This is a genomic window from Parapedomonas caeni, from assembly GCF_041060555.1.
Taxonomy (GTDB): Bacteria; Pseudomonadota; Alphaproteobacteria; order Sphingomonadales; family Sphingomonadaceae; genus CAUJIW01.
Genome location: NZ_JBEUDS010000003.1, coordinates 1 through 56,083 on the forward strand (window position 1 = coordinate 1; position 56,083 = coordinate 56,083).

Below are 56,083 nucleotides of genomic sequence, written 5' to 3' on the forward strand. Positions count from 1 at the left end.
AAGGCATGGCCGAACTCAACCAACCCATGATCGAGGAGGAAAATCAGCCCCTACACATCACCGCCAAAGCCGCCTGACGATGGCCCACGGCCACAGCCGAAATTACACCACCTTGACGGACGCGACCCCCGATTTGCTGATGATCCGGCATGATGAAGGCACACCGGACCAGAACCTGGATTGTCGAACGCCTGCCATCGTGGGGGCTGCGGGGAGCGGGCCTGTGCATGGTCGGGATGGGCATCGCGATGTTTCGACACCTGATCGGGCGGCTGGCGGGCGGTCGTGTCCATCAGGCGAGCCCTGAGGACCTGCTGTGGGCGACCGCTGTATTCGCGACCTTGACCATCGGCAGTGCGCTGGCCGGGCTTGGCCGTCATCTTTTCGATCAGGTCGAACGTCCGGTCTTATGGCACGGTGGACATGTCTACGGCAGTGCCGACGCCGGGAACCCAGCAGCACTGCGCTCGCCGCCGGACGACGGCCAGCCGCACGGTGGCCAACCCTGACGAATGCCATGCATTCCTGACAGTGACACAGAATCAGGCGTTACGATCGTGCGGATGTGTGACGAGGGCATGGTCGCGAGGAGGAGCTTGAGGACCTGGTGCCAGCCATGTTGACGGCTACTGGAACGATCCCGAGAAGACGGCGGAGACTTTCGCCGGCGGCTGGTTCCACAGCGGCGACCTCGGCGTGCTCGACGACGAGGGCTACCTGACGGTGATCGACCGCAAGAAGGACATGATCAAGACCGGCGGCGAGAACGTCGCCTCGCGCGAGGTGGAGGAGGCGCTCTACCTCCACCCGGCGGTCAGCGAGGTGGCGGTGGTTGCCCTGCCCGATCCGCGCTGGATCGAGGCGGTCTCGGCGGTGATCGTGCTGCGGGATGGCAAGGACGCCAGCGTCGAGGAGATCATCGCCCATTGCAGCGTGCACCTGTCTGGCTTCAAGGTGCCCAAGAAGGTAATCTTCCAGGACAGCCTGCCGCGCAACGCCAGCGGCAAGATCCTCAAGCGCGACCTGCGCCTGTCGCTGCTGCCCTGAGGGGGGGGAAGGGGAGGTGGGCGGCAATATATACTGTTCCCGGCCCCTCCGAATGAGGGGTTGTCGCACCTGTCGCCGTAATTCCGGAATTTCGTGCACTGTCCCCGTAATGCGAAATACATATACTGTCCCCGGAAATGCCGGAAATGCAGGATAGGAAAAGCATAGGTTCTTAACGAGTTGTCCCACTGCTGACGATGTTTGAAGTTGCGCCAGCTGGATTGATGCGTGGTGATGTGAGCTTCAGCCGCATCCTTGAAGCGAACACCGCGGGCATTGGGCTGGATACGGAGTCTGCCGTTGCGTCTGACGGGCCGGTCGGCGAGGGGATCAATCTTGTCGCGCCGGACCATCACGCGCAGACGCGCGGCCTCGGCGCGGGCCTCATGCAATGACCTGCACCAGATGGGGCCAAGGCCCATGAAACGACGTTGACCGTTCAGCTGATAGCGAAAGGTCCAGCTTCTGCTGCCGGTCGGACCGACCTGCAGATACAGGCAGCCCCCCAGGCCATAATTGCCCGGCGGCGCCTTGGATATCTCATGCGCTTTGAGTGCCATGGTGACCTACCATCTGACCCACCATTTCTTTCGCGACCCCGCTTTCCGGAGGTGATTGAAAGATATGGGTGAACGGACGCAGGTCAAGTATCCCTTTGAAAACAAAAGGTTTGTGTAAAAGCGGGAAACAATGGGAAGCGCTGGGAAACGACCGGAAAGGGGGGATGGCGGAGACGGAGGGATTCGAACCCTCGGTACGGGTTAACCCCGTACGGCGGTTTAGCAAACCGCTGGTTTCAGCCGCTCACCCACGTCTCCCGCGCGATCCCTATAGCGAAGGGTTTTGCGTTGTTCAACGCTGCTCGTGCGTTCCCGGCACAAATGATTGATGTTCGGGCAGAAGCGGCTGGAGGCCGGCGAACATGCGCGCCAGGACGGTGACGGCGCGCTCTGCCGCCCGCCCGTCGCCGAACGGCGACACTGGCCGTGCCGGACGCTCGGTCTTGAGTGCCCGGCGGATGGCGGCGGTGATGGCACGCCGCGAGGTGCCGCTGATCTGGCCTCCGTGTCCGTTCAGCACCTCCGGTCGTTCGGTCTGCCGGCGCGCTACCACCACGGGCACGCCGAAGGCCGGCGCTTCCTCCTGCAGGCCGCCGGAATCGGTGACGATGGCGGCCGCGCCGTCCAGCAGGGTCAGTGTCGCGGCGTAGGGCTGGGGCGGCAACAGCCATACTCCGGGTGTACCCGCCAGTGCATCACGCACCTGTGTGGCCAGCGCCGGGTTGGGGTGCAGCAGGAACACCACCTGGGTGCCGTCGGCGGCAATGTCGCGCAGGGCGGCAAGCAGGGCGCCGATGCCGCGTTGCCAGTTTTCGCGCCGGTGGCCGGTGGCGACGATATAGGGGCGGGGCAGGTCGACGGGGCAGGGACCGCCACGATACAGCCGCACCGCATCCACCACTGTATTGCCAATGCAGGCGATCTGCTCCGGCGCGATGCCTTCGCTGAGCAGGTTGCGCACAGCCCCCGGCGTTGGCGCCAGGTGCACCGCCGACAGGCTGCTAATGATGCGGCGATTGGCTTCCTCGGGGAACGGCTCGCGCAGCGAGCCGCTGCGCAGCCCGGCTTCCAGATGCACCACCGGGATGTGGCCGTAGAAGCCGGCCATGGCGCCGGCCAGCGCCGACATGGTGTCGCCCTGGACCACGATGGCGTCCGGCCGCTGGTGATCCCGCGTCTGGTCCTCCAGCGCGCTCAGCAGCCGTCCGGCCAGGTCCAGCAACCCGCGCGCCCCGGGGCCGCTGCCGAGGTCGACGTCTGGCGTCAGCGCCAGTTCGGCGCACAGGCTGTGGGTCAGGTGCGGGTGCTGTCCGGTGGCGATGAAACGCACCTGCCAGCGGGCGCTCTCGGGCCGCTGGCGCAAGGCATGAAGCAAGGGCGCGAGCTTGATGAACTCAGGTCGTGTACCCGCCACGACACACAGGCTCGCGGGCTTGCGCTGCGCCATCTCCATCCCCCCGTCGACCCGATCTCTCCCCGACGACTACCTTAAGTAGAAGTCGGCGGGAATCAAGGTCGCTCAGGGTCGGCGGCGGCGCCTTGCGACGAACAGCAGGCCGACGCCGGTCACCAGGATCAGCAGGGCGTCGGGTTCGGGGATCGGGTGGTCCGGCGGCAGCAGGGTGAGGATCATCTCGTCGAGCGAGAACAGGTCGCCGTAGGTCAGCCGCAGGATGATGTGATAGGCGCCGGCGCTGTCCAGCGGGGCGTCGCCCGAGGCGAGCAGCTGGATCAGGGCATCGGTCCCCATGCCATCGGCCAGCACATAGGTGCCGCCCAGCAGCCATTCGACGGTCATGTAGGCCGGATCGAAGCCGGCGAACGACGACAGCGTGCCATCGAGGGTGAAGTTCTCGCCGATCTCGATGGTGATGTCCGGTCCGGCGTTGGCGATCAGCAGCATGTCGCCGCCGCTGGACGAGCCACCGCTGGACGAGCCACCGCTGGAGCTGCCGGAGGAACTGGAACTGCCGCTGCTCGACGACGAGCCGCTGGAGCTGCCCGACGAGCTCGAACCGGACGAGCTGGAGCTGCTGCCGGAGGAGCTGGAACCGCTGCTCGACGACGAGCCACTGGACGAGCTGGAGCTGCCACTGCTCGACGAGGAATCGCCGCCGCTGGAGCTGGACGACGAGCCGCTGGAGCTGCCGGACGAACTTGAGCTGCCGCTTGACGAACTGCCCGACGAACTGGAGCCGGAGCTTGAGGACGAGCCGCTGGAGCTGCCGGAGGAGCTTGACGACGAACCCGAGCTGCTACCCGACGAACTGGAACCGCTGCTCGACGACGAACCGGAGCTGCTCCCCGATGAGCTGGAGCTACCCGACGAGCTCGAACCGGACGAACTGGAGCCGGAGCTTGAGGACGAGCCACTGGACGAGCTGGAGCTGCCGCTGCTCGACGAGGAATCGCCGCCGCTGGAGCTCGACGATGAACCGCTGGAGCTGCTGCCCGATGAGCTGGAGCTACCCGACGAGCTCGAACCCGACGAGCTGGAGCTGCTACCGGAGGAGCTGGAACCGCTGCTCGACGACGAGCCGCTGGAGCTGCCGGACGAACTTGAGCTGCCGGACGAACTTGAGCTGCCGCTCGACGAACTGCCCGACGAACTGGAGCCGGAGCTCGAGGACGAGCCACTGGACGAGCTGGAGCTGCCGCTGCTCGACGAGGAATCGCCGCCGCTGGAGCTACCCGACGAGCCGGAGCTCGACGACGAGCCGCTGGAGCTACCCGACGAGCTCGAACCCGACGAGCTGGAGCTGCTACCGGACGAGCTGGAGCCGCTGCTCGACGACGAGCCGCTGGAGCTGCCGGACGAGCTGCTGCCGCCACTGCTGGCGAGGGTCGAGGTGCCGCCTTGCGACCGCGGGGTGCGCGCGGTGGCGTTGATCCGGCTGGTCGCCAGCACAAAGCTCTGGCCCTGGGCATAGACGTCGCCGCTGCCAGCACTGCCGGCCGCCGGCGTGGTCTCGCCCAGCAGTTCGGCGACACGGTCGGCCAGTTCCTCCATGAAGCGGGGGTAATCGTCCGGCGCCAGGATGACCGCCGAGACCACCGTCGGCGTGGTCTGCTGGGAATCGAAGGCGATGTCGATGCGGCCGGACTTCACGATCACCCGCGCGGCGATCATGGTGCCGGTGGTCGGCGTCGCGTGGAAGGCGTCCTCGGTGCGCACGCGCACGCGCAGGCGTTCGCCATTGGCGGCGCGCTCCCGCAGTTCCGGCGTTTCCAGGCCGGCGATGATCGCCTCCACGCCGCCGCGATACTGCACGCCGCGCGGGCCGAACTGGCTCCACAGCACCGGCGAGGGGTCGAGCACGTCGAGCATCCGGGTCGGCCGGCCGTTGAGCGCCAGGCGGGCGCCGAAGATCGACGAGACCGCCGGGTCGGCGGGGTCGGGGGCAGTCAGCATCTCGGGGTTGCTGAGCTGCTGGAAATGCCGGCTGTTGAGCGGCTCACGCTGCAGTGCGGGCTCGGCGGGCAGGGTCGCCGGCCGGGGCGCCGAGATGGTCTGCACCATTGGCGCGGAGCGGCCGTTGATGGAAATGCGCACGTTGGCGGGGAAGGCCGGCTGACCGCGCGTCGGACCCAGCACATAGACGCGGTAGGCGCCGTTGGGCACCTTGAAGTGCAGCCCCTCGACACCGGACAGCGCCGTGGCGCTGGGGCCGGCGCGGCCCTGGTAGCTCAGCGCCTTCAGCGTCGTGCCGGTGGCGACATTGCCGCGCGGGCTGACCCGTTTGAAGCCGACATAGGGGCTGGCCTCGGCGGCGCCGAAGTCATAGCCCTGCACGTCCTGGGGCAGACGATAGCCGTCGCGCCAGTCGTAGGCGGTGACGAAGGCGCTGAGCGCGGCCTTCTGCACCGACTCGGTGACGGTGTTGGCGCCCTCGGCCAGGGCCAGGAAGTCGCCGGCCGCCTTGCTGGTCGACAGGGCGTCGATCAGCCCGAAGGCCCGCTCGCGCAGGCGCGACAGGTCGCCGGCGGCTTGGTCGAAATAGGCCAGCACCGCCGGCTTGTCCTTGGGGTGTTCGCCACTGGCCGCCGCCACCGCGCGGTCCTTGGTCACCGCGGTCAGCCACACCCACTCGCCCTCGCCGCCGGCGGCGGGGGCGATGGTGGCGTAGTGCACGCCGGCGCCGTTGCGCGCCAGCAGGCCGGAATCCTTCAGCGCGGCGAGCGCCTTGTCGATCTCGGCGAGGATGATGGCGTAGTTGGCCGGCCCCGCCACACTGGCGGAGACCAGCGTGCTGGCGCCCGGCGGCACGGCGAAGGCCAGCTGGGCCCGGCCGCCGCGCACCCGCAGCGGCAGGCTGGCGGCGATGCCGGCTTCCCGCAGCCGGGGCAGCGGCGTCGCGGCGCGGGCGGGGCTGTCGTTGCCGGCGAGCGTGAGCACACCCGCCTTGGTCAGGGCCACGCGTGGCGCGGGGCGGACACCGCGACCATCGATCATCCGGCGCGGCACCGCGTTGACGCGCAGGGTCTGGCCGAACGGGAAGGGCATGACCCGCCGGCCGACGCGCTCGGCGGAGGTCAGCAGCAGGCGGTATTCGCCATCGGGCAGCGCGACGGCCAGCCGGTCGATGGCGGCGAGACTGGTGGCCTGGAAGCCCGGCCGGTCGGCGTGGCGCAGGGCGTAGCGGTCGCGGCCGCCCACCAGTGGCGAGGCGCGATCGATGCCGCTGAAACCGGCCGCTGCCTGCTTGCCGGCGCCGAGGTCCCAGCCGGCCAGCGTGCGCGGCAGGCGGGCGCCGGTCTCGACGTCGAACGGCGTGATATAGGCCGAATTGAGCGTCAGCACGGTGGCCTCGCGCAGCCGTTTGACGGCGGCGAAGGCGCGCATCGGCACCAGATGGCGGCTGTCGGCCTCGATGGCGGTGAGTACCGCGTGGGCGCGCGCCTGGAGGGCGGCGGGGTCGGCCAGCGCGCCGTCGAGATAGGCGGTCAGCGCGCTGCCGGGCAGGGCGTCGCGGCCGTAGGCGGCATCCACCGCCGCCGCCAGCGAGACCAGTCGCAGCGGGCGCGGCCCGGCGTCAGGCTTGTGCGGCGTATCGGCGGTGATGCGTTGGGGCGAGCTGACATAGGCGGCGCGGTTGAAGGCGTCGAAGCGGCTCTCGGCGCGGGGCGCCAGCGATTTCTCGGCGCCGCCGGCCAGCAGCGGCGTCAGCCAGCCGGAGGACTGGCGCGGCGTGAACAGCGCGCGGCCGCCCAGCGCTGCCGGTGCCACAAGCAGCACCACCGCCAGCAACGCGACAATACGCGCAAGGCTACTCCGACGCTTCATTCAGTCGATCGCAAACCAATACCGTTTCACCGTGCGATGATAGCACGTCTGTAATGAACCGACGCTTAATCAAACCGGCTTCGTGGTTAACGGCTGATTTGTCGCGCTCAGCGTCGGCCGTAGGAGTCCTCGAAGCGCACGATGTCGTCCTCGCCGAGGTAGGAGCCGGACTGCACCTCAATCAGGTGCAGCGGGATTTTTCCGGGATTCTCAAGGCGATGGGTGATTCCCATGGGGATGAAGGTGGATTCGTTCTCGTGCAGTTCGATCACCTCGTCGCCGCGTGTCACCAGGGCGGTGCCCTGGACGATGATCCAGTGCTCGGCGCGGTGATGATGCTTCTGTAGCGACAGCTTCTCGCCCGGCTTGACGACGATTCGCTTGGTCTGGAACCGCTCGCCGCGATCGGTGGTCTGGTAGCTGCCCCACGGCCGGTGCACCACGGTGTGGGCGACATGCTCGCCGCGCCCCTCGGCCTTCAGCCGGTCGACGATCAGCTTGACGTCCTGGGCATGGGCGCGGCTGGTCACCAGCACGGCGTCGGGCGTCGCCACCACCACCAGATCCTCGACGCCGGCCAGCGCGACGACCGGGCCGTCGGTGCGCACCAGGCAGTCGCGGGCGCCGGTCGCCAGCACATCGCCGTTGAGCGCGTTGCCGTCGGTGTCCTTGTCGGCGATGTCCCACAGCGCGCTCCACGAACCGACGTCGGACCAGCCGATGTCGACGGCGATGACACGGGCACGGCTGGTGCGTTCCATCACGGCATAGTCGATGGAGTTGGACGGGCTGGCGGCGAAGGCCGCCTTGTCCGGGCGCAGGAAGGCGCCGTCGCGGCTGGCGGCGGTCATGGCGCGCGCCACACAGGCGGCCATGTCGGGCTCGAAGCCGGCCAGCTCGTCGAGGAAGGTGCGCGCCGACAGCAGGAAGATGCCGCTGTTCCAGGCATAGTTGCCGTCGGCGACATAGGCCTCGGCGGTGGCGCGGTCCGGCTTCTCGACGAAGCGTTCCACCGGACGCACCGGGCTTTCGCCGTCGGCCTTGCCACACTTGATATAGCCATAGCCGGTCTCGGCATGGCCCGGCGTGATGCCGAAGGTCAGGTGGTCGCCGGTCGCCGCCACGACGCTGGCGCCGGCGGCGACGGCGGCGAGGAAGGCCGGGACGTCGCGGATCACATGGTCCGACGGCATCACGAGGATCAAAGCCTCGGGGTCGAGGTCGAGCGCGAAATGAGCGGCCAGCGCGATAGCAGGGGCGGTGTTGCGGCCCTCGGGTTCAAGGATGATGGCGGCGGGCTCGGTGCCGGCCAGCCGCAGCTGCTCGGCGATGATGAAGCGGTGGTCCTCGTTGGCGACCAGGACAGGCGGGTGGAAGCGCCCGGCATCTGCGGTCCGTTTCACAGTCGCTTGCAGCATGGTGTCGTCGCCCGCCAGAGGCAGCAGCTGCTTCGGGTAGAGCGACCGCGACAGTGGCCACAGCCGGGTACCCGAACCGCCAGACAATATGACCGGCCAGATTTTGCCAACACTCATCTTTCATCCCCTCAGATGTCGCGGTCGGCGGTCGCCGCCCCGCGCAGGCGACGCCATATGTCGTCGCGTTCACCTTGCGACATGGTTAACCAGCGGCTGATTTCATCAAGGTTGCGGCGGCAGCCGATACACATGGTGCCGGTTGTGTCCAGCTTGCAGATATTGACGCAAGGCGAGCGCGGGCGACCGTCCGACGACGTTTCCGGCAGGGCGAGGCGATTCTGGTCTTGCACCGGCGCGCGCGATCCCGAAAGAGAACCATGAACCGTACAGCTATCCCGTTCGGGCCGGTTGTCGTCAACTTTTCGAGAAAGACCGGTATCGTGACCAACGCCCGTGGACTGCTTCCCGACATGAGCGGCATGCCGCTCGACGATATCCGGTCGATCCTGGCCGGCACCCCCGATCGCGACGAGACAGCGGCGCGGGCGGCCTATGAACACCAGCGCGATCTGGTATTTCCGGTGCGGGAGCGCGGCCGCCTGGCGAGCCTGGCGGTCTGGCTGGCAGGCTGGCAGGGCAGGGCGACACCTGCTGCGACCCGTATCGAACTGAGCCTGTTTGCTGGCGCGCAGGGGCAGGAGGGGCTTGAAGGCGCTGCTCTCCACCGCGCGATTGATGACGTGCGCACCCGCGTGCTGCTTCTCTCCGCCGGTGGGGGGGCGCCCAATGCGGTGGGCGTGGCGCTGGGGGCCGGGCTGAAGGTATTCGATCTTGCGGTCGAGCGGCCAACGCCGAATCCGGCGCGCGGAGCGGCGATGACCGATCGGGAATGTGTGGCCGCGATGGCCTTTGGCATGGAAGCGGTCGCCGGGCAGGCCGACATTCTGTGTGTCGGAGCCATCGGGGTTGGCACCCGGATCGCCGCCGCTGGCGTTGCCATGGCGCTGATGGGTGGTGCACCGTCCGACTGGCTGGCCGGCCATGTCGGCGATTATGCCCGCGCCGTGCGTCACCTGGAGGCGGTGACGGCTGCGGAGCATTGGCGGCGCGGTGATCCGCTCGCCATTTTGCAGCATCTGGGGTGTCGCGAACTGGCGGCAGTGACGGGCGCCATCCTTGCCGCGCGCGTGCAGCGGATGCCGGTGGTGCTGGATGGCTTCGAGGCGCTGGTGGCGGCAGCGGTGCTGGCGCGCCTGCGGCCGGGTGCTGTCGATCATTGTCTGGTGGCAGGGCGTGACGGCTCGTCATCCCACGACCGAATCATTACGCATCTGCAATTCGAGCCGTTGCTTGATCTGCAGGTCGAAGGCGGCGACGGATTAACCGCGTTGCTGGCGGCTCAGATACTGCGGGCGGCATGCGAACTGCACGGCGGTCTCGCGACGCACAAGCAAATGCAGCAGCTTTTGAATGACTTGCCGCCATTGTAGTGCGGATGTTTGCGCAGCTCACCCGATAGTTGTCCTGGCGTTATGGTTAACTGAAATATTCGGAGCATAACTCCGCATTAATAAACGCGCCCGCATAGTCGCTGCCAAGGTTCGGTGGTCGTTCAGGAGGGGCCCCTGCCGCACCCAGGAAAAAGGGATCGGTGGTCCATGACGCAAACAGCGACACGAGAAGCACGAGAAGAGTCGCAGCAGATGCTGCCTGCTGAAGGCGGCAAGCAGAGCTTGGTCGACGTGTATAACCGCTATTTTCAGTACCGGATCGCCCGGACGTCGCAGGAATTCGAAGCCGCCCATCGGCTGCGCTACGATGTCTACTGCGAGGAAACCGGGTTCCTCTCCAAAACCGAGAATCCGAACGGCCTGGAGCAGGATGAGCATGATTGCCATTCACTCCAGAGCGTCCTTTACCATCGCCTGTCGGGTGTTCCGGTGGGCACGGTGCGGGTGGTGCTGCCGTTGCCGGACATGGCGGGCTGCGGTCTGCCGGCGCGCATGGCGGCGCCCGGTCTTGACCTGATGCCGGAGTCCCTGCTGCCGCGGGCGACGACGGGCGAAATCTCGCGGTTCTCCATCCATGGCGATTTCCGCAAGCGTCGGGGCGACGGACTATACCCCGCGCTCCATACCGCCGACATGCCGGACCCGCGCCGTATCATCCCGCACATGACGCTCGGGCTGATGACGTCGATCTTCGAGATGACGCTGGAGGCCGGCCTCACTCACCTGTGCGCGATCATCGATCCCGCGTTGTGGCGGATGTTGCGTATGCTTGGTCTGCACTTCAAGGCGGCCGGACCGCAGGTCGACTTTCATGGCCCGCGCCAGCCGGTCTATGCCTCCTGCGACGAGTTGATCGCCCTCGTGCGCGACAACAATCCGGATATCTACGGGGTGATTTCCAGCAATGAGCGTTTCCAGATCCATGCGCACAGCGCAGCACTCTGACGTCATGCACGCGGTTTCCACCCTCGATACCGCGCTGCCGGTCAGGGATGTCGAGCCCGAAAGCGGCCATGAGCCGCTGCCGGAGGCCTGGTTCGACTATGATCAGGCTTTCTCGCGCAATATCGGCTGGCTGACTGAATGGGAACAGCAGCAACTGCGCGAAAAGCGGGTGGCCATTGCCGGCATGGGCGGTGTTGGCGGCGTGCACATGCTGACCTTCGCCCGGTTGGGTGTCGGCGGCTTCAATGTCGCGGATTTCGACCGTTTCGGTGTCGAGAACATGAACCGCCAGGCCGGCGCGACCGCCCGCACCATGGGCAAGCCCAAGGCGGCCTCGGTGGTCGCCATGGCGCGCGATATCAACCCGGAGCTCGACGTCAACGTCTTCGATCGCGGCGTCAACGAGGACAACCTCGATGCCTTCCTCGACGGTGTCGACGTCTACATCGACGGTCTGGACTTCTTCGTGCTGGACATCCGCCGCAAGCTGTTCGCCAAAGCGCGCGAGCGTGGCATCCCGGCCATTACCGCCGGCCCGCTGGGTATGGGCACGGGGTATATCGTGTTTACGCCCGACGGCCTGAGCTTCGAGGACTATTTCCGCTTCGAAGGGAAGTCTCCCAATCAGCAGTACATCAATTTTCTCATGGGGTTGACCCCGCCGATGCTGCATCGCCGCTATCTGGCCGACGGCTCGCGGGTCGATATGCTGGACAAGCGCGGGCCCTCGACGTCGATCGCCTGTCAGCTGTGCTCGGGTGTCGCGGCGGTCGAGGCGGTCAAGCTCATGCTCAAGCGCGGGCCGGTAAAGGCGGCGCCCTATTACCATCACTTCGATCCGTATCTCGGTCGCTTCACGGTCAAGAAGTTGCGGTGGGGGAATGCCGGGCCGGTCCAGCGGCTCAAGACGGCCCTGGTCGGGCGGATCGTCGGCCATCTGTCCCGAGGGGCACGACCGCGGGAGGTCGAGCCGACGCTCGATACACCGATTCTTACCCGCATTCTCGACGTTGCACGCTGGGCGCCGAGCCCGGACAACAGCCAGCCCTGGCGGTTTGAGCAAACCTCGCCGACGTCGCTGCGGGTCCATCTGGATCTCGAACAGGGCAACCCCTATGCCTACCGTGCATCGGAGCCGATCTGGCTGTCAGCAGGCATGCTGATGCAGGCGTTGCGGCTGGCCGCAACCAGTCATGGCTGGGCGATGCGCTGGCAGTTGACGGGGGACGCCTCGGCGCCGGTCATCGAGGTTAATTTCGACCCGGCCGCCGGCGTCAAGCGCGACCCGCTGGCCGGCTACGTCAAGGTGCGCTCCGTCGATCGCAACGCCTACCGCGTCAAGGCGCTGACCGACGACGACCGGCGAGCCCTGGAAAGGGCGCTCGGACCGGGGCTGCACGTTACCTGGCTGACCGGTACCCGCCAGCGCCTCAAGCTGTCGCTGGTCAATGCGGCGGCGACCGCAATCCGCCTGCGGTCAAAGGCCTGCCATGGCGTCCATCAGCAGGTGATCGACTGGGATAACCGCTTCAGCCGCGCCGGCATGCCAGCGGGCGCACTCGGACTCGATCCGCTGGCGCAACGGATTATGCGCTTCGTGCTGGGGGACTGGCGGCGGATGAAGGTGGCCAGTCGCTGGCTGGGTGCCACTCTCTATGCCGGTCTGGAGATGGATATACTGCCGGGCCTGCGCAGCGGAGGCTTTGCCGCCATCCATCAGTCGCTGACGTCGGCCGATCGGCTGCGGCCCGAGGACAAGATCGTGCTCGGCGAGCGCATCATGCGCTTCTGGCTGGAAGCGACCCGACGGGGTCTGGCGATGCAGCCGGCGCTGGCGGCGCTCTTCTGTGCAGCCCAGGCCGACAAGCCGGGACTGGAGCCGGACCTGGTGCGCAAGGCCGGCCAGGTGGCCGATGCCTATGTCGATGTGACGGGGCTTGATCCGGCCAGTGTCATATTCCAGTGTCGTTTGGGATACGGGCGGGGCCGGGCAGATGCGCCGCGGTCGATACGCCGGCCGCTGGCAGACGCGCAAGCCGTACGCATTTGAACTGTTAACTGTTTGCCGGTACACAGCCGGTGATTGTTCGATTCGAGCAGGACGGACGAAGAGGGGGTCGTCCAGCGCATGGTTCGTGTATTCAAGCACTATGTGCCAACGCCTTTGCTGGCGCTTGGACTCCTGGAGTTCGTCGCGCTGCTGGCCGCCATCCTGTTGGCCTGGCATGGGCGGCTGCTCCAGCTGGCGCTCGATCCGGGGCCGCTGGCGGGGCTGTTGCCGGAAGCACTGACCTATGCCGTTATCACCTATCTGGCGATGCTGGCGGTTGGCCTGTACCAGTCCAAGTGCTATCGCTCCGTCCGGATGTCGGCGTTGCGGCTGACGGTGGCGCTGGTGTTCGCCTTCGTCGCCCTGACGGTGATCTTCTTCCTGTATCCTGACGTTACCACCTGGCGGTCGGTGTTCGTCTACGCGGCACTTCTCTCCTTCCTGTCGATCCTGTCGCTGCGCTGGGTGTTCAGCCGGCTGGTCGGCTGGCACCGCTTCAAGCGCCGGGTGCTGGTGCTGGGGGCCGGCCGGCGGGCGGAACGGTTGCGCGAGCTTGCCGGGGCCGCCAACGCCAGTTTCGCCATTCATGCCTTTGTGCGCATGGCGCCGGCGGAGGGCGATATCGAGCGCTCGGTTCCCCGGGAGGATATCGCCTCGCTTTCGGACTATGCAGACCGCCACGATGTCGACGAAATCGTGGTGGCGATCCAGGAGCGGCGCGGATCCCTGCCCGTGGCCGAACTGCTCAATGCGCGGTTGCACGGCACCGGCGTCTACGACTTCTCGACGTTCATGGAGCGCGAGACCGGGCGGGTCGATCTTGATACGCTGAACCCGAGCTGGCTGGTGTTCTCCGACGGCTTTCGTGCCAGCTATCGCGGTTCGCTGATCCTCAAGAGGGTGTTTGACATCACCGCCAGCTCGCTGCTGCTGTTGCTGACAGCGCCGATCCTGATGGTGACCGCGCTCCTGATCAAGCTCACCAGTCCCGGCCCGGTGTTTTACCGTCAGGAGCGGGTGGGGCAGTTCGGCTCGACCTTCCAGGTGCTCAAGTTCCGCAGCATGCGCAATGACGCCGAGAAGGACGGCACGCCGCAGTGGGCACAGAAGGCCGACCCGCGGGTGACCACGGTGGGGCGCATCATCCGTTCAACCCGGATCGATGAAATACCTCAGATTTTCAATGTATTCCGGGGCGACATGAGCTTTGTCGGCCCGCGGCCGGAGCGGCCGTTTTTCGTTGATGAGCTTTCACGGTCGATTCCGTTCTATGCCGAACGGCATATCGTGAAGCCCGGCATCACGGGCTGGGCGCAGCTAAACTACCCCTACGGAGCCTCGGAGGAGGACTCCCGGCACAAGCTTGAGTACGATCTCTACTACATCAAGAATTACTCGATTTTTCTTGATCTCTTGATCCTGATCCAGACCGTGCGCGTCGTCTTGTGGCAGGACGGCGTACGCTAGCTGTTCGGGGGTGCCTGGGGGGCGCTGATCGATGACACTGCTGATGTCCGACGTCGGGCTGGTCGCCCACGGGCTGGCCAGTCTGGCTTTCCTGGTCTTCGCGCTCTTCCTGTTGCGCCAGCGGGAACAGACGGGATCCAGCCTCTGGCTGGTGCTCGCCTCGCTGACGACGGCCGCCTGGGCACTGTCGTTCGTGTTCGCGGTGCGGTTCGGTGACCCCTACATCGCGCTTGTGTCGCCCATGGAGACCTTGCGCACGGCGACCTGGATCATCTTTCTGGTCTCGTTGCTCACCAAGTCGTGGCGGTCATCGAGCCATGTGTCGTCGTCGTTCATCATCGCCATCGGTCTCGGCTTCGTCTTTGCCGCCCAGTTGCTGCTGGATGTCGTGGACTGGCTGGAACTGGCGGTGACGCCGCTGCGTGACGAATCGAACATCGCCTACATGTTCCTGGTCAGCCGGCTGGTGTGCGCGATCGGTGGTGTTGTGCTGGTGCACAATGTGTACGTCAACGCGTTGCCGATCCACCGCTGGAGCGTGCGCCTGATCTGCATCGGTCTTGGTGCCTTCTTCATTTATGACATCAACCTCTACACCCTGGCGGCCCTGTCGGGGCGTATCAGCTGGGATCTGTTCAACGCCCGCGGCCTGGTCGATGCCCTGGTGGTGCCGCTGATCGCCCTGTCCGCCCGGCGCAACCGCTTGTGGAAGCTGGAGATGCAGCTGTCGCGGCAGGTGGTGTTCCAGTCCCTGTCGCTGATCGCGGTGGGTGTCTACCTGATCGCCATGTCGGTGGCGGCCTATGGCCTCAAGCTGGTGGGGGGAGACTGGGGACGCCTGCTGCAGGTCACCTTCCTGTTCGGCACCATCATGCTGGCCGTCGTCGTCCTTGTTTCCGGCCGGTTCCGCGCCTGGGCACGCGTGAAGATCAGCAAGCACTTCTTCGCCTACAAGTATGACTACCGCGACGAGTGGCTGCGGTTCATCGCCACCCTGTCCGGGCCGCGTCAGAGCGGCGAGACGTTGGAGAGCCGAGCCATCCAGGCGGTGTGCGACATCGTCGATTCCCCCGGTGGCGCGCTGTGGCTGCCCGATGACGATGGCGTTTTCACCATGGCGGCGCGCTGGAACTTCCGGACTGCGATGTCGGGACAGGAACCAGGGAGCGGCGCGCTGGTCCGCTTCCTGAACATCCGCCAGCGCATCATCGACTTCGACGAACTTCGTGATGGTCGGGGCGACTATGATGATCTGCGTACGCCGGCGTGGGCCAGCGAGGATGACCGGGCCTGGCTTGGCATTCCGCTTATCCATCGCGACGCGCTGGCAGGTTTCCTGGTGATTGAGCGATCGCGGGCGCCGCAGTCCCTCAACTGGGAGGATTTCGATCTGCTGCGCACCACCGGGCGCCAGGTGGCGAGCTACATCGCGGAACAAACCAGCCAGGCGGCGCTGATCGAGGCGCGGCAGTTCGAGGAATTCAATCGTCGCTTCGCCTTCATCATGCACGACATCAAGAACCTGGTGAGCCAGTTGTCGCTGGTCGCCCGGAATGCTGAACGGCACGCCGATAATCCCGAGTTTCAAAAGGATATGGTGCTGACAATTCGTGATTCGGTCGGCAAGATGAATGACCTGCTGGCGCGCCTGCAGCAGCACAATACCGGCAGGAAGGAGGCTGAAACCGTTGAGCTGTCGGTGCTGCTGCAGTCGGTGGTCGACCAAAAAGCGTTGAGTCACGGCATGTTAAGACTTCATTGCGACGGTGACGAGGTTGCCGTGCGCGGGGAGGAGGGGCGTTTGGAGCAGGTTTTTACTCATCTGGTCCAGAATGCGATCGACGCTTCCGCCGCGGATGCGCCGATCGAGGTCCGCCTGAGCCGCGTCGGCGAGTTGGCGCGGGTGGATGTCATCGACCAGGGGTGCGGCATGTCGGAGGAGTTTGTCCGCAACGACCTGTTCAAGCCGTTCCGCTCCACCAAGGCCGGCGGCTTCGGCATCGGCGCCTTCGAGGCGCGCGAAATCGTCAAGGGCTATGCCGGCAGGCTCGATGTGACGAGCCGGGTTGGCGAGGGAACGGTGTTTTCAGTTTATTTGCCATTGGCTTGAGGGGATGAGTAATCGCATGGCTGAGGGGAAGCCGAAGCTGCTGGTGGTCGAGGACGACCCGGGACTTCAGCGCCAGCTCAAGTGGTCCTACGAGGGGTATGAGGTGCTGATCGCCGGCGACCGGGCGACAGCGATCGAGTTGTTGCGCGCCGAGGAGCCGAAGGTCGCGACCCTTGATCTGGGGCTGCCGCCGGATCCCGACGGTACCAGCGAGGGCTTCGCCACGCTGCAGGAGATTCTGCGTCTCAAGCCCGACACCAAAGTGATCGTCGCGTCCGGTCACGGGGCTCGGGAAAGCGCGCTCAAGGCCATCGCGCTGGGCGCGTATGACTTTTACCAGAAGCCGGTGGATTTCGACGAGCTGGGCCTGATCGTCAAACGGGCCTTCCACGTGAAGGCGCTGGAGGACGAGAACCGCCGGCTGACGGAGAGCGTGCCCAGCAGCTTGCCGGGCGGCATCATCACCGCGTCGCCCAATATGCTCAAGGTCTGCCAGATGGTGGAGCGGGTGGCCGGCACCGACGTGTCGGTCATGCTGCTGGGGGCCTCCGGTACCGGCAAGGAGCTGCTGGCGCGCGGCCTGCATCAGGCCAGCCGCAGGGCCAAGGGACCGTTCATCGCCATCAACTGCGCGGCCATTCCCGAGAACCTGCTTGAAGCCGAGCTGTTCGGCTACGAGAAGGGCGCCTTCACCGGCGCCATCAAGACCACCGAGGGCAAGATCGAGCTGGCTCAGAAGGGGACTCTGTTCCTTGACGAAGTCGGCGACATACCTCTGCCATTGCAGGTGAAGTTGCTTCGCTTCATTCAGGAACGGGTGATCGAGCGCATCGGGGGGCGCAAGCCCATTGATGTGGATGTCCGCATCGTCTGTGCCACCCATCGCAACCTGACGCAGATGATCGCCGAGGAGCGGTTCCGCGAGGATCTTTATTATCGGCTTGCGGAAATCGTCGTCACCATCCCGTCACTCGCCGAGCGCGATGGTGACGCGACGCTGCTGGCGCACCACTTTCTCAATCGCTTCAATCGTGAACTGGGTCGCTCGCACAAGGGGTTCACGCCGGACGCTCTTGCCGCGCTTAACAGCTGGAAATGGCCCGGCAACGTGCGCGAACTGGAAAACCGTCTGAAGCGTGCCGTCATCATGTCGGAGGGCAATCGGTTATCCGCAGCCGATCTTGATCTCGACGACAAGGATGCCGACACCGAAATGCTCAACCTCAAACAGGTGCGGGAGGAAGCCGATCGACGCGCCATTCGTCAGGCTCTTGCACGCGCCGACGGCAATATCACGAACGCTGCCAAACTGCTGGGGATCAGCCGGCCGACCTTTTACGACCTGCTGCGCCAGTATAGCATAAAGGTTTGACCATGCCCTTTGCCTTCAACGCGCTGAACGGAGAGTTCCTCATGTCGCGCCTCAAGATCGTCACCCGCAACAGCCTGCTGGCCGCCGTCGCGGTCACGGCGACCGCCGTCACCATCCCGCTGGCGTCGCCCGCCCGGGCGGATGCGTCGACCTCGGCCGCCGGCGCCCTGTCCAAGGCGCAGACCCATTACAATCGAGGCGATTATCGAGCCGCGATGATCGAGCTGAAGAACGCGCTCAGGGCCAACCCGAAGAACGCCCAGGCGCGCGTGCTGCAGGCGCAGGTTTATCTGCGCATGCAGCAGGGCATCGCCGCCCAGACGGAAGTGGAAGCCGCCCGCCGTGCCGGTGTGTCCAAGGACAATACCCGTCACCTGATGGCCGAGGCCATGGTGTTGCAGCGCCGCTTCAATGACGCGCTGGAGGAAACCCGCGCTGGCACCGTGCCTGCCACCCATGCCGCCGAGGCCGCCCGTGTGCGCGGCCTGGCCTACCTCGGCTTGCGGCAAATGGACAAGGCCCGGGAGGAGCTGACCAAGTCAGACCAGCTCAATCCGCGCAACGTCCAGACCAAGCTCGACCTGTCGCGCTACTATGGCGCCAACCGTGACCGGGCGAACGCCGAACTGAACGTCGATCGTGCGTTGCAGCTTGACCCGCGCAACGTCAAGGCGCTGGTGATGAAGGGCGACATCGTTCGCGCGACCCAGGGGCTGGAAAAGGCGCTGCCGCTGTTCAGCCAGGCCTTGCAGATCGACCCGCGCAGTCTTGAGGCGCTGCTGGAGCGTGCCGCGACCTATACCGACCTGCGGCGTGACAAGGAGGCGATGGATGACCTCAAGCGGGTGCAGGCGCTGGTGCCGGATCATCCGCTGTCATTCTATCTCCAGGCGGTGATGCAGACCCGTGCCCGCAAGTTCCAGGAAGCCCTGGCGCTGATGGGCCGCACCAAGGGGCTGCTCAACAATTATCCGCCGGCGATGCTGCTGCAGGGCGTCATCGCCTATGAGACCAACAATTTGCAGCAGGCACAGACGTTCCTGTCGAAGCTGCTGGAAGTTGCACCCGGGCATGATCTGGCCCGGCGTCTCTATGGTGCCACCCTGCTGCGCAACGGCGACCCCGATGGCGCGCTGAAGGCGCTCAGGCCGCTGCTCGACAGAGGTGCCAAGGATTCCCGGTTGCTGGCACTGGTGGCCTCGGCTCATGCCCGCAAAGGGGACTTCGACGAGTCGGAGAAATTCCTGCAGCAGGCCGTCGCCGCCGAACCGGACCAGGCTTTGCTGCGTACCCAGCTGGCGATGACGCGCGTGGCCCAGGGCGACACCATGTCTGCCTCCCGCGATCTTGACGCCGTTCTCAAGGAAGATCCCAAGTCACTTCAGGCGCTGATGATGTCGGCACTGGTGAACATGCGCTCAGGCGATTTCAAGAAGGGCCTCGCCGCCGCCGAACGGCTGGTGAAGACCTATCCGGATCTCGCCATCGGCTACAACATGCGCGGCGCCGCCTACCTCGGGCAGAGCAAGTACAAGGAGGCGGAAGCCAACTTCCGCACCGCCATCCAGAAGAAGCCAAGCTATCACGAGGCACGGCGCAATCTGGCTCAGCTGCTGGCGGCGCAGGGCAAGTATGAGGAGGCCAAGCGCGAGTTGCAGCGGGCGCTGGAGGCGGACTCCAACAACGTCAAGACGCTGGTGGCGCTGGCCAATCTCTCCGGCATGCAGGGCAAGAGGAAGGAGAAGGTCGACTGGCTGCGCAAAGCGGTGGCCGCCGCTCCCCAGACCATGGGACCGCGCGCCCAGCTGGTGCAGGCCTACATGGAGACCGGTGACACCAAGTCGGCGTTGACCGAGGCCTCGGCACTGGATCGTGACTTCAGCTCCGACCCGCGCGCGGTCGACGTGGTGGGGCGTGCCCAGGCTGCCGCCAAGCAGTACACGGCCGCCGCCGGAACCTTCGAGCGCCTGACCCGGCTGATGCCGGATTCGGTGGGCGCGCGCGTGCTCTATGCCCGCGCCCTGTCCTCCGACAACCGGACCGATGCCGCGCGCCGGGCCTATGTGTCGGCGCTGTCGATCAAGGGTCAGGACACCAGCCAGGTGCTGCTTGACCTGATGGCGCTGGAGGCGCGGGCCGGCAACTTCGACAAAGCTGTGGGCTACGCCAACCAGCTGAAGAAGGAGTATCCCAAGAAGAACGTCGCCGACGCGACCCTGGGCAACCTCTACATGTCCGCCAAGCAGTGGGCGAAAGCGGCGCAGTCTTACGAGGCGGCCCGCGCCAGGGGCTTCAACAAGCTGGTGGCGATCAACCTGTCGCAGGCCTATGTCAACATGGGGCAGCCGGCCAAGGGCATCGCGGTGCTGCAGGACTGGCTGAAGCGGCAACCGAAGGATCTGGGCGCCCGGATCGCCATCTCCGACATCCACATGCGCAACAAGCAATACAAGGAAGCGCTGGCGCAATATACGGCGATGGGACCGGCGGCCAGCAAGAACGCACTGGTGCAGAACAACATCGCCTGGATCTACGGCGAGATGGGTGACAAGCGCGCGATTCCGACCGCCGAGGCCGCCGCCCGGCTGGCGCCGGATTCACCGGAGATCGCCGATACCCTCGGCTATATGCTGGTGACAAAGGGTGGCGACGTGAAACGCGGCCTGCTGCTGTTGCAGAAGGCGGCCGAGAAAATGCCCAACGATCCCAACGTCCGCTATCATCTCGCGCTTGCATACCGGGCGAATGGCCGCCCGCGCGACGCCGCCCGCGAACTGGAAGCTATCCTGAACAAATACAAGAACTTCGATAGCATTGTACAGGCGCGCTCGGTGCTGCAGGCGATCAAGACCACGGGCCGCTGATCCCGCGGACGGCAACTACCCAGCATGCCGGACGGCCACTGTCCGGCATGATGCCGGGTCTGGTTCCGCGCTGCCTTTGGCGGCCGGATCCGGGCCCGGTTTGCTGTCGGGCCTTTACTGTCGGGCGACGGAACCGCCACGGCATCCGGAAGCGCCCCGAACACTGCGGTGTGCGCGGGGCGGCGCCATATAGGCGTCTTGCATGGCGCAAGACGCGTCCGGCAACGTCCGTGGTGCTGCCGCCTTTGATGCTGCTGTCTGGAATTTCGGGGGGTGTTACTGGTCGGAGCGGCGGGATTCGAACCCACGACCCCCAGACCCCCAGTCTGATGCGCTACCAGGCTGCGCTACGCTCCGACCACGCAGGCCTTCTAAGGAGATGGGGGGCATTGTGCAAGCCCCCTGCCGCGTTCGCTCCCAAATCATGCCGCGTCGGCGGCTCATCCTGTTGGTCTCTGTCACGAATCGCCGTCGCCGCCGCTTGCGCGCACGCGATGCGACCGGTCAACGGTCGCTATGCGCTGCAGCCGCCCGAGCGGGCATGGTTAAGCTTTTGATGTCGCGTCAGAATTGGTGCCGCCGCCGGGCATTCTCGTGCAAGGCGCCGGAGTGGAATGCGCATGAATCCCTGCATTGCACCATTATTTATCGATATGCGTAAAAATGATGGACAGTTCTTCGCATTGATCCTATGTTCCCGCGCAATTCGCTGTGGCAAGGCGTAAAATCAACGTGGGAGGAATATCAATGGCATCTTCAATGACGTCCGCGGCTGTGCGTCGGGTCCGCCTGCTCTCCATGCTGGTGGCAGGAGCGTCCGCACTGGCTCTGGTTGTGCCGGCCGCGGTGGCGCAGACAGCCAGTGTCGGTCTTGAGGAGATTGTCGTCACGGCCCAGAAGCGGGCGGAGAATGTGCAGGAAGTGCCGATCGCGATCTCGGCGGTGACCGGCGAGTTCATCGACTCGCGCGATATCAGTTCGATTGATCGCCTTGGGTCCCTGGCGCCGAACGTCAAGATCGAACGCGCCCCCAGCAGCAAGACGATCTCGCAGATTTCCATTCGCGGCTCGGTGACCATCAATCCGGCCATCACCTGGGAGCCGGCGGTCGGCCTGTATCTCGATGGCATCTACATCGCCAAGGCGCAGGGTTCGATCTTTGATGTTGCCGACCTGGAACGCATCGAGGTGCTGCGTGGGCCGCAAGGCACGCTCTATGGTCGCAACACGCTGGCGGGTGCCGTCAACCTGATCACCAAGAAACCGTCCGGCGAGCTGGGCGGATCATTCACCGCCACCTACGGCAACTATGATCAGTGGAAGCTCGGGGGATCGCTTGACCTCCCCAGGTTCGGCATCTTCAGCGCCAAGATATCGGGCGAGATCAAGAAGCGGGACGGCTTCGTCAAAGTGGTGCCCAACACCGTGCCCAACGTCTTTCTCGCCGGGCCGCCGGCCGTGGATGAGGTCAGCAACCTCGATGGCAAGAGCGGCCTCGTGCAGCTGCGCGCCGAACCCTCCGACTGGCTGACTGTCGATTACATGTTCGATATCAGTGAGTATGATCAGCAGCCCGACTATGCGCAGCTGGTTCACATCAATCGCAATGGCGACCCGCGCGACATCTTTGATCCCAACTCGCCCGGCTACCCCTTTGGCGGCCTGTATTTCCCGCTTGATCTCTATGAGAACAGCAAGCGGCAGACAGTTGCGAGCCTTGATGCCGACCCGCATCGGGAATACTCCAGAACCTGGGGTCATGCCCTGACCATCGAGGCCGATCTCGGCAGCGCGGTGCTGAAGTCGATCACCTCGTACCGGGACTTGAAGTGGCAGGATAATCTGGATCTGGACGGCTCGCCGCTGCCGGTGGCGTTCACGCAACGCTTCACCGATTACGACGCCTTCAGTCAGGAGTTGCAGCTCGCCGGCGACGCCGGTCGCCTGAACTATGTGGTTGGCCTCTACTACTTCGATGACTCGGCCTATACCAGCAATCCGCAGCGGTTCTTCGCCGGAGGCGCCGTTTACGATTCTCGCTACGGCTCCGACACCACGGCATTTGCCGCCTACAGCCAGTTCGATTTCTCGTTGACGGACCAGATCACCTTGACCGGTGGCCTGCGCTATACCCATGAGAAGAAGGATATCGAGCGCTATTTCGCCATTCTCGCCGATTCGGCCATCGACCCGGAATATCTGCCGCTGACGGTGCTGGATGTTGCCAAGGGAGACGTGCCGGACGCCAAGTACAACACGATGACCCCATCGTTCGTCGTGCGCTACGAGCCGCACAAGGGGCTGAACGTCTACGCGAAATATGCTCGCGGCTTCAAGTCGGGCGGCTTCAATGGCGAGACCAGCTCCATTGACGAACTGCTGCAGCCCTATGATCCGGAAAAGGTCGACTCCTATGAAGTCGGCATGAAGTCGCGTCTGCTCGACGGGCGTCTGCAACTCAACCTTGCGGCGTTCTGGGATGAGCACAAGGATATCCAGCTGTCGGTGTTCACCGGCCGCAATGCAGCGGAGTCCTTCGTGCTCAATGCCGCCCGGGCACGCATCCGCGGTCTGGAAATCGAGTCGACCATGAAGCCGAGCGACAACCTGCTGGTCAGCGCCGCCTTCGCCTATCTCGATGCCAAGTACCTGTCCTACATCGATGGCGGGGTGGACGTCTCCGACAACCGGGCATTCCCGCACACGCCGAAATACACCGCGTCGGTGAGCGCCGACTGGACGGCCTGGCAGGGGGACATGGGCAAACTCAACCTCATCGCCGACATGAGCTTCGTCTCGAAATACTACACCTATCCCTATGCCTTGCGGACGGAGGCGGCATCCGACCAGATCGCCAGCAACACCCGGTCGCAAGGGCGCACGATCGTCGATCTGCGAGCGACATTGAGCGAAATTCCGGTCGGGTCTGCCGAAGCCAAGGTCTCGTTGTGGGTGCGTAATCTGTTCAAGGAGGACAACCCGCAGAATTTCATCGACTTCGGCCCCAATTTCGGCGGCTTGACGGTTGGCTATTTCCCCGATCCCCGGACCTACGGTCTGACTGTCGGCGTCAATTTCTGACCTCGTGATTATGCAGGTCGCGACCCGGCCTGCCCGATAGCAAACGACGGCCATCTTACGGATGGCCGTCGTTTGTGCGTTGTACGGCCACCCGCCGCAAGCTCTTGTGCCCGCTGGCATCTTTGGGGATAGTTGGCGCCTGTTGGCAGGCAATACGACGGCGGCTCGGCTCGACGGGATGGGGTTTTTTCCTATCATGCTGATGTTATTTGTTATTGTTTTTACTTGGGGGTGGGATGACGGATCGAATGGCGCCACGATGGCGATGCCGCCGCCGGGCATGGTTGGTTGAGGGCGGCAATGGCTGACCTGCAGGGAGTTGACATGGCAGTGCTCACCCAGGCGCTGCGCCGGCGCTGGCGGCGCGACGCGATGGTGACGGCCGTGACGGCGCTGTCGGCTGGCGCTGCCTCGGACACGTTCGCCGTCGATGTCGCCCTGAACGAGGAGTTGCGTTCGCTGATCTTCCAGCGGTCACCCAGTGGTGGCCCGGTGGAGGGGGCCTTGCCAAAATATGTGCAGGCGCGGTTGCAGCGGCGGGTGCAGGAGCACGGTCTGCCGGTGGCTGAGGTGGTCTGCATTCTCGAACCGGAGGACCGGCTGGGTCAGGGGTTCCTGATGCAGCGGGTGGCGGGCGAAAGCCTGGCACCAAAATATCTGCGGGACGATACCTTCGCGCCGGCGCGTGCCGTCATGGCCCAGCAATGTGGTTCCATTCTCGCCCGGCTGCACGCACTGCCGACTGACCTGTTCAAGGACTTGCCGCTCGCCCGCGCGTCAACCACCGACCAGATCGCGCGGCTGGAGGCCATGTATCGCGGTTTCGATGTCGATCTGCCGGTGTTCGAACTTGCCTTCTCGTGGCTTAAGCGACATGTCCCGCCGCCGGTCGGCACTGCCCTCGTCCATGGGGATTTCCGCTCCGGCAATTTCCTGGTCCAGCCCGCCGAGGGCATCGTCGCGGTGCTCGACTGGGAACTGGCGCATATCGGCGACCCGCTGGAGGATCTGGGCTGGCTGTGCGTCAACAGCTGGCGGTTCGGCAACTGGCGGCTGCCGGTGGGCGGCTTCGGCGACCGGGAGGATCTGTATGCGGCCTACCAGGCGGCCGGAGGCCATATTGACCGGCCGGCGATGTGGTTCTGGGAAATCTATGGCACGCTGCGCTGGGGATTGAGCTGCCTGCAACTGGCGCACCAGCACCTTTCCGGCAGTGTGGTGTCGGTGGAGCGTGCGGCGATCGGTCGGCGGGTGTCGGAGACGGAAATCGACCTGCTGCACCTGATCGACAAGGGTACGATCTGAACAAGGGCGGAACGCATGGCCATTCCCAACGCGGTTGATCTTGTCCAGGCGGTGCGGCGTTTCCTGGAACAGGAGATCGCCCACGACCTCAAGGGGCGCAAGGCCTTTCACGCCAAGGTGGCGGCCAATGCACTGGCCATTGTCGAGCGCGAACTGAGCCACAACCTGCCGCTGATCGAGCGGGAAGCCTATGGCGCACTGCTCGGTCGTCAGGGCAGCGCCAAGGCGCTGCGCCAGGCGCTGTGCGCGGCGATCCGCGACGGCGCGCTGGACGACCGTTCTCCCGGAGTGCTCGACGCGCTCAAGGCCGTGACGGTCGCCCGCATGGCGGTCGACAATCCGAAATATTCCACCTTCCTGCGGATGACCAGTCGCTGAACCTGCTCGTCTCCCGTCTTGGGACGGCGGCCGTCAGGCCGCGGCGTGGGCGACCACGGCATCGGCGAGTCGGCCCACCAGCTCGGTATGGTGGTCGAAACGGGCCTCATAGGTGCCGGCACCCTCGGTGAGCGAGCGAAGCTCGATGATGAGGTCGTGCAGCTCCGCTTCCGGCATGTGGGCATCCACCGTGTCCCAGCCCGGCCAGCCGTCCCGGACGTCAAAGCCGAGAATATGGCCGCGCCGGGTGCTGATGATCTGGTTGGCCTTGGCAGTGTAGACCGACGGCACATGGATGCGCACCAGCTGGATTGGTTCCAGCAGCACTGGCGCGCACAGGGGCAGGGCTTCGGCGATGGCTTGCCGGCCGACGGTCTGGAAGGCCATGTCGGAAGAGTCCACCGCGTGGAACTTGCCGTCGGTCAGCGTCACCGCCACGTCGACCACCGGGAAGCCCAGCGGACCGCGCTTCAGCCCCGCCCGCACGCCTTCCTCGACGCTGGGAATGTACTGGCGCGGGATGGCGCCGCCGGTGATGCGGTCGGTAAAGCTGAAGCCTGTCGGCGCCACCTGCGGCTGAACCTCGATCGTCACGTCGCCGAACTGGCCGTGACCGCCCGACTGCTTCTTGTGACGGGCGTGGTGAGTGACACCCTTGCGGATGGTCTCGCGATAGGCGACCTGCGGCCGGTGGGTGCGGACGTCGAGCCCGAAGCGCGATTTCAGCCGCTCCAGCGTCACCGCCAGATGCACCTCGCCCTGGCCTGAGAGCAGCAGTTCGCCGGTCTCCCCGTGATGGACGAACGACAGCGACGGATCCTCCTCGGCGAGCTTGGCCAGCGCGCCGGAGAGCTTCACCTCGTCGTTGCGGTTGGCCAGCGACAAGGCGACGGTGAACACCGGTGTCAATGGCGCCAGCACCGGCAGGGCAGGGCCGCCCAGGGTTTGTCCGGTCGCCGCCATATCCAGCTTGCCCAACCCCACCAGGTCGCCGGCCCTGGCGCTCGCCAGCTTTTCGGGTGTCTGGCCGTTGACCTTGAACAGGCCGGCGACGCGCTGGCCATCGAGGGTGTCGCCCTCCTTCAGGGCGCCGCGCAGCAGGCGCGTCACGGACAGCTTGCCGCCATGGGGCGTATGAATGGTCTTGAGCACCAGACCCAGCGGTCCATCCTCGGCAGTGACGCCCAGGCGTGCTTGCGACATCTCCAGTGGCGGCAGTTCATGGCGTAACGCCTTGAGCAGGCGGCGGGTACCTTCGTCGAGCGTCGCGGCCGCCAGAAGCACCGGCGCGATCTTGCCCTGCTGCACGTCCAGCGCCAGATCGTGGAACACCTCGTCGTGGCTCGGTGTCAGGTTGTCCAGCAGTTCTTCCAGCAAATGGTCGTCGAAGTCGGCGAGCTGTTCCAGCATCGCCATCCGGTCGGAGAGCACCCGTTCGCGCAATACCTCGGGCAGGGGGATGATCTCGGATGGCTGGCCGGGTCGGTAGAGGTGGGCCTGTTCGGCGGCGAGGTCGACGTAGCCGGTGATATGGCCTTCCTCGCGGATGGGGATGTGGCGCAACACGACGGGCGCGCCCGAGACGCTGGCCAGCGCCTCGACAGCGGCACGGATCGAGCCCTGCGCCTTATCGACCTTGTTGAAGACGATGAAACGCGGCAGTCGGAGCTGTTCGATGGCGTGGAGCAGCGGTGCCAGGGTGAAGATGCGGGCATCGTCGGGTTCGGTGACGATGATGGCGGCATCGACGCCGGGCAGGACGCTCAAGGTTTCCTGCAGGAACTCCACCGAGCCGGGGCAGTCGATGAACGCATACCGTTCGCCCATGAACTCGGTGTGGGCGACGTTGAGCTCGACGCCCATCTCGCGGGTGCGCGCTTCCGGGGAGGTGTCACCGAACACCCGCGTGCCGGGTCGTCGGGTCAGCTGGCCGGTGACAGCGAGGATGCTTTCGAGCAAGCTGGTCTTGCCCGACTGGTAAGGACCCACCAACGCAACGACACGCACTTCCCCATGACCGAATGATGCCATGACGCTCTCCCCTATGGCCGGCACCGTGGCGCGAAGGACGCTAGCTCAATTGCCGAGGTTCTGGGCGCCACGGGGAAACAGTGGCTGACGCGGCGACTATAGCCTGCTTGGCCGGCGGGCGCGACCCCGCCCTGTCGGCTTTGGCAGGCGGCGCGCTGACATGCCGCGCCTATGGTGCGGGCGCTCAGGAGTCCGGTGGAGGAGAGGAAAGGCATGGCGACGATGCGGCAATGGGTGCTGGCGGATCGCCCGACCGGGCGGCCACTCAAGGAGGACGACTGGGCGCTGCGCGCGGTCCCGGTGCCGGAACCGGCGGACGGCCAGTTTCTGGTGCGGCTGCTGTGGCTCGGCTTCGACCCCGCGCAGAAGGGCTGGATGGAGAACGTCGCCGATTATGTGGCGCCGATGGCGCTGGGCGATGTCATGCGTGGCTCCGGCGTCGGTCAGGTGGTGCGCTCCCGTCATCCCGATTTTGCGGAGGGCGCCCTGGTGGCAGGCCAGTTCGGCTGGCAGGAATTTGCCCTGAGCGACGGTCGCGACGTTGATCCGGTGCTGCCGGGCGTGCCGCCGACGGCGATGCTGGGGGTGCTGGGGCTGACCGGCCTTACCGCCTATTGCGGCCTGTTCAAGCTCGGCGAGCCTATCGCTGGCGATACGGTTCTAGTGTCGGGGGCGGCGGGCGCCACCGGGTCGGTGGTCGGGCAGCTGGCCCGCCTGGCTGGCTGTCGGGTGGTCGGCATCGCCGGTGGCGCCGACAAGTGCGCCTGGCTGACCGGGGAGCTGGGCTATGACGCCGCCATTGACTACAAGGCCGGCCCGATCCGTCCCCGTCTCAAGGCACTGCTGCCTGGCGGCGCCGACGTGGTTTACGACAATGTCGGCGGTGCCATCCTCAACGACATGCTGGCGCACATCGCCACCGGCGCCCGGGTGGTGATCTGCGGCGGCATCTCCCGCTATCAGACCGGGCGGATGCCGGCCGGGCCGGAGAATTATTTCAACCTGGTGTTCCGCCGCGCCACCATGCGCGGCTTCATCGTGCTCGACTGGGCCGCCGAGTTTCCCGCCATCCGGCGCCGGCTGGCTGGCTTTATCGCCGACGGTCGGCTGCAATACCGCGAGGACATCCAGCACGGCTTCGAGAACGCCCCGCGCACGTTGATGCGACTGTTCGAGGGCGCCAATTTCGGCAAGCAGCTGCTGCAGCTGGCCGAGCCGGCCTGAGGTCCGAACCCGCCATCGCCACGATGGGGGGCTCGCCCGGGCGGCGATTGCGCCCGTGCCGGGCCTGCGCCATCATCCGCGCCGATGCCCGTCGGGATCGCGGGCTGTGACAGCCATGGGCCCTGTGGGGCCAGAGTAGGGGGAGACGCATGTCGCTGGTTTTTTACGGATTGCCGCTGTCGCCATTTGTCATGCGCGTGGCCATGGCCGCGCGCCTGAAGGGGCTCGATCTGCCGATGACGCCACCGCCGGGTGGTTTCGGGTCGGAGGAATATCGCAAGGTCAACCCGCTGGGTAAAATCCCCTCGCTGGAGATCGACGGCCGGGTGCTGCCGGAGTCGGAGGTGATCTGCGAATATCTCGACGATCTGCACCCGACGCCGGCGCTGCGCCCCGCCGACCCGGAAGCGCGTGCCCGTAACCGGCTGCTGTCGCGGGTGGCGGACATCTACGTGATGAACCCGATGCTGCCGATCTTCCGCAACCTCGATCCGGCCACCCGCGACCCGGCGGCCATCGCCACGGCGGTCGCCGACAGCCTGGCCGGGCTCGACAAGCTGGAGGCCTTCATCCAGCCGGGGCCGTGCGCGCAGGGCGACACGCTGACCCTGGCTGATTGCGCGCTGGTGCCGATCCTGCTGTTCGTCGAGAAAGTACCGCCGATGTTCGGTGGTCCGGCCGACAGTTTCGCCGGCCGGCCGAAGGTCGCCGCCTACTGGCAGGCGGTGCAGGCCAATCCGGTGGCTGCTGGCATTCTGGCCGAGATGAAGGCGGCGCTGGCGGCGGTGGGCTTCTGACAGGCGACGGTAGGGCAAAGGGGCGACCCCGGTGGGGCCGCCCCTTGTCGTGAACGCCGATCGCCAGGGCTATTGAGCCGTCAGGCCGCCATCGACGACGAATTCCGCGCCGGTGATGTACTTGGCATCGTCGGAGGCGAGGAAGGCGATCATGGCGCCGATGTCCTCCGGCTGGCCCAGATCGCCCATCGGAATCGCCTGCTTGATGATGTCGAACTGTTCCGGATTGTCGCGCATGGCGACCTTCTGCATGTCGGTCCAGATCGAGCCCGGGTGCACCGAGTTGACGCGGATGTGTTCGCGCGCGCTTTCCATGGCGATGGTCTTGGTCATCAGCCGGATGCCGCCCTTGCTCGCGGAGTAGGCGGCGGTGCCCGGCACGCCGATCAGGCCGGCGACCGACGACAGGTTGATGATCGAGCCGCCGCGACCCTGCTTGCGCATCTGGGCCAGTCCTGCCCGGCAGCCGTAGAACACGCTGGTGAGGTTGACGTCGATCTGCTTGTGCCAGTCGGCGGCGGTGACCACGTCCATCATCCGCAGCACCGCGATGCCGGCGTTGTTGACCAGAATGTCGAGGCTGCCGAACTGGCTGACGGTGGCGTCGATTACCGCCGCCCATTGCGCTTCATCGGTAACGTCCTGCGCCATGGCGGCGGCCTGGTGGCCGGCCGCGCGCAGCTCGGCGGCCCGGGCCTCGACGCCGGCGACATCGAGATCGGTCAGCATCAGGCGGGCGCCTTCCTGCGCCAGCCGCTGGGCGGTGGCGAAACCCAGGCCGCCCGCGGATGCCGCGCCGGTGACCAGCGCGACCTTGCCGTTCAATCCCTTCATGTTGCTCTCCCCTCAAGGTTCTGGCGATGGTGCCGCCGGTGGCGGCCGTGCGCATCGGCTTGTCTGTCCGGTCCGCAACCTGCCCGACGGGCGGCGGCGCGCCTATCGGCCAAAAAGAATAGGGCGCCCGGGACGAGCGGCAACCGGTCGTCTTAGTGGATTTGACAGTGGGCGGTGCGCGCCCCGGGGCTTATCTCGGAAGCGTGGAAGTAACGCAGGATCGCGCCATGTCTAGCACGTCGCAACAGCGCCCCATCGCCGAGGGCCTCTTCACCTGGCCGGCGGCCGAGCCGCGCCTGATCGGCGGGCGTAACCGCGAGACCGGCCGGATCGTCTTTCCCATGCCCACCGGCAACGAGGCGGCCCGCTACGAGGCAGTGGCGCTCGGTCGACAGGGCACCTTGTGGTCGTGGACCGTGCAGCGCTTCCTGCCCAAGTCGCCGCCCTATGCCGGGCCGGAGACGCCGGAGACCTTCCGCCCCTATGCGCTGGGCTATGTCGAGCTGCCGGGCGAGGTGATCGTCGAGAGCCGGCTGGTGGACGTCGACCCGGAGACCCTGCGCATCGGCCAGCCGATGGAGCTGACGATCGTGCCGTTCAAGACCACCGCCGAGGGTGTCGAGGTGTTCACTTACGCCTTCCGCCCCGCCACCTGACAGGACAAGACCCATGGACGTATGCATCGTCGGCATCGGCATTCACCCCTTCGGACGCACCGAGGGCGTCAGCGGGCTGGAACAGGGGGTGTTCGCCGCCCGCCAGGCACTCGCCGATGCCGGTCTCGACTGGGCCGATGTCAACTGCGCCTATGGCGGTTCGGATGCTTCCGGCAAGGCCGACATCATGGTCAACCATCTCGGCCTGACCGGTTTGCAGTTCATCAACGTCGCCAATGGCTGCGCCACCGGCGGCAGCGCGCTGTTCGGCGCCTATTCGGCCATCAAGTCGGGCGAGTTCGAGGTCGCCATGGCGGTGGGCTTCGACAAGCATCCGCGCGGCAGTTTCGACCCCAATCCGGCCGACTGGGGCCTGCCGCAATGGTATGGCGACACCGGCTTCATGCTGACGACCCAATTCTTCGCCGCCAAGATTCAGCGCTACATGGCGCTGCACGGCATTTCCCGCCAGAGCCTGGCGCTGGTGGCCGAGAAGGCGTTCCACAATGGCGCGCTGGCGCCGCACAGCTGGCGCAAGCAGCCGGTGGACGTCGACACCATTCTCAACAGCCAGATGGTCAATGACCCGCTGACCAAGTTCATGTTCTGCTCGCCCGCCGAGGGCGGCGTGGCGCTGCTTCTCGCCTCGGAGCAGCGCGCCAGGGCGCTGGGCGTGCCGCTGGTGCGGCTGAAGGCGGCGATCGTCCGCTCGCGCCAGCAGGGCTCGTTCGAGGTGTTCGCGCCGTCGATCGACGTCGAGCGCGGGCTGGGCGCGACGCCGATCGCCTCGCGGGCGGCGTTCGAGGCCGCGGGCGTCGGTCCGGAGGATGTCGATGTCGCCCAGCTGCAGGACACCGAGTCGGGTGCCGAGATCATGCACATGGCGGAAAACGGCTTCTGCGCCGATGGCGACCAGGAAAAGTGGCTGACGGAGCGGGCGACGTGGATCGGCGGGCGCCTGCCGGTCAATACCGATGGCGGCTGTCTGGCCTGCGGTGAGCCGATTGGCGCGTCGGGTCTGCGCCAGGTCTATGAGAACGTGGTGCAGCTGCGCGGCGCCGGCGGTGCCCGCCAGGTGCCGGGCACGCCGCGCATCGCCTATAGTCATGTCTATGGCGCGCCGGGCATCTCCGGCGTCACCATATTGGAACGCTGAAACGAACGGCCTGAGGGAGGACGAACATCATGGACCTGAAACTGAAGGGCAAGACCGCGCTGGTCACTGGCTCCACCAAGGGCATCGGCCGCCGCATCGCCGATCTGCTGGCCGACGAGGGCGCCAACGTCGGCATATGCGCCCGCAACGCCGAGGAAGTCGCCGCCACCGTCAAGGCGCTGGAGGCCAGGGGTGTCAAGGCATTCGGCCAGACCGTCGATGTTGGCGACAAGGACGCGCTGCTGGGCTGGATCAACGCCGCCAGCGACGCGCTGGGCGGGCTGGACGTGTTCGTCTCCAACGTCTCGGCCGGCGGCGGCATGGAGGGCGATGCCTCCTGGCAGAAGAACTTCGACTATGACCTGATGCCGACGGTGCGCGGTGTCGAGGCCGCCAGCGCGCTGATGGAAAAGCAGGGCGGCGGCTCGATCGTGCTGATCTCCTCCACCGCCGCCATCGAGACCTTCATCGCGCCCCAGGCCTACAACGCCATCAAGGCCGCGCTCATCACTTACGCCAAGCAGCTGAGCCAGGCGCTGGCGGCCAAGAACATCCGGGTCAACACGGTGTCGCCGGGCCCGATCTATTTCGCCGGCGGCGCCTGGGCGTGGATCGAGTCCGAAATGCCCGACCTCTACAAGGCAACGCTCGCCCAGCAGCCCAACGGCCGCATGGGCACACCGGAGGAAGTGGCCAGCGCGGTCGCCTTCCTGGCCGGCGAGGCTTCAAGCTGGATCACCGGCGTCAACCTGGTGGTCGATGGCGGCTTCACCAAGCGGGTGCAGTTCTGATGGCCAGTCGCAAGACGGTCTATTTCGTCGCCTCGGGCAAGTATCACGACATCGACTTTGCCCGGCTGGAGGTGCTGAAGCTGCTGGCCGAGCACGACTATATCCGCACCATCGTGGCGCCGGACTATGCCGACACCGCGGCGATCGCGGCCAGCGATTTCCTGATTTCCTATACCTGCGACGTGGTGCCGACGGCCGAACAGACCCAGGTGCTGCGAGATTATGTCGCCAGCGGCAAGCGCTGGTTCGCGCTGCACGGCACCAACTCCATCCTGCGCTTCCTGGCCAATGGTTTGGTGGACGCGCCGGAGGAGAACAACCCGTTCATGGAGCTGCTGGGCACCCAGTTCAAGGCCCACCCGCCGATCGGCCCGTTCAAGGTCGAGGTGGTGGACAAGGCCCACCCGCTGACCCAGGGCATCGATGATTTCGAGGTGGTGGACGAGCTCTACCTGTCCAAGCCGTTCGGGCCGATCCGCACGCTGATGAAGACCCGTTTCAAGGGAGAGGCGACCGGCTTCGTCGATGCCCAGTGGGACACCGATGACGTGCCGCTTTTCTATCTGCGCGATTTCGGCCAGGGCGCGGTGCTCTACATCACCCTGGGTCATTGCCGGGGTCATTATGACCTGCCTACCCTGGTGCCCTATTACCCGCACCCCGAGCGGTGTGCCTGGAATTACCCTGTGTACTACGATCTGCTGCGCCGTGGCATCCGCTGGGCGTTGCAGGAGTTCTGAGAGTAACGCCCATGGATATGTCCTTCTCCGCCGAGGAACTGGCCTTTCGTGACGAGGTGCGGGCCTTCCTGCGCGACAACCTGCCCGATCAGTTGCGGGTCGCCACCCACAACACCACCAGCGTGTTCGTCGAGAAGGACGTCAATCTCGAATGGCAGCGTATTCTCCACGCCAGGGGGTGGCTTGCCTACCAGTGGCCGGTCGAGGTCGGTGGTACCGGCTGGTCGCCGGTGCAGCGTTATATTTTCGAGAGCGAGTGCGCGCGCGCCGGCGCGCCGACGCTGGTCGCGCTCAGCATGAAGCTGGTGGCGCCGGTCATCTACACCTTCGGCACGCCCGAACAGAAGGCGCATTTCCTGCCGCGCATCCTGTCGGGCGACGACTACTGGTGCCAGGGCTTCTCGGAGCCGGGGTCGGGGTCGGATCTGGCCAGCCTGAAGACGCGGGCTGAACTGCAGGGCGACCACTATGTGGTCAATGGCACCAAGATCTGGACCACCCACGCGCATCACGCCAACTGGCTGTTCTGCCTGGTCAAGACCGATACCACGGTGAAGCCGCAGCGGGGCATCACCTTCCTGCTGATCGACATGAACCAGCCCGGCATCGAGGTGCGGCCGATCATCACCATGGCTGGTGACCACGATGTCAATCAGGTGTTCCTCGACAATGTGAAGGTGCCGGTCGCCCATCGCGTCGGTGCCGAGGGGCAGGGGTGGGATATCGCCAAGTTCCTGCTGGAGAACGAGCGCGGCGGCGCCTGGCACGCGCCGGGACTGATCGCCCAGTTCGAGAGCATCCGCGCCTCGGCGACCGGTCGCCCGAGCAGCCGACCGGGCGTGCCGCTGACCGACGATCCGGCGTTCGCCGCCAAGGCGGCCCGCCTTGAGCTGGAACTTTCGGCCTTCGAGATGATCGAGATGCGCATCCTCGGCGAGATGGCGCAGGGCCGGCGGCCGGGGCCGCAGACCTCGGTGGTCAAGCTGCTGGCCTCCAACCTGCATCAGGCAATCGACCAGTTCCGCCTCGACGTGTTCGGTTACGACGCGCTGCAACTGGAAACCCGGCGGCCGCTCTACGGCAATGACCGGCCGGAAGCCATTGGCGATCCGGACGCGCAGCTGGCCATGCCGGCCTATCTCAACAGCCGGGCCTGGACGATTTTCGGCGGCACCAACGAGGTGCAGAAAAGCATCATCGCCAAGACCGTGCTCGGGCTCTGATCCGGGGTATGAGGACAGGAATGCGAAAGCCGCCCGGTGTGAAGCCGGGCGGCTTGCTGAATGGGCATGGCCCCCAGGTCAGTTGGCGACCTCGACCTTGTTGAGTTCTTCCAGCAGACGCACCACATCCTCGGATGCGACCTCGACCTTATTGATCTCGGCCAGCGCTTCCTCCTCGCGCCCCTCGGCGTACAGACGGGCGGCCTCCTTGCCGTGCCTGTGGACCAGGGCATGCGGGCCTTCCAGTTCAGCGAAAGCGTGGCTGCACCGGTAGGGCGCGGCGGCGTCGCTGTAGTACCACTTGCCCAGCCGACAATGACGATGGTCGGACAGTTCATCGGCGTTGAGCTTCAGCCTGCCGTTCCACATGGCGACCAGGCGCTTTTTCCACATCACATGGTCGGCCTTGGCCAGCCGGATGATCTTGCCCTCGAAGGTCAGCTTGCTGATGGCGCGCAACTGCGGGCCGATGCCGGCTTCAAGTTGCTCCATGGCGGTGACCATGGCTTCCGATTGTTCGAGATTCTGCCGCGTCTTCTCGACGATGGTGTAGACACCGCCGGAGACCTCAGCCGCCGCCTGATTCTGTTGCTCGACGATGTCGGCGATATCGCCGATGCGGTCGGTCATCGCCTCCACCCGCTGGCCGATGGCCTGGATGCGTTCGCCGACATCGGTCACCAGCGCGAAACCTTCCTCGCTGTACTGGCTGACGGCACCGATACTGCCGACGATGTCGTTGACGTCCTTGCACAGCTCGCCGATACGGGTCTTGATCTCTTCCGCAGCGCCGGAAGCCTGCTGGGCAAGGTTCTTCACCTCGCCGGCGACGACCGCGAAGCCGCGACCGGCTTCACCGGCGCGCGAGGCCTCGATGGTGGCGTTGAGCGCCAGCAGCCGGGTCTGGGCGGCGATGACCTCGATCGAGCGGACAATGTCGCCGATCTGGGCGGTAGCCTTGCCCAGCGTCTCGACGCGCTCCCGCGTCACCGTGAAGGCCTCGACGATCTTCTCCATGGCGGTGACCGCCTGGCCAGTCTCGGCGACGCCGACCTTGGTCGCTTCCTGGACCTCGCTCGCCTCCTCGGCGGCGGTCTGGCAGTTGCGGTTGATCTCGCCGATGGACGCGACCATTTCCTCCACCGCCGCCGCCATGGTCTGGGTTTGGCCGGATACTTCCGAAGACGCGCTCAGCAGCCGGGCAGTGGCGATGGTCGTGTTGTTGGCGTGGATGCAGACATCGACGATATGGTCGGTGTTGTGCTGGGCATCATCATGCAGCTTTTCGCAAAGCTGCTGCAGAGCCTCGGCCAGCGGGCCATCCCGATGTTCCGGCCTGATCTTCAGGTCGCCGGCCAGCAGCCCCTGGATGCACCGCAGCGCATCCACATAATGCATGTCGAGCGTCGGGTCCGACTGACCGGCTTCGAAGGTGTCGGCGACAAGCGCCTGAAGTGCGGCGGCACCACTCATTGTTATCCCCCCTTATGATTCGCGCGGGTGTTCCCGCATCGGCATAGGGCGGTGATGGTAAAGAGATGGTGAACCAATTTGACAATACGGTGACGTCACGCCCTGGCGTGAGAAACCGGGTTGCCGGTCAGGCGGTGGCGAGCGCGTTGTAGCGTTCGATCTGGCAGGCGGCGTCGCCAAACAGGGTGGCAATCATCACCATGCGCTTGTGCAGATGGCTGACCACCAGCTCGTCGGTGGTGCCCATGCCGCCATGGAGCTGGATCGCCTCGTGGCCGAGCTTGAGACCGGCCTCGCTGATGAACGCCTTGGTGCCGGCGACGGTCCGCATCCAGGCGGCGCGACCAACCTCGGCGGAATCGGTCATCACGGCCTTGTAGAGCAGACCGCGCGACTGTTCGAGCCCGACATAGCCGTCGGCCATGCGGTGCTGGACGGCCTGGAAGGCGCCAATCGCCTGGCCGAACTGGTTGCGGGTCTTGACGTAGTCCAGCGTGGCGTCGAACAGCGCCGACATCAGGCCGATCGCCTCCCCGCACAGGGCGAGGCTGGTTTCCGTCACACTGTCCTCGAACGCCACCCAGGCGTCGCCTTCCGGGCCTAGCAGCGCCGTTGACGGCAAGGCTGTGCCATGGAAATCGACCTCCGAGGCGCTCTGGCCATCGGCGGTGCGATAATGCCGCCAGCCAAGCCCCGGCGTGTCGGCCGGTACCAGGAACAGTGACAGGCCGTCCGTGGCGTCGGTGGCGCCACTGGTACGGGCGAGCACCAGCAGGGCATCGGCGGTCTCGGCGTGCAGCACCAGCGTCTTCTGGCCATCGAGCGTCCAGCCGTCACTGGTACGCCGGGCGGTGGTGGCGACATGGGCGAGGTTGAAGCGACCGGTCCGCTCGGCATGGGCGACCGCCAGGCGCAAGTCACCGCCGATGATCCGGCCCGCCAGGTCGACGCGGCGCGGGTCGGCCGCCAGCCGGCGCAGCAGGCCGCCGGCGAACACCACCGTGGTGATGAACGGCTCCACCAGCAGGCCGCGGCCCATGGCCTCCATCACCACCATCAGGTCGGTGAAGCTGCCGTCCAGCCCACCGTCATCGGCCGGGAAGGGCAGGGCCAGGATGCCGAGTTCCGCCAGCAGCCGCCAGTTGCCGGCACTGAAGCCACCCGGCTCGGCGAGATAACGCCGGCGCTTTTCCAGATCGTAGTGATCCTCCAGGAAGCGCTCGATGCTGGCTTTGAGCAGGGTCTGGTCTTCGGTGAGGTCGAAATTCATCACACAGCCTTACGCATTGACGGCTGACGCCGGGGACTTGTGTCCGGTGGTCAGTGCCGGTCGTGCGGGAGCGGCCGGGATTTCCGGGTCGAAGATGTGACGAACGCCCAGTGGGTGATCCATGGCTGCCCCCGACATTGTCGCTGACTTGCCAATGTCCTACCCCCTCGGGCGGGGCGCGCGTCACGCTGTATTTTGACAGGCTGGCGACGGGCCAGCGCCGGGCTCAGGCGGCGGGAGGCGCCGGGATCTGGCTCATGAACTGCTGGAGGTCGAAGTAGTCGCGCCAGGCCTTGATGCGGCCATCCTTGACCTCGAACGTGCCCATGACCGGCAGGGCGATCCAGGTGTCACCAATGCGGAAGCGGTCGGTGCGTTCCGTCAGCACCACGTTGCCCGCCTCGGCGATGTGGTGGACGATCCACTCGCAGGCATTGAAGGGCGGGAAACTGGCGATGACGGCCTTCGCGGCGTCGAGCCCGGTAGCTGGCGGCATGGGGATGTTGTGATAGACGATATCGGGCGCCATCAGGGCATAGACGCCCTCCATGTCCACGCGGTTCCAGGCATCGATAAAGGCCAGCACGACGTCACGGCTGTTCATGGCGCATCTCCCCTTGTTGTCGGCGCCGCTCAGGCCTGCTGCACGGCGCCACCGTCGATGAGGATACCATGGCCTGAAACGAAACTGGCGTCATCACTGCACAGGAAGGCGACCACCGAGGCGATCTCCTCCGGCCGGCCGATGCGGCGCAGCGCCGCCTTGTTCTCCCAGTAGGTGCGGAACTCCGGCATCTGCTCGAAGGTCGGCCCGGTGATGCCGGTGAGGATGGCGCCGGGCTGGATGGCGTTGACGGTGATGCCCGCCGGCCCCAGCTCGGCGGCCAGCGCCTTGGTGACGCCGAGCACGGCGTGCTTCGACGCTGCGTAGGCGACCATGCCGGCGGCGCCGAAGCTGGACATCACCGAGCCGGTGTTGATGATGCGACCGGCCGGCGATTGCTTCAGCAGCGGGGCGGCCGCCCGGCTCAGCCGGAACAGCGCGGTGACGTTGACCGCGAGGTTGCGGTCCCAGAGGTCGTCGCTGTGCCCCTCCAGTTCCATGAAGGCCGACACGCCGGCGTTGTTGAACAGGATGTCGAGCCCGCCCAGCCGACTCTCGGCCTCGGCGACGATGCGCGCGGCCGCCTCGGGTGCCGCCACGTCCTGTACCAGCACTTCAATGCCGTCGAGCGGCGTCGGTTGCAGGTCGACCGCCAGCACCCGGCAGCCTTCGTCGCGCAGGCGGGTGGTGGCAGCCAGCCCGATGCCGGAGGCAGCGCCGGTGATGATGGCGCGCCGGCCGTCCAGTCCGTAACGCTTCATGGCCGAGTCTCCCGGTTGCGGTCGCGCGCCCAGCGGCGGGCGTCCGGCGTGCGCACCCAATCGAGCGCGTTGGCGATCAGCCGGCGGACCTGCGGATTGTCGTAGGCGCTGGGGCCATCGCCGCACTGGAGATAGGCCAGCGGGCTGTTGATGGCATGCTTCACCCAGCCGATCAGCGTGCTGCCCTCCGGGTGGGGCCAGCCGTCGTTGCTGTACATCCGGCCATGGATCGCCTGATCGGCGGAATAGAAGTTGCCGGCCACGAACGCATGATCGGCGCGCAGCAGCGGCACCACCGAGTCCTCGAAGATTTCCGCCAGATACAGCTCGTCGACCAGCGGGAAGCGCGCGTCGACACCGGCGGTCACCGGGTGGTCGCCGACGACCTGTGCCGTGAAGGCGACGTCATGGCGATAGCCGGAGTCGAGGCGGGCCTGTCCGCGCACCGTCGCCGGCTGGTAGAGGAAACGCCCGCCCAGCCACTCGCCATAGTCCGGCCAGGCCGCCCAGCCGGCCAGCGCGTGATGCAGGGCGACGATGCCGGTGCCGGCTTCCAGCAGGCGCTGGAAGCCCTGGCGGTAGCTGGCGGGCGGCTCGATAAGGTCGACGCCGTCGGGTACCTTGAAGGCGTAGCCGGGCATGTCATAGAGCAGCACCGCGTCGTAGGGCGCCATCATTTCCGGCGAGAAGAAGACCTGCGCCGCCGGGTGCTCGACATGGGTGAAGCTGTAGTCCGGCATCGCCTCCAGCATGCCGAAGAACGCATTGCGGTCGAACGGGTGGCCCTTGGTGACGACGAGAACCTGCGCGGTCATGACCGCGCCTAGAGGTCGCTGATCTTCAGGATCAGCTTGCCGTCGTTGGTACCCTCGAACAGCTTGAGGAACACCGGTAGCGCGTTCTCCAGCCCTTCCTCGATCTGCTCGCGGAAGACCAGCTTGCCTTCGGCGATCCACCGGGCCATTTCCGCCGCGCCCTCGCTCCAGCGGTCGATATATTCGCTGACCAGCAGGCCTTCCATGCGGGCGACACGGGCGATCAGGAACCACAGGTTGGTGGGGCCGGGCACCGGCCCGGTGGCGTTGTACTGGGAAATCATGCCGCACAGCGCCAGCCGGGCGCGGTGGTTGATATTGGGCAGGGTGGCATCGAGAATGAGACCGCCGACATTGTCGAAAAACACGTCGACACCGCCGGGGCAGGCCTCGGCGATGGCGGCGGTCATCGCCGCCAGATCCTTGCCGCGATAGTCGATCGCCGCATCGAAGCCGAACTCGTCGATCAGCCGCTGGCATTTGGCCGCCCCGCCGGCGATGCCGACCGCGCGGCAGCCCTTGATCCTGGCGATCTGGCCGACCACCGAGCCGACGGCGCCCGCCGCGCCGGAGACCAGCACCGTCTCGCCCGGCTTGGGCTGGCCGACCTCCAGCAGGCCGAAATAGCCGGTGAGGCCGACGGCGCCATAGACGCTGAGAAAGTTGGTTGGCTCCGGCACCGCCGAGAGGTCGATCTTGCTGGTGAAACCGCCGGCGGTGGCGACCGAATAATCCTCCAGGCCGTTGACGCCCATCACCGGGTCGCCCACCGCGAAATCGGGGTGCCGGCTGGCGGCGACCCGGCCGATGGTGGTCGCGCGCACCGGCGCGCCCAGCGGGATCGGCGGCATGTAGCTCGGCGCGTCATCCATCCAGCCGCGAATGGCGGGGTCGATGGAGGCGTAGGCGTTGCGCACCAGGATCTCGCCCTCGGCGAGGTCCGGCAGCGGCTCGCTGACGAAGGCGAAATCAGCAGGTTTCGGCACGCCTTTGGGGCGCGCGGTGAGGAGAAAGCGACGGTTGACGGTCATGATGTTTTCCAGTGCCAGAAGATCGGTGTCAGAAGATCGGGGTCTGAAGGTCAGTCGGCGCCGCGGCCGCCATCGATGAGCAGCACCGAGCCGGTGACGTAGCGGGACGCGTCCCCGGCAAGGTAGGCGACGCCGGCGGCGATATCCTCCGGCTCGCCCGTCGTCTGCAGCGCATTGCCCTGCATGGCGAAGGCGCGCGTCTCGGGCGTGTCGCCGTAGGACTTGGTGATCATCTCGGTCATGATGACGCCCGGATTGAGCGAGTTGACCCGGATGCGCGGCGACGCCTTGGCGCCTTCCAGCGCGGCGGCCTTCGACAGGTGGGTGACGGCGGCCTTGGCGGCGCAATAGGCGGCGCAGTCATCCAGCCCGATCAGGCCGGCCAGCGACGAGATGTTGATGATGGAGCCCGCCGAGCCGGTCTTTTGCATCAGCCGCATGGCGTGCTTGATGCCGAGGAAGCAGCCGTTGACGTCGATGTTCCAGATCCAGCGGAAATCCTCCAGGCTGGTGTCCGGCAGCGGCTTGGAGAAGAACACGCCGGCGCAGTTGACCGCGATGTCCAGCCGGCCGAACGTGGCCTCGATCCAGTTGGTCAGGGCGATCCAGCCGGCCTCGTCGGTGATGTCCTGGGCCTGGAAGTGCCCGGTGCCGCCGACGGCGCGGATGGCCTCCAACGTTCGCTCGGCTTCCGCCTGGTTGCGGCCGGTTGCGATGATGGTGGCGCCGTCGCGGGCCAGCCGGACGGCGGCGGCGCGGCCGATGCCCGAGGTGGCGCCGGTGACCAGCGCGATGCGTCCCTGAAGCGTGCTCATGGTCATACCAGTGTCCAGCCGCCGTCGACAGTGACGGCGGTGCTTGTCATGAATTTGGCGTCGTCGCTGGCGAGGAACAGTGCCGCCTCGGCGATGTCCTCCGGGCGGGCGTAATCGCCGAGCGGAATGTGCGCGAAGGTGGCCGCGTCGTCCCAGGTGGCGGCGTCGAACAGGCCCTCGCTCATGCCGGTGCGCACCACGCCGGGGTGGACGCAGTTGACGCGGATGAAGTCGCCATCCAGGCCGACCTCGATGCCGATGGCCCGCGACATGTTGGACAGCGCCGCCTTCACCGTCGAATAGAGCGGCAGGTCGGGGAAGGGCCTGGTGGCGGCGAGGGAGGAGATGTTGACGATGGCGCCGCGGGCGGGCTGACCGTTGGCCTGGGCGCGCATCTGGGCGATGGCGCGCTGCATGCCGAGCATCGGCCCTTCCACATGCACCCGGCTCAGGCGATCGAAATCCGCCAGCGTGGCCTCGACGATCGGTCCGGCCAGCAGGATGCCGGCGCAGTTGACCAGGACGTCGAGCCGGCCGGCGTCGGCGACCACGGCGGCGATGGCGGCATCCCAGGCGGCGGGGTCGGTGACGTCCAGCGCCAGTGCCGGACCGCCGTAGAGGGCGGCGGTGGCGTGCGCCGCGTCCAGACTGTAGTCGGTGGCGAAGACGCGCGCGCCGGCCTGCGCCAGCCGGAGAGCGGTGGCGCGGCCGATGCCGGAGCCGGCCCCGGTGACGATGGCGGTTTTACTGTCCAGGCTCGGCATGAAGGGGCTCGCTCTCCTCGTGATGATCGCCGCACAGTGATTGTGCGGAAAAAAACAGACGACCCGGTTTGTTTTTCCGAATGCTGTGCTAGAGTGTGGCCTGCCAAGATCGGGCGGTCACCTATTCCTAGTGGTGGGAAGTCCGGCAACGAGCGATGCAAACAAGGCGGCGGCCACGGCCGGAACGCCCATGGGGAGAGACGGTATGACCAGCCTGGTAGAGCAGTTCGACGTCACCATTCGTTCCAAGGACGACATTGCCCGTGCCGCCGAGGCCCTGCGCCAGGCCGGCGAGGCCATGGGCGGCTTCCGCGTGGCGCCGTGTGACAATATTTCCTCCAAGCAGCCGATGCAGGACGCCGAGGGCAATATCATCGCCGAGTCCGTGTTCGGCTGGACCGCCGAGCATGAGCGTTGGTGGGCGAACCCGCGCCTGGCGCTGGTGTCGCCGATGCCGCGCGCCTGCCGCTACGAGAGCGAGCCGTTCTGGTGCAACACCCGCGGCTTCTATTGCCGGCAGCCCAACCCCTATCTCGCCGACCTCGATCTCGCCGACTTCGAGAAGCGTGCCTGCGTGCGGGCGGCCATCGTGGTGCCGGTGCATCTGCCGCTGGGTCAGATCGGCGCCATCAGCTTCTGCCCGACCGATGGCCGGGAAGATCTGACGGACGTGTTCGAGCGCTACGCCGACGATTTGCAGCTGATGTCGCACCGCTTCATCTCCGGCTACGTGAAAACGCAGCGCAACCCGCGCTGGGTGCCGAGCGACTGCCAGCTCACCAAGCGCGAGGTGGAGTGCCTGCGCTGGGCGGCGATCGGCAAGACCGACCGCGAGATCAGCATGATCCTCTCGCGCAGCCACGCGACGATCCGCTTCCACATCAAGAACGCGGGCGAAAAGCTGAACACGGTCAACCGCTCGCAGACCATCTTCAAGGCAGCCCAGCTCGGCTACCTCGGCCTGGCGGCGTAAGCACTCACCATCACCCTGTGAGGCGGTCGGCACACGGGTGTCGTGCCGCCTACAGTTGTTTCAGTTCGGCGCGGAAATGCTGGGCCAGCTGGGTGTAGCCGTCGGTGCCGGCGCGGTGGCGGGCGATTTCCTCCGGGCTGAGGTCGCGGACGAACTTGGCCGGGCGGCCGGCCCACATCTGGCCGGACGGAATGCGCTTGCCGGGCGTCAACAGGGCGCCGGCGGCCAGCATGGCGTCTGATTCGACAACGCAGCCGTCCATCACGATGGCGCCCAGGCCGATGAAGCAGCGGTCCTCCAGCACGCAGCCGTGGATGATCGCCTGATGGCCGATCAGCACGTCGTTGCCGATGGCGGTGCCGTGGGTCTTGCGGGTGATGTGGACGATGGTGCCGTCCTGGATGTTGGTGCGCTCGCCGACCCGGATGAAGTTGCCGTCACCGCGCAGCACGCAGTTGAACCACACCGAGGACCCGGCGCCGATGGTGACATCGCCGATCACCTGCGCGCCCGGCGCGATGAAGGCGTCCTCGGCGACATTGGGCACCAGGTCTCCCAGGGCATAGAGCGGCATGGTGATCTCCTTGGGCGGTTCACGGCGGGGCGGGCGGTCTGATTTCAGGGGGGGGCCTTCAGGGGAACAGGGGCGCCTGCTCCAGCCCCATGGTCTCGGGCAGGCCGAACATCAGGTTGAAGTTCTGGATCGCCTGGCCCGACGAGCCCTTGACCAGGTTGTCGATGGCCGAGACGACGATGGCGCGCCCCGGAATGCGGTCGGCGAACACGTTGAGCACGCAGTGGTTGGAGCCGCGCACCATGCGGGTGGCCGGCGCCGTGCTGCCCGGCAGCACATGCACGAACGGCTCGTCGCGGTAGCGCGCCTCCAGCGCCGCCTTGAGGTCCGCCGGCGTGCGGCCGTCGGCCAGCTCGACGGTGATGGTCTCCAGCTCGCCCCGGTTGATCGGCACCAGATGCGGCGTGAAGCTGATGGTCAGCGGCGTGCCGGCGGCGCGCGCCAGCTCCTGCTCGATTTCCGGCATGTGGCGGTGGTGGCCCAGCCCATAGGGGTGCATGGCCTCCGCCACTTCGGCGAACAGGTTGGATTCCTTCAGACTCCGCCCGGCGCCCGAAACACCCGACAGTGCGTTGATGGTGATGTTGACCGGGCGAATCAGGCTCGCGTGCAGCAGTGGCAGCAGGGCCAGCAGGGCGGCGGTGGGGTAGCAGCCGGGGCAGGCGGCCAGCCGGGCGCCCTTGAGCGCGTCGCGGGCGAATTCGCTCAGGCCGTAGACCGCCTCCGCCTGCAGTTCGAGCGCGGCGTGGGGGTTGCCGTACCACTGCTCGTAGACCGCCGGGTCGGTGAGCCGGAAGTCGGCCGACAGGTCGATCACCCTGGGCGGCCTGGGATTGGCGAAGATGGTCTTGATGATCTGCTGGCTGGTGGCGTGCGGCAGGCAGCCGAACACGGCATCCACCTGCGCGAAGTCGATGTCCTCGGCGGCCACCAGGTCGGGCAGCGGGTAGCCGATGAAGTGCGGCCACACGGCGTTGACCGGTTGGCCGGCCTTGCGCTCGCCCGACAGCGCCACGATTTCCATGCGCGGATGGGCCAGTGCCAGGCGGATCAGGTCGGCGCCGGTGTAGCCGCTGGCCCCCAGGACGGCGATCTTGAACTTCGACATGACTGGCCTCATTTTGCGACGCGAAACGGCTGCGCACACTATGAGCGCGGTCAGTGGACTGCAAGTCCGAGGGCAGGAGAGTTGCGCGTGAATCCCGATGTCTATCGCCTGGCCGAAAGGCTGCTCAGCTCCGGCATGGAAGAACTGTCGGCGCGTGACCGGCGGATCATCGAACGCATCGCCAAGCGGGTTGCCATCAGTCGCGACGTCAGCCGGGAATATCAGGCGCAACTGACGTTCGGTCAGCGGCTGGCGGACCATGTCGCGCGCTTCGGCGGCTCATGGACCTTCATCATGTGCTTCGGTGCCTTCCTGATCAGCTGGGCGGTCCTGAATTCCTGGGTGCTCAGCCACCCGTTCGACCACTACCCCTACATCTTCCTCAACCTGATGCTGTCCATGCTGGCGGCGATCCAGGCGCCGATCATCATGATGAGCCAGAACCGTCAGGCCGAGCGGGACCGGCTGCGGGCGGTGCAGGATTATGAGGTCAACCTGAAGGCCGAACTGGAAATCATGTCGCTGCACGAGAAGCTGGAGGCGTTGCGCGACAAGGATATCGCCGAGATCAAGGGGCAGATCGCGGCGCTTGGCCGGGTTGGCTGAATGGTGCGAACTGTTGGATATTGATGGGTTTTCACCGCTGAAGCGGAGGGCGGCGACGGGCCGGTCGTGTTGGCGCGGTTGACGCCGCAAGGCCGCGCGATTAGCGTCCGCCGCTTCCGACACGGAGTACCGACCGCAGCATGGCTACGTTTCTCGACTTTGAGCGCCCGATCGCCGAACTGGAGGCGAAGATCGCCGAACTGAGGGCTGGGGCCGCCGGCAAGGTGGACATCGGCGCGGAAGCGGCCAAGCTGGAAGCCAAGGTCGACAAGCTGCTGCGCACGACTTACGCCAACCTGACGCCGTGGCAGAAAACGCAGGTTGCCCGCCACCCCGGGCGGCCGCACTTCAAGGACATCGTTGGCGGGCTGATCGACGACTTTACCCCGCTGGCGGGCGATCGCGGCTTCGCCGAGGATAGCGCCATCATTGGCGGCATGGGCCGTTTCCGGGGCCATTCGGTGGTGGTGATCGGCCATGAGAAGGGATCGGATACCACCTCGCGCATTCGCCACAACTTCGGCATGGCCAAGCCCGAGGGCTACCGCAAGGCGATCCGCCTGATGCAGCTGGCCGACAAGTTCGGCCTGCCGGTGGTGACACTGGTCGATACCCCGGGCGCCTTCCCCGGCGTGCAGGCGGAGGAGCGCGGCCAGGCCGAGGCCATCGCCCGCTCGACCGAAGCTTGCCTGATGCTGGAAGTGCCGCTGATCGCCTGCGTCGTCGGCGAGGGCGGCTCCGGCGGCGCGGTGGCGCTGGCGACCGGCAACCGGGTGCTGATGATGGAGCACGCGGTCTATTCGGTGATCTCGCCGGAGGGCTGCGCCTCGATTCTCTGGCGCACCGCCGACAAGGCGGCGGATGCCGCCGAGGCGCTTAAGCTGACGGCGGTCGATCTCGCCAATCTTGGTGTCATCGATTCGATCGTGCCCGAGCCGGTGGGCGGCGCCCACCGCGACCCGGCGGCGGCGATCGCCAACCTCGGCACCGCCATCGAGCGGCAGCTGGCCGAGCTGGCCGACCTGCCCGGCGCCGCGCTGAAGGCCGACCGGCGCGACAAGTTCCTCGCCATCGGCCGCCTCTAGAACCGATGTCCATGGCGGAACCCTCCGGGAGAACAACGCCTTGCGGTAATTATAGGTAAAAAGCAATGAATGTTGCTTAAAAACGCTTGACCAGCTCCCCCTGGCCAATTATGTTTGTCCCCTTGTCTGGGAGGGGATTGATGGCGCGACTTTCACTGACCTTCGTGCTGATGGCATCGCTGGTGGCGATGCCCGGCTGCACCACCAACCCGGCCACCGGCAAGAAGGACTTTACCCCCTTCATGTCGAAGTCGCAGGAGCGCGCGATCGGCCTGTCGGAACATCCCAAGCTGCTCAAGGAGTTCGGCGGTCCCTACGAGGACGCCGCCGCCGGTTATGTCGCCCAGGTGGGGGGCACGATGGCCCGCAACTCGGAGCTGGCGGGCGATCCGTTCACCTTCACCCTGCTCAATTCCAGGATCGTCAACGCCTTCGCGCTGCCGGGCGGCTATGTCTACATCTCGCGTCAGCTGCTGGCGCTGATGAACGACGAGGCGGAACTGGCCTCGGTGCTGGGCCACGAGGTCGGCCATGTCACCGGCCGCCATGCCGCCAAACGGTATAACCAGCAGATTTTCGGCGGCATTCTCGGGCTCGGTGTCGGCGTACTCACCGGCTCCGGCGACCTGGCCCGGGCGGTCGGGCAGGGCGTGCAGATGTACACCCTGGCCTATTCCCGCGACCAGGAGTTCCAGGCCGACGAGCTGGGCGTCCGCTATCTTGGCCGTGCCGGCTACGATCCCCATGCCGCCGCCGACATGCTGTCGTCGCTGGGCGCGGAGTCGGCGCTGGAAGCCAAGGTGATGGGGCGTGAGGCGGCGGAGAAGGTGCCGACATGGGCGCGCACCCATCCGCTGACCGGTGACCGGGTGGCGCGGGCGGGCAAGCTTGCCGCGGCCAGCGGAGCCGTGCCGGGCGCCGGCACGCGCAACCGCGACCGCTTCCTGAGCGCCATCGACGGCCTGCTGGTGGATGATGACCCGGCTCAGGGTTTCATCAACGGCCGTGTTTTCGAACACCCGGTGCTGAAGATGCGTTTCACCGTGCCCGAGCGTTACGTGATGGAGAATGGCGACTCGGCTCTGGTGGCCCAGGGGCCTAATGGCGCCGGGCTGCTGTTTTCCGGCGGTCAGGTGGGGGCAGGGGAGCGGCTGGAGGCGCATATTGCCCGCGTCTGGCAGCAGTTGACCCAGGGGCAGGCGGCCGCCCTGCCGGCGGCGCGCGCCCGGCAGGTCAACGGGATCGAGGCCGCCGTCACCGGCACCCGCCTGCGCAACAGTCAGGGTGGCGGCGTTGACGTCACGATCGCCGCCTACCGCTGGACGCCGACCCAGGCCTATCACTTCGTCACCATCACCCCGACGGAAATGAGCGGCCAGCTGGATGCCGGCCTCAACGCCACCCTCAATTCACTGCGCCGGCTGTCCGACGCCGAGGCGGCGGCGCTGAAGGAGCGTCGCATCAAGGTGGTGACGGTGGCGGCCGGCCAGACGGCGCAGCAGCTCGCCGAACGGATGGCCTATGACAGCCACAGGCTGGAGCGTTTTCTGACCCTGAACGCGCTCGACCGGCCGGAGCAGCTCAAGGCCGGCCAGAAAGCCAAGCTGGTGGTGTACGACAAGCGCCGCTGACCGGGGGGCGCAGGCTGGCGGGGGTCGGGCTGGCAGGGGAGCGGTGCTATTCGGCCGGCACGGTGGCCGACGATGGCAGCGGATCAAGGCAGCGGTTGGTGCGGGTGTCGAGATCGGTGATGCCCAGCCAGTCGACGAGGCGACCGGCCAGCCCCCAGATGATCATCACGGCCGGCAGGGCGACCAGGCCATCGACCGCGTAATGCCAGCCGAGATGCACCGACCCGACCCAGATGATCAGCGCGTACAGGCTGAGCACCACACCCAGCCGGGTGTTGAGTTCAAGGGCGGCGCGCGCCATCAGGATGGAGACGCCCACATGCAATGACGGCATGGCGGAAATACCGCCACCCAGCATCTCGCCGCGATGGACGTAGGCCTTCCACAGATCTTCCTGGATCTCCAGCGCGAACAGTCGGAACGGCGAGCCGGACGCGATGATCGCGGCGTCCATGGACTTCAGCTTGGCCATCAGCGGCGCGTAGACATCGGGGCCGGGGACGATGCGGCCATAATAGCAGGGGCCGGCCGACGACAGCATCACCGCCATCAGCGAGCCAAGACCGATCCAGGTGAGGGCGAAGGCGATCAGATACTGGGTGCGGAAGCGGCGGAAATCGGCGCGCATCACCACATAGATGACGCTGACCCACATCAGGAAAAACCAGAAATTATACGCCTGCTGTATCACCATGGTGGGCAGGGTGTCGCCGAGCCAGCGGTGGGTCAGGCGCCACGGATCGGTGCCGAAGATCAGGCGATCCCACTCCATGAACAGGGTGTCGTAGGCAAAAGGCTTGAAGAACGGGATGGCGCTCTTGAAGGTGGTGAACGAGCCCATCAGCAGCAGCAGCATGATGAACGGCACCGCCCGCATCACCAGCCGGTCGGGGCTGAGGATTTCGCGGCGGATGTCGGCGATCATGATCTGCAGCGGACGGGCCGGGCGCTGGCGCAAGGTGAGGTCAAGCGCATAGGCGATGAACACCAGACAGGCGGCGATCGCCCAGGTGCCGGCCACCAGCGAGGAATAGCCGAACAGGTTGAAGGCATGAACCTGGCCGGCGCTGTCGAGCGCCAGCCACACCGACAGGGCATAGGCGCCCAGCAGCGCCAGAATCAGCGCACCGATGCGAAGCTCGTGATGAATGGAGCGCATGGCTTCACCCCGAATGCCGAAGGACGGCCGAGGATGGCACTACAGCGTCAACAAACCGTTGCCGGGAAGCGGAGGTGAGGGGGGTATTTAATTCGACTTTTGTTGAAATGAGTGTTGACCCGGCGTGGTGAGTCTGATATTTCGATATATATCGAAATAAGGAGGGTGAAATGTCAGGGCAAGAGATGACGGGGCGTGAACGGCTGGATGCGTTTCTGGCAATGATCGGTCGGGTGCTGGCACTTTGCTGCCATCATGAGGTGGGTAACTTGCCGTCGCGGCAGCCTTGTCCGTCAGGTGACGGTTCGTCGGCGCGGGCGGGATGATGGACGCGGCTGGCGTCGTTGTCGCGCTGGCGGCGTTGGCGCAGGATGTGCGTCTGGCGCTGTTTCGCCTCCTGGTGCGGGCGGGGCCTGCGGGCATGCCGGCTGGCCGGATAGCGGAAGCACTGGCGGTGCCTAATTCCTCGCTGTCCTTCCATCTTGCCCAGCTCACCCAGGCCGGCCTCATCCGGCAGCAACGGCAGGGCCGGTCTCTTGTCTACTCCGCCGACTACGCGGCAATGAACGCGCTTGTCGGATACCTCATGGAGAACTGCTGTCAGGGCAGCGGCGATCCGGCGAACACGTCCGTCACGGAAGGGAAATGCTCATGAAACGTCTGCATGTACATGTCGGTGTCGACAATCTGGAACAGTCGATCGGTTTCTACTCGGCGCTGTTCGCCGCCGCGCCGACCGTTCGAAAGCCCGATTACGCCAAGTGGATGCTGGATGATCCCCGGGTGAATTTCGCCATCTCGGCGGGACACGCGGTGAAGGGGATCGAGCATCTGGGCATTCAGGTGGATGACGAGGCCGAACTGACAGAGGTTTACGGTCGTCTCAAGGCGGCCGACGGCCCTGTGCTGGAGGAGGGCGCGACCACCTGCTGCTACGCCCGTTCCGAGAAATCGTGGATTGCTGATCCGCAGGGCGTTGTCTGGGAAGCCTTCCTCACCCGCGGCGAGGCAACCCACTATGGGGGCGAACCGGCGCTTGCCAGCCTGGCCGCCCAGGCCTCGACACAGGATGGCGGCGCCTGCTGCGTACCCGACATGGCGCCGGGGCGGTCTGAAACGTCGTGCGCCAGTGGATGTGGCAGCTGACGTGCGGCATTGGCGCATAAAAAAAACGGCGGCCCCCAGGGACCGCCGTTTTTGTCGAAGAAGCGCGAGGCTTATTCGCTGACGGCGCTGTCGAGCTTGCCCGACACCGTCGAGAAGGTGTTGGTCAGCGAGCTGCCCAGCGCGTTCATGCCAGCGATGGCGGCGACAGCGACCAGAGCCGCGATCAGGCCGTATTCAATGGCGGTCGCGCCCTTCTCGTTCTTCAGAAGCTTACGAATGAACGACATTTCTTGTCTCCCTTTGCTCGTCACGTCCGAGGACGGAACCAGTTACACAGCCTGTTCCCGAGGCCAGCAGGGTGAGTCTTAAACATCAGGGGTTGAAGAGTGCTTAATGCGGCTGGTTAATCCGCGCTAACCGCGCAGTGTCACTCGAATACGGTGCCGACGGAGTCGTTGATGCGGCTGGAAATGGTCTCCAGCGGGTCGCCGGCGAAGTTGCCGATGCTGTTGAAGAAGATGATCAGGCTGACGGCGATCAGGCCGATCATCAACGAATATTCGATGATGGTGGCGCCGCGTTCGTCGTGCCGCAACGATGAAAGACGTTGGCGGAATTTCGACATGGCTGGGCCCTCTCCCAATGGCGGCGCGGTGAATCAGCGCAGCCTACCGAGCCAGCCGTTAAGAAAAGTCTAAACGCCGCAAGGATTGATTCACTTTGGTTGACGCACCGTTAAGGCGTCGCCGCGCGCAGCAGCCGGCCGGCGTGGCGGGCGATCATCACTTCCTCGTCCGTCGGGATGACAAACACGCGAACCCGCGCGCCATCGCCGGAAATCAGTCGTTCACCGGCGGCGTTGCGGATGCCGTCCAGCGCGATGCCGAGCCAGGCCATGTCGCGGCAGACGGCGGCGCGGATGGCGGCCGCGTTCTCGCCGATGCCGGCGGTGAACACCAGCGCGTCGAGCCCGCCCAGCGCGGCGGCAAGAGCGCCGATCTCGCGGCGGACATGGTGGACGAAATAGTCGATCGCCTGGCGTGCGGCGGCACTGTCCGAGCCTTCCAGGTCGCGCATGTCGCTGCTGATGCCCGACAGGCCGAGCAGACCGCTGTCGTGATAGAGAAGGCGGGTGACCGCCTCGGCGCTCATGCCGCGCTGCTGGATCAGGTGCAGGATGACACCGGGGTCGATCTGGCCGCAGCGGGTGCCCATCGGCAGGCCATCAAGCGCGGTGAAGCCCATGGTGGAGTCGATGCTGCGACCGCCGTGTACCGCGCACATCGAGGCGCCGGCGCCCAGATGGGCGATGACGACGCGGCCGGCGGCCATCGCGGGATCGATCTGGCGAAGGGCGTCGGAGACGTATTCATAGGAAATGCCATGGAAGCCGTAACGGCGCACGCCTTGGTCATACAGCGCGCGCGGCAGCGCGAAGGCATCCGCCACCCACGGATGGCTGCGATGGAAGGCGGTGTCGAAGCAGGCGACCTGCAAGGCATCGGGGAAATGGTCGCGGGCGGCGGCGATGCCATCGAGATTGTGCGGCTGATGCAGCGGCGCCAGCGCGCACAGCCCGGCGAGTTCTGTCACCAGCGCGTCGTCGATGACCGCCGGCGCGGCGTGGATCGCGCCGCCGTGGACCACCCGATGGCCGACCACCTCGATGGTGATGTCACCGAGGCGGGCGTGCAGATCGTCGATGATGATACCCAGCGCGGCGTGATGATCGACGATGGTGGCGTGGTCAAACTGCTCGTCGCGCGCTGTCGTTGCGTCCTGGCGGACCACCAGGCGCGGGTGCACGCCGATGCCCGACATCTGCCCGCGCGCCAGTTCGACCGGCGTGTCGTCATAGTCGAACAGGGCGAACTTGATCGACGAGGAGCCGGCGTTGAGGACGAGAATCTGGTCGGTCATGCCGGATCATCCGTTGCCGCCACGGCGCTTTTGCCGGTGGCGCGCCAGTGCTGGTACAAGGCGGCGACGGCGCAGGAGGCAAGCCGCGAGCGATCATCATCGGCCCGGCTGGTGAGCATGATCGGCACCTGGGCGCCGAGCACGATTCCGGCGCCTTCGGCGTGGCTGACATAGGCCAGTTCCTTCGCCAGCATGTTGCCGGCCTCGATATTGGGGGTCATCAGCACCTGGGCACGACCGGCCACCAGTGACGTGATGCCCTTGGTGCGGGCGGCACTGAGCGACAGCGCGTTGTCCATCGCCAGCGGGCCATCGACCACGCCGCCGACGATCTGGCCGCGTTCGGCCATTTTCGACAGGATGGCGGCGTCGAGTGTTGCCGGCATCTGCGGGTTGACGATTTCCACCGCCGCCAGCACGCCGACACGCGGCACGTCCATGCCCAGCGCCCGGCCGAGGTCGATGGCGTTCTGGATGATGTCGACCTTTTCCTCCAGCGTCGGTGCGATGTTGATGGCGGCGTCGGTCACCAGCAGCAGGTGGTCGAGGTCCGGCACGTCCATCACGAACACGTGGCTCAACCGCCGCCGGCCGCGCAGGCCGCCGTCGCGCCGGACGATCGGGCGCAGCAGATCATCGGTATGCAGATGCCCCTTCATGATCGCCTGGGCGCGGCCCTCGTGCACCAGCGCCACCGCCCGCTCGGCGGCGGCGTGATGATCGGCGACCTCGATCAGCTCGCAACCGGCGAGATCATCGCCCAGCGTCGTGGCGAGCGACCGGATGCAGGCGGCGTCGCCGATCAGCAGCGGCCGGATGAGGCCATGACGGGCCGCCAGCAGTGCGCCACCGAGGCTGTTCTGCTCCTCCGGCGCGACGACGGCGGTGGCGAGCGGCGGCAGTGCCGCGCAGGCGGCGAGCAGGCGATCGACGTGAACATGGCGCACGCCCCAGCCGCCGGCCGCGCCATTGGCCGGCGCCACCAGCAGCAGGCCGTCGGGCCGGGCCTCGACCACCTTGACGGTCAGCGTCAGTTCGTCACCGGCCTCGGGCTTGTCGGTCATCGGGGGTGTCACTTTCTCAACAGGCGATGTCGGCATGAAGCCTCAACGGGTAATGTCGGCATGAAGCGACAGCGTATCGCCACCAGCGAAGGAATGCACCCCGCCCCGGCGCCTGTCGGACGACCGGTGGGGAAATCACGATGGACCCTCGGCGCGGCGCGCCATGATGGCAAGGCTTGATGACTGTTCAAAGACCGATCAAAGGAGAGAGGGAGCCCAGCCGACCCGATGCGAGGACCGTCATGCCCTATCTGTTCGAACCCGCCGTCACGCCCTCTGTCGCCATTGCCGGCAGTGACAGCCGCTTTCCGGTCCGCCGCGTCTACTGCGTCGGCCGCAACTACGCCGAACATGCCCGCGAGATGGGCTTCTCCGACCGCGAGCCGCCATTCTTCTTCGCCAAGCCGGCCGACGCGGTGACGCCCGACGGCGCCGACGTGCCGTACCCGCCGCGCACCGGCAACCTGCATCACGAGATCGAGCTGGTGCTGGCCATCGGCAAGGGTGGCGCCAACATCCCCGTCGAGCAGGCGCTTGACCACATCTTCGGCTATGCGGTGGGCAACGACCTCACCCGCCGTGACCTCCAGGCGCAGGCGCGCGAGGCCGGCAAGCCGTGGGACACCGCCAAGGGCTTCGATGCCTCCGCGCCGGTCAGCGCCATCCATCCCGCCAGCGTCATCGGCCATCCGAGCAAGGGGGCGATCTGGCTCAAGGTCAATGGCGCGGATCGCCAGTCCGGTGATATCGCCGACCTCATCTGGTCGGTGCCGGAGATTGTCGCCGAACTGTCGACGCTGTTCACGCTCGCCCCCGGCGATCTCATCTTCACCGGCACGCCGGCCGGCGTCGGCGCGCTGACGCCCGGCGACCTGGTGGAAGGCGGTGTCGACGGCGTCGACACGCTGCGCCACCGGGTGGTGTGAGCCCGCCGGCCGGCCGCCCGTTCCAGCCTAGCCGGCGAAGCGATTGCTCTTGGGGAAGCCCATCGGCGGCAGGCGGCCAGCCTGGGCGCGGCCGCCGACCCATTCGGCCAGGTTGGTCTCGGTGCGGGTGCGCCCGGACTCGCCGCCCATCGGCCATGACAGGCCGTTGGCGAGCGTGAAGCAGATCAGGTCTGACAGGCCGCCGTCCTTGTACTTCTGCAGCATGACGCCCTGACCGCCGGACAGTTCCGTCACCTCGGCGAGCGGGAAAATCAGCAGCTTGCGGTTCTCGCCGATCACCGCCACATGGTCGCCGCTGACCTCGGTGAAGATCCTGAGCTTCGCCTTGTCCTTGGGGCGCATCACCTGGCGGCCGTTCTTGGTCTGGGCCAGCACATTCTCCGCCGCGACGATGAAGCCGCGGCCGTCGGAGGAGGCCAGCAGATAGCGGGCGTCGGCCTTGTAGGGCAGCATGGCGACGATGTGGGCGTCGGCCTCCAGGTCGATCATCAGCCGCACCGGATCACCGAAGCCACGCCCGCCGGGAAGCTTGTCGGCGCCCAGGGTGAAGATGCGCCCGGAATCCGCCACCACCAGCAGCTTGTCGGTGGTCTGGGCGTGGAAGGCGAAGCGCGGGCCGTCGCCTTCCTTGAACTTCTGCTCGTCGGCCAGGTTCACATGGCCCTTCATGGCGCGGATCCAGCCCTTGTCCGAGCAGATGACGGTGATCGGCTCGCGCTCGATCATCGCTTCGAGCGGAATGGCCGGCATGTCGCGGGCAACGTCGAAGGTGGTGCGGCGCTTGCCGATCACGCTGTCCGGCCCGAACCGCTTCTTCAGGCCTTCGAGATCCTTCTTGATGCGTTTTGTCTGCCTGGCCGGGGAGGCCAGCAACGCCTGCAGTTCCGCCTGTTCGGCGCGCAGCGTCTCGTCCTCCTTGCGGATCTCGAACTCCTCCAGCTTGCGCAGCGAGCGCAGCCGCATGTTGAGGATGGCCTCCGCCTGACGGTCGGTGAGGTCGAAACGCGCCATCAGCACCGGCTTGGGCTCGTCCTCCTCGCGGATGATGCGGATCACCTCGTCGAGGTTGAGATAGGCGATGAGATAGCCGCCCAGCAGCTCCAGCCGGTCGGCGATTTTGCCAAGCCGGTACTCGGTGCGCTTGCGCAGTACGTCATACTGGTGATCAAGGAAGGCCTCCAGCACCTCCTTCAGGCTCATCACCCGCGGCACCCGATGCTTGTCGAGCACATTGAGGTTGAGCGGGAAGCGGATTTCGAGGTCGGTGAGCTTGAACAGGCTTTCGATCAGCACCGTCGGGTCGACGGTGCGCGACTTGGGCTCCAGCACCAGCCGGATCTGCTCGTCCGACTCGTCGCGGACATCCTCAAGAATCGGCAGCTTCTTGTCGTTGATGAGTCCGGCGATCGCCTCGATCAGCTTCGACTTCTGCACCTGGTAGGGGATTTCGGTGACGACGATCGCCCAGGTGCCACGGCCCAGCTCTTCCACCGTGTAACGGGCGCGCAGCCGGAAGCTGCCCCGGCCGGTCG

General features: G+C 66.1%; 50 protein-coding genes, 2 tRNA genes and 1 pseudogene (1 of these 53 cut by a window edge). 28 read left to right on the plus strand and 25 right to left on the minus strand.

Annotated features, from left to right (window positions below; all coding sequences use genetic code 11):
- Window positions 1–149 precede the first annotated feature (149 nt).
- The 3 genes from ABU113_RS03125 to ABU113_RS03135 all read left to right on the plus strand — a co-directional run bounded on the left by ABU113_RS03125 (window position 150) and on the right by ABU113_RS03135 (window position 1,442).
- Window positions 150–509, plus strand: a complete 360-nt coding sequence (locus ABU113_RS03125; protein WP_454558024.1) for a hypothetical protein — start codon at window positions 150–152, stop codon at window positions 507–509.
- 187 nt (window positions 510–696) lie between these two features.
- Window positions 697–1,047: an AMP-binding enzyme gene (locus ABU113_RS03130; protein WP_454558025.1), complete on the plus strand. Its 351-nt coding sequence runs from the start codon at window positions 697–699 to the stop codon at window positions 1,045–1,047.
- Window positions 1,048–1,244: 197 nt separating this feature from the next.
- Window positions 1,245–1,442: a hypothetical protein gene (locus ABU113_RS03135; RefSeq protein WP_454558224.1), complete on the plus strand. Its 198-nt coding sequence runs from the start codon at window positions 1,245–1,247 to the stop codon at window positions 1,440–1,442.
- Here ABU113_RS03135 and ABU113_RS03140 read toward each other — a convergent pair.
- From ABU113_RS03140 to ABU113_RS03165, 6 genes and pseudogenes are all read right to left on the minus strand, one after another.
- A pseudogene (locus tag ABU113_RS03140) lies at window positions 1,422–1,607 on the minus strand (Arm DNA-binding domain-containing protein); the annotation flags it as partial. The gene ABU113_RS03135 and the pseudogene ABU113_RS03140 overlap by 21 nt on opposite strands.
- 165 nt (window positions 1,608–1,772) lie before the next feature.
- Window positions 1,773–1,865 (minus strand) — tRNA-Ser (locus ABU113_RS03145).
- A gap of 34 nt (window positions 1,866–1,899) precedes the next feature.
- Window positions 1,900–3,054 carry a non-hydrolyzing UDP-N-acetylglucosamine 2-epimerase gene (wecB, locus tag ABU113_RS03150; protein ID WP_454558026.1) on the minus strand — a complete coding sequence of 385 codons (1,155 nt, stop codon included), beginning with the start codon at window positions 3,052–3,054 and terminating at the stop codon, window positions 1,900–1,902.
- A 72-nt stretch (window positions 3,055–3,126) separates the two neighbouring features.
- Complete coding sequence (locus tag ABU113_RS03155) at window positions 3,127–6,891, minus strand: hypothetical protein (protein WP_454558027.1); 3,765 nt, start codon at window positions 6,889–6,891, stop codon at window positions 3,127–3,129.
- Between the two features lie 107 nt (window positions 6,892–6,998).
- Window positions 6,999–8,426, minus strand: a complete 1,428-nt coding sequence (locus tag ABU113_RS03160; protein ID WP_454558028.1) for a mannose-1-phosphate guanylyltransferase/mannose-6-phosphate isomerase — start codon at window positions 8,424–8,426, stop codon at window positions 6,999–7,001.
- An 11-nt stretch (window positions 8,427–8,437) separates the two neighbouring features.
- Window positions 8,438–8,659 carry a DUF1289 domain-containing protein gene (locus tag ABU113_RS03165; protein WP_454558029.1) on the minus strand — a complete coding sequence of 74 codons (222 nt, stop codon included), beginning with the start codon at window positions 8,657–8,659 and terminating at the stop codon, window positions 8,438–8,440.
- 27 nt (window positions 8,660–8,686) lie between these two features.
- On the opposite strand from ABU113_RS03165, the gene ABU113_RS03170 reads away from it, so the two are divergent.
- From ABU113_RS03170 to prsT, 7 genes are all read left to right on the plus strand, one after another.
- A complete protein-coding gene (locus tag ABU113_RS03170) occupies window positions 8,687–9,799 on the plus strand; it encodes a nicotinate-nucleotide--dimethylbenzimidazole phosphoribosyltransferase (protein ID WP_454558030.1) in 1,113 nt (370 codons plus the stop codon).
- Between the two features lie 168 nt (window positions 9,800–9,967).
- Window positions 9,968–10,765 carry a PEP-CTERM/exosortase system-associated acyltransferase gene (locus ABU113_RS03175; protein ID WP_454558031.1) on the plus strand — a complete coding sequence of 266 codons (798 nt, stop codon included), beginning with the start codon at window positions 9,968–9,970 and terminating at the stop codon, window positions 10,763–10,765.
- 4 nt (window positions 10,766–10,769) lie between these two features.
- Window positions 10,770–12,815 carry a ThiF family adenylyltransferase gene (locus tag ABU113_RS03180; RefSeq protein WP_454558032.1) on the plus strand — a complete coding sequence of 682 codons (2,046 nt, stop codon included), beginning with the start codon at window positions 10,770–10,772 and terminating at the stop codon, window positions 12,813–12,815.
- A 78-nt stretch (window positions 12,816–12,893) separates the two neighbouring features.
- Window positions 12,894–14,282 (plus strand): TIGR03013 family XrtA/PEP-CTERM system glycosyltransferase, encoded by a 1,389-nt coding sequence (locus ABU113_RS03185; RefSeq protein WP_454558033.1) that lies wholly within the window; start codon window positions 12,894–12,896, stop codon window positions 14,280–14,282.
- Between the two features lie 31 nt (window positions 14,283–14,313).
- On the plus strand, window positions 14,314–16,392 hold the full coding sequence (gene prsK, locus ABU113_RS03190; protein ID WP_454558034.1) for an XrtA/PEP-CTERM system histidine kinase PrsK: 2,079 nt from the start codon (window positions 14,314–14,316) through the stop codon (window positions 16,390–16,392).
- A gap of 16 nt (window positions 16,393–16,408) precedes the next feature.
- Entirely contained in the window at window positions 16,409–17,764 is a 1,356-nt protein-coding gene (prsR, locus tag ABU113_RS03195) for a PEP-CTERM-box response regulator transcription factor (protein ID WP_454558035.1), read from the plus strand.
- 41 nt (window positions 17,765–17,805) lie between these two features.
- Entirely contained in the window at window positions 17,806–20,628 is a 2,823-nt protein-coding gene (prsT, locus tag ABU113_RS03200) for an XrtA/PEP-CTERM system TPR-repeat protein PrsT (RefSeq protein ID WP_454558036.1), read from the plus strand.
- Window positions 20,629–20,908: 280 nt separating this feature from the next.
- On the opposite strand, the gene ABU113_RS03205 is transcribed toward prsT, so the two are convergent.
- A tRNA-Pro gene (locus tag ABU113_RS03205) sits at window positions 20,909–20,985 on the minus strand.
- Between the two features lie 402 nt (window positions 20,986–21,387).
- Between ABU113_RS03205 and ABU113_RS03210 the strand changes: the two genes are divergently transcribed.
- From ABU113_RS03210 to ABU113_RS03225, 4 genes are all read left to right on the plus strand, one after another.
- Entirely contained in the window at window positions 21,388–23,709 is a 2,322-nt protein-coding gene (locus ABU113_RS03210) for a TonB-dependent receptor (RefSeq protein WP_454558037.1), read from the plus strand.
- Between the two features lie 61 nt (window positions 23,710–23,770).
- A complete protein-coding gene (locus ABU113_RS03215; protein WP_454558038.1) occupies window positions 23,771–24,001 on the plus strand; it encodes a hypothetical protein in 231 nt (76 codons plus the stop codon).
- A gap of 32 nt (window positions 24,002–24,033) precedes the next feature.
- Window positions 24,034–25,014 carry a phosphotransferase family protein gene (locus ABU113_RS03220; RefSeq protein WP_454558039.1) on the plus strand — a complete coding sequence of 327 codons (981 nt, stop codon included), beginning with the start codon at window positions 24,034–24,036 and terminating at the stop codon, window positions 25,012–25,014.
- Between the two features lie 15 nt (window positions 25,015–25,029).
- On the plus strand, window positions 25,030–25,392 hold the full coding sequence (locus tag ABU113_RS03225) for a DUF6285 domain-containing protein (RefSeq protein WP_454558040.1): 363 nt from the start codon (window positions 25,030–25,032) through the stop codon (window positions 25,390–25,392).
- Between the two features lie 33 nt (window positions 25,393–25,425).
- Here ABU113_RS03225 and ABU113_RS03230 read toward each other — a convergent pair whose 3' ends face one another.
- The gene (locus ABU113_RS03230; RefSeq protein WP_454558041.1) at window positions 25,426–27,423 is read right to left on the minus strand and encodes an elongation factor G; all 1,998 of its coding nucleotides are present in this window, start codon (window positions 27,421–27,423) and stop codon (window positions 25,426–25,428) included.
- Window positions 27,424–27,636: 213 nt separating this feature from the next.
- Between ABU113_RS03230 and ABU113_RS03235 the strand changes: the two genes are divergently transcribed.
- Together ABU113_RS03235 and ABU113_RS03240 are read left to right on the plus strand one after the other, a co-directional pair.
- A complete protein-coding gene (locus tag ABU113_RS03235; RefSeq protein ID WP_454558042.1) occupies window positions 27,637–28,647 on the plus strand; it encodes an NADP-dependent oxidoreductase in 1,011 nt (336 codons plus the stop codon).
- A gap of 149 nt (window positions 28,648–28,796) precedes the next feature.
- Complete coding sequence (locus ABU113_RS03240; protein WP_454558043.1) at window positions 28,797–29,444, plus strand: glutathione S-transferase family protein; 648 nt, start codon at window positions 28,797–28,799, stop codon at window positions 29,442–29,444.
- Window positions 29,445–29,513: 69 nt separating this feature from the next.
- On the opposite strand, the gene ABU113_RS03245 is transcribed toward ABU113_RS03240, so the two are convergent.
- On the minus strand, window positions 29,514–30,278 hold the full coding sequence (locus ABU113_RS03245) for an SDR family NAD(P)-dependent oxidoreductase (protein ID WP_454558044.1): 765 nt from the start codon (window positions 30,276–30,278) through the stop codon (window positions 29,514–29,516).
- A 227-nt stretch (window positions 30,279–30,505) separates the two neighbouring features.
- Between ABU113_RS03245 and ABU113_RS03250 the strand changes: the two genes are divergently transcribed.
- Genes ABU113_RS03250 through ABU113_RS03270 form a run of 5 tightly spaced genes read left to right on the plus strand, consistent with a single transcriptional unit; the run spans window position 30,506 to window position 34,844 of the window.
- Window positions 30,506–30,934, plus strand: coding sequence for a Zn-ribbon domain-containing OB-fold protein (locus tag ABU113_RS03250; protein WP_454558045.1), 429 nt, complete (start codon window positions 30,506–30,508; stop codon window positions 30,932–30,934).
- A 13-nt stretch (window positions 30,935–30,947) separates the two neighbouring features.
- Complete coding sequence (locus ABU113_RS03255) at window positions 30,948–32,090, plus strand: thiolase family protein (RefSeq protein WP_454558046.1); 1,143 nt, start codon at window positions 30,948–30,950, stop codon at window positions 32,088–32,090.
- A 29-nt stretch (window positions 32,091–32,119) separates the two neighbouring features.
- Entirely contained in the window at window positions 32,120–32,881 is a 762-nt protein-coding gene (locus ABU113_RS03260) for an SDR family NAD(P)-dependent oxidoreductase (RefSeq protein ID WP_454558047.1), read from the plus strand.
- On the plus strand, window positions 32,881–33,621 hold the full coding sequence (locus ABU113_RS03265) for a ThuA domain-containing protein (RefSeq protein ID WP_454558048.1): 741 nt from the start codon (window positions 32,881–32,883) through the stop codon (window positions 33,619–33,621). Before ABU113_RS03260 ends, ABU113_RS03265 begins: the two co-directional genes overlap by 1 nt.
- Before the next feature lie 11 nt (window positions 33,622–33,632).
- Complete coding sequence (locus ABU113_RS03270) at window positions 33,633–34,844, plus strand: acyl-CoA dehydrogenase family protein (protein WP_454558049.1); 1,212 nt, start codon at window positions 33,633–33,635, stop codon at window positions 34,842–34,844.
- A gap of 78 nt (window positions 34,845–34,922) precedes the next feature.
- Here ABU113_RS03270 and ABU113_RS03275 read toward each other — a convergent pair whose 3' ends face one another.
- The 8 genes from ABU113_RS03275 to ABU113_RS03310 all read right to left on the minus strand — a co-directional run bounded on the left by ABU113_RS03275 (window position 34,923) and on the right by ABU113_RS03310 (window position 42,377).
- Window positions 34,923–36,317 (minus strand): methyl-accepting chemotaxis protein, encoded by a 1,395-nt coding sequence (locus ABU113_RS03275; RefSeq protein WP_454558050.1) that lies wholly within the window; start codon window positions 36,315–36,317, stop codon window positions 34,923–34,925.
- Window positions 36,318–36,444: 127 nt separating this feature from the next.
- Window positions 36,445–37,587 (minus strand): acyl-CoA dehydrogenase family protein, encoded by a 1,143-nt coding sequence (locus ABU113_RS03280; RefSeq protein WP_454558051.1) that lies wholly within the window; start codon window positions 37,585–37,587, stop codon window positions 36,445–36,447.
- Window positions 37,588–37,813: 226 nt separating this feature from the next.
- A complete protein-coding gene (locus ABU113_RS03285) occupies window positions 37,814–38,191 on the minus strand; it encodes a limonene-1,2-epoxide hydrolase family protein (RefSeq protein ID WP_454558052.1) in 378 nt (125 codons plus the stop codon).
- A gap of 29 nt (window positions 38,192–38,220) precedes the next feature.
- Window positions 38,221–38,952, minus strand: coding sequence for an SDR family NAD(P)-dependent oxidoreductase (locus ABU113_RS03290; protein ID WP_454558053.1), 732 nt, complete (start codon window positions 38,950–38,952; stop codon window positions 38,221–38,223).
- Complete coding sequence (locus ABU113_RS03295) at window positions 38,949–39,767, minus strand: ThuA domain-containing protein (RefSeq protein WP_454558054.1); 819 nt, start codon at window positions 39,765–39,767, stop codon at window positions 38,949–38,951. The genes ABU113_RS03290 and ABU113_RS03295 overlap by 4 nt, the downstream gene beginning before the upstream one ends.
- Window positions 39,768–39,775: 8 nt before the next feature.
- Window positions 39,776–40,798 (minus strand): NADP-dependent oxidoreductase, encoded by a 1,023-nt coding sequence (locus tag ABU113_RS03300; RefSeq protein WP_454558055.1) that lies wholly within the window; start codon window positions 40,796–40,798, stop codon window positions 39,776–39,778.
- 50 nt (window positions 40,799–40,848) lie between these two features.
- Window positions 40,849–41,613 (minus strand): SDR family NAD(P)-dependent oxidoreductase, encoded by a 765-nt coding sequence (locus ABU113_RS03305; RefSeq protein ID WP_454558056.1) that lies wholly within the window; start codon window positions 41,611–41,613, stop codon window positions 40,849–40,851.
- A 2-nt stretch (window positions 41,614–41,615) separates the two neighbouring features.
- A complete protein-coding gene (locus tag ABU113_RS03310) occupies window positions 41,616–42,377 on the minus strand; it encodes an SDR family NAD(P)-dependent oxidoreductase (protein WP_454558057.1) in 762 nt (253 codons plus the stop codon).
- Between the two features lie 205 nt (window positions 42,378–42,582).
- Here ABU113_RS03310 and ABU113_RS03315 point away from each other — a divergent pair, with 205 nt between their 5' ends.
- A complete protein-coding gene (locus tag ABU113_RS03315; protein WP_454558058.1) occupies window positions 42,583–43,350 on the plus strand; it encodes a helix-turn-helix transcriptional regulator in 768 nt (255 codons plus the stop codon).
- Between the two features lie 49 nt (window positions 43,351–43,399).
- Here the strand turns inward: ABU113_RS03315 and ABU113_RS03320 are convergent, their stop codons facing one another.
- Together ABU113_RS03320 and argC are read right to left on the minus strand one after the other, a co-directional pair.
- Window positions 43,400–43,924 carry a gamma carbonic anhydrase family protein gene (locus ABU113_RS03320; protein ID WP_454558059.1) on the minus strand — a complete coding sequence of 175 codons (525 nt, stop codon included), beginning with the start codon at window positions 43,922–43,924 and terminating at the stop codon, window positions 43,400–43,402.
- A gap of 58 nt (window positions 43,925–43,982) precedes the next feature.
- Window positions 43,983–45,032, minus strand: a complete 1,050-nt coding sequence (gene argC, locus ABU113_RS03325; protein ID WP_454558060.1) for an N-acetyl-gamma-glutamyl-phosphate reductase — start codon at window positions 45,030–45,032, stop codon at window positions 43,983–43,985.
- Window positions 45,033–45,119: 87 nt separating this feature from the next.
- On the opposite strand from argC, the gene ABU113_RS03330 reads away from it, so the two are divergent.
- The 3 genes from ABU113_RS03330 to ABU113_RS03340 all read left to right on the plus strand — a co-directional run bounded on the left by ABU113_RS03330 (window position 45,120) and on the right by ABU113_RS03340 (window position 48,354).
- Window positions 45,120–45,638, plus strand: coding sequence for a DUF1003 domain-containing protein (locus ABU113_RS03330; protein WP_454558061.1), 519 nt, complete (start codon window positions 45,120–45,122; stop codon window positions 45,636–45,638).
- Between the two features lie 140 nt (window positions 45,639–45,778).
- On the plus strand, window positions 45,779–46,723 hold the full coding sequence (locus ABU113_RS03335; RefSeq protein ID WP_454558062.1) for an acetyl-CoA carboxylase carboxyltransferase subunit alpha: 945 nt from the start codon (window positions 45,779–45,781) through the stop codon (window positions 46,721–46,723).
- A 140-nt stretch (window positions 46,724–46,863) separates the two neighbouring features.
- Window positions 46,864–48,354, plus strand: coding sequence for a M48 family metalloprotease (locus tag ABU113_RS03340; protein ID WP_454558063.1), 1,491 nt, complete (start codon window positions 46,864–46,866; stop codon window positions 48,352–48,354).
- Between the two features lie 46 nt (window positions 48,355–48,400).
- On the opposite strand, the gene ABU113_RS03345 is transcribed toward ABU113_RS03340, so the two are convergent.
- On the minus strand, window positions 48,401–49,513 hold the full coding sequence (locus tag ABU113_RS03345; protein ID WP_454558064.1) for a phosphatase PAP2 family protein: 1,113 nt from the start codon (window positions 49,511–49,513) through the stop codon (window positions 48,401–48,403).
- 325 nt (window positions 49,514–49,838) lie between these two features.
- On the opposite strand from ABU113_RS03345, the gene ABU113_RS03350 reads away from it, so the two are divergent.
- Both ABU113_RS03350 and ABU113_RS03355 read left to right on the plus strand, forming a co-directional pair.
- Window positions 49,839–50,168, plus strand: coding sequence for an ArsR/SmtB family transcription factor (locus ABU113_RS03350; RefSeq protein ID WP_454558219.1), 330 nt, complete (start codon window positions 49,839–49,841; stop codon window positions 50,166–50,168).
- Window positions 50,165–50,659, plus strand: coding sequence for an ArsI/CadI family heavy metal resistance metalloenzyme (locus ABU113_RS03355; protein WP_454558065.1), 495 nt, complete (start codon window positions 50,165–50,167; stop codon window positions 50,657–50,659). The genes ABU113_RS03350 and ABU113_RS03355 overlap by 4 nt, the downstream gene beginning before the upstream one ends.
- A gap of 71 nt (window positions 50,660–50,730) precedes the next feature.
- Here the strand turns inward: ABU113_RS03355 and ABU113_RS03360 are convergent, their stop codons facing one another.
- The 4 genes from ABU113_RS03360 to ABU113_RS03375 form a co-directional block, all read right to left on the minus strand.
- Window positions 50,731–50,907 carry a Flp family type IVb pilin gene (locus ABU113_RS03360; protein WP_454558066.1) on the minus strand — a complete coding sequence of 59 codons (177 nt, stop codon included), beginning with the start codon at window positions 50,905–50,907 and terminating at the stop codon, window positions 50,731–50,733.
- Between the two features lie 140 nt (window positions 50,908–51,047).
- Window positions 51,048–51,245: a Flp family type IVb pilin gene (locus ABU113_RS03365; RefSeq protein ID WP_454558067.1), complete on the minus strand. Its 198-nt coding sequence runs from the start codon at window positions 51,243–51,245 to the stop codon at window positions 51,048–51,050.
- 110 nt (window positions 51,246–51,355) lie between these two features.
- Complete coding sequence (locus ABU113_RS03370) at window positions 51,356–52,540, minus strand: acetate/propionate family kinase (RefSeq protein ID WP_454558068.1); 1,185 nt, start codon at window positions 52,538–52,540, stop codon at window positions 51,356–51,358.
- Window positions 52,537–53,604 (minus strand): bifunctional enoyl-CoA hydratase/phosphate acetyltransferase, encoded by a 1,068-nt coding sequence (locus ABU113_RS03375; RefSeq protein WP_454558069.1) that lies wholly within the window; start codon window positions 53,602–53,604, stop codon window positions 52,537–52,539. Before ABU113_RS03375 ends, ABU113_RS03370 begins: the two co-directional genes overlap by 4 nt.
- A 242-nt stretch (window positions 53,605–53,846) precedes the next feature.
- On the opposite strand from ABU113_RS03375, the gene ABU113_RS03380 reads away from it, so the two are divergent.
- Window positions 53,847–54,530, plus strand: a complete 684-nt coding sequence (locus tag ABU113_RS03380; protein ID WP_454558070.1) for a fumarylacetoacetate hydrolase family protein — start codon at window positions 53,847–53,849, stop codon at window positions 54,528–54,530.
- Window positions 54,531–54,557: 27 nt separating this feature from the next.
- On the opposite strand, the gene parC is transcribed toward ABU113_RS03380, so the two are convergent.
- Window positions 54,558–56,083 carry the 3' portion of a DNA topoisomerase IV subunit A gene (gene parC / locus ABU113_RS03385; protein WP_454558071.1) on the minus strand. It continues 718 nt past the right edge of the window, so 1,526 of the gene's 2,244 nt are visible here — the last part of the coding sequence; its start codon lies off the right edge, out of view; it ends in the stop codon at window positions 54,558–54,560.

Bases quoted from the DNA above. Each gene is read 5' to 3' on its own strand.
- ABU113_RS03180 (WP_454558032.1), top strand. From the start codon at position 10,770: ATGCACGCGGTTTCCACCCTCGATACCGCGCTGCCGGTCAGGGATGTC.
- ABU113_RS03225 (WP_454558040.1), top strand. From the start codon at position 25,030: ATGGCCATTCCCAACGCGGTTGATCTTGTCCAGGCGGTGCGGCGTTTC.
- ABU113_RS03155 (WP_454558027.1), bottom strand. From the start codon at position 6,891: ATGAAGCGTCGGAGTAGCCTTGCGCGTATTGTCGCGTTGCTGGCGGTG.
- ABU113_RS03215 (WP_454558038.1), top strand. From the start codon at position 23,771: ATGGCCGTCGTTTGTGCGTTGTACGGCCACCCGCCGCAAGCTCTTGTG.
- argC (WP_454558060.1), bottom strand. From the start codon at position 45,032: ATGTCGAAGTTCAAGATCGCCGTCCTGGGGGCCAGCGGCTACACCGGC.
- ABU113_RS03240 (WP_454558043.1), top strand. From the start codon at position 28,797: ATGTCGCTGGTTTTTTACGGATTGCCGCTGTCGCCATTTGTCATGCGC.
- ABU113_RS03230 (WP_454558041.1), bottom strand. From the start codon at position 27,423: ATGGCATCATTCGGTCATGGGGAAGTGCGTGTCGTTGCGTTGGTGGGT.
- ABU113_RS03175 (WP_454558031.1), top strand. From the start codon at position 9,968: ATGACGCAAACAGCGACACGAGAAGCACGAGAAGAGTCGCAGCAGATG.
- ABU113_RS03315 (WP_454558058.1), top strand. From the start codon at position 42,583: ATGACCAGCCTGGTAGAGCAGTTCGACGTCACCATTCGTTCCAAGGAC.
- ABU113_RS03340 (WP_454558063.1), top strand. From the start codon at position 46,864: ATGGCGCGACTTTCACTGACCTTCGTGCTGATGGCATCGCTGGTGGCG.
- ABU113_RS03350 (WP_454558219.1), top strand. From the start codon at position 49,839: ATGGACGCGGCTGGCGTCGTTGTCGCGCTGGCGGCGTTGGCGCAGGAT.
- ABU113_RS03375 (WP_454558069.1), bottom strand. From the start codon at position 53,604: ATGACCGACAAGCCCGAGGCCGGTGACGAACTGACGCTGACCGTCAAG.
- ABU113_RS03275 (WP_454558050.1), bottom strand. From the start codon at position 36,317: ATGAGTGGTGCCGCCGCACTTCAGGCGCTTGTCGCCGACACCTTCGAA.
- ABU113_RS03245 (WP_454558044.1), bottom strand. From the start codon at position 30,278: ATGAAGGGATTGAACGGCAAGGTCGCGCTGGTCACCGGCGCGGCATCC.
- ABU113_RS03310 (WP_454558057.1), bottom strand. From the start codon at position 42,377: ATGCCGAGCCTGGACAGTAAAACCGCCATCGTCACCGGGGCCGGCTCC.
- ABU113_RS03285 (WP_454558052.1), bottom strand. From the start codon at position 38,191: ATGAACAGCCGTGACGTCGTGCTGGCCTTTATCGATGCCTGGAACCGC.
- ABU113_RS03255 (WP_454558046.1), top strand. From the start codon at position 30,948: ATGGACGTATGCATCGTCGGCATCGGCATTCACCCCTTCGGACGCACC.
- ABU113_RS03260 (WP_454558047.1), top strand. From the start codon at position 32,120: ATGGACCTGAAACTGAAGGGCAAGACCGCGCTGGTCACTGGCTCCACC.
- ABU113_RS03355 (WP_454558065.1), top strand. From the start codon at position 50,165: ATGAAACGTCTGCATGTACATGTCGGTGTCGACAATCTGGAACAGTCG.
- prsK (WP_454558034.1), top strand. From the start codon at position 14,314: ATGACACTGCTGATGTCCGACGTCGGGCTGGTCGCCCACGGGCTGGCC.
- ABU113_RS03380 (WP_454558070.1), top strand. From the start codon at position 53,847: ATGCCCTATCTGTTCGAACCCGCCGTCACGCCCTCTGTCGCCATTGCC.
- ABU113_RS03290 (WP_454558053.1), bottom strand. From the start codon at position 38,952: ATGAAGCGTTACGGACTGGACGGCCGGCGCGCCATCATCACCGGCGCT.
- ABU113_RS03280 (WP_454558051.1), bottom strand. From the start codon at position 37,587: ATGAATTTCGACCTCACCGAAGACCAGACCCTGCTCAAAGCCAGCATC.
- ABU113_RS03125 (WP_454558024.1), top strand. From the start codon at position 150: ATGATGAAGGCACACCGGACCAGAACCTGGATTGTCGAACGCCTGCCA.
- ABU113_RS03360 (WP_454558066.1), bottom strand. From the start codon at position 50,907: ATGTCGTTCATTCGTAAGCTTCTGAAGAACGAGAAGGGCGCGACCGCC.
- ABU113_RS03365 (WP_454558067.1), bottom strand. From the start codon at position 51,245: ATGTCGAAATTCCGCCAACGTCTTTCATCGTTGCGGCACGACGAACGC.
- ABU113_RS03265 (WP_454558048.1), top strand. From the start codon at position 32,881: ATGGCCAGTCGCAAGACGGTCTATTTCGTCGCCTCGGGCAAGTATCAC.
- ABU113_RS03335 (WP_454558062.1), top strand. From the start codon at position 45,779: ATGGCTACGTTTCTCGACTTTGAGCGCCCGATCGCCGAACTGGAGGCG.
- ABU113_RS03235 (WP_454558042.1), top strand. From the start codon at position 27,637: ATGGCGACGATGCGGCAATGGGTGCTGGCGGATCGCCCGACCGGGCGG.
- prsR (WP_454558035.1), top strand. From the start codon at position 16,409: ATGGCTGAGGGGAAGCCGAAGCTGCTGGTGGTCGAGGACGACCCGGGA.
- ABU113_RS03295 (WP_454558054.1), bottom strand. From the start codon at position 39,767: ATGACCGCGCAGGTTCTCGTCGTCACCAAGGGCCACCCGTTCGACCGC.
- prsT (WP_454558036.1), top strand. From the start codon at position 17,806: ATGTCGCGCCTCAAGATCGTCACCCGCAACAGCCTGCTGGCCGCCGTC.
- ABU113_RS03300 (WP_454558055.1), bottom strand. From the start codon at position 40,798: ATGACCGTCAACCGTCGCTTTCTCCTCACCGCGCGCCCCAAAGGCGTG.
- ABU113_RS03210 (WP_454558037.1), top strand. From the start codon at position 21,388: ATGACGTCCGCGGCTGTGCGTCGGGTCCGCCTGCTCTCCATGCTGGTG.
- ABU113_RS03135 (WP_454558224.1), top strand. From the start codon at position 1,245: ATGTTTGAAGTTGCGCCAGCTGGATTGATGCGTGGTGATGTGAGCTTC.
- ABU113_RS03345 (WP_454558064.1), bottom strand. From the start codon at position 49,513: ATGCGCTCCATTCATCACGAGCTTCGCATCGGTGCGCTGATTCTGGCG.
- ABU113_RS03170 (WP_454558030.1), top strand. From the start codon at position 8,687: ATGAACCGTACAGCTATCCCGTTCGGGCCGGTTGTCGTCAACTTTTCG.
- ABU113_RS03220 (WP_454558039.1), top strand. From the start codon at position 24,034: ATGGCAGTGCTCACCCAGGCGCTGCGCCGGCGCTGGCGGCGCGACGCG.
- ABU113_RS03250 (WP_454558045.1), top strand. From the start codon at position 30,506: ATGTCTAGCACGTCGCAACAGCGCCCCATCGCCGAGGGCCTCTTCACC.
- ABU113_RS03185 (WP_454558033.1), top strand. From the start codon at position 12,894: ATGGTTCGTGTATTCAAGCACTATGTGCCAACGCCTTTGCTGGCGCTT.
- ABU113_RS03160 (WP_454558028.1), bottom strand. From the start codon at position 8,426: ATGAGTGTTGGCAAAATCTGGCCGGTCATATTGTCTGGCGGTTCGGGT.
- ABU113_RS03320 (WP_454558059.1), bottom strand. From the start codon at position 43,924: ATGCCGCTCTATGCCCTGGGAGACCTGGTGCCCAATGTCGCCGAGGAC.
- wecB (WP_454558026.1), bottom strand. From the start codon at position 3,054: ATGGCGCAGCGCAAGCCCGCGAGCCTGTGTGTCGTGGCGGGTACACGA.
- ABU113_RS03305 (WP_454558056.1), bottom strand. From the start codon at position 41,613: ATGAGCACGCTTCAGGGACGCATCGCGCTGGTCACCGGCGCCACCTCG.
- ABU113_RS03370 (WP_454558068.1), bottom strand. From the start codon at position 52,540: ATGACCGACCAGATTCTCGTCCTCAACGCCGGCTCCTCGTCGATCAAG.
- ABU113_RS03270 (WP_454558049.1), top strand. From the start codon at position 33,633: ATGGATATGTCCTTCTCCGCCGAGGAACTGGCCTTTCGTGACGAGGTG.